The 57,671-nt window shown below is 71.1% G+C and carries 54 protein-coding genes and 1 other RNA gene (2 of these 55 running past the window's edge); 15 read left to right on the top strand and 40 right to left on the bottom strand.

The window, feature by feature from the left end; all coding sequences use genetic code 11:
• The 5 genes from DEJ06_RS04840 to DEJ06_RS04820 all read left to right on the top strand — a co-directional run.
• On the top strand, window positions 1-180 hold the final stretch of the coding sequence (locus tag DEJ06_RS04840) for a LuxR family transcriptional regulator (RefSeq protein ID WP_111038579.1). Its footprint begins 2,520 nt before the window's first position; 180 of the gene's 2,700 nt are visible here — the last part of the coding sequence; the start codon falls outside the window, past its left edge; the stop codon is at window positions 178-180.
• A gap of 395 nt (window positions 181-575) precedes the next feature.
• Window positions 576-2,390 (top strand): glutamine--fructose-6-phosphate transaminase (isomerizing), encoded by a 1,815-nt coding sequence (gene glmS, locus DEJ06_RS04835; RefSeq protein ID WP_111029180.1) that lies wholly within the window; start codon window positions 576-578, stop codon window positions 2,388-2,390.
• 163 nt (window positions 2,391-2,553) lie between these two features.
• Window positions 2,554-3,267: a M50 family metallopeptidase gene (locus DEJ06_RS04830; RefSeq protein WP_181436806.1), complete on the top strand. Its 714-nt coding sequence runs from the start codon at window positions 2,554-2,556 to the stop codon at window positions 3,265-3,267.
• 88 nt (window positions 3,268-3,355) lie between these two features.
• Window positions 3,356-4,747, top strand: a complete 1,392-nt coding sequence (locus DEJ06_RS04825) for an O-acetylhomoserine aminocarboxypropyltransferase/cysteine synthase family protein (protein WP_111038577.1) — start codon at window positions 3,356-3,358, stop codon at window positions 4,745-4,747.
• Window positions 4,748-6,076 (top strand): LLM class flavin-dependent oxidoreductase, encoded by a 1,329-nt coding sequence (locus DEJ06_RS04820; protein WP_111038576.1) that lies wholly within the window; start codon window positions 4,748-4,750, stop codon window positions 6,074-6,076.
• A gap of 16 nt (window positions 6,077-6,092) precedes the next feature.
• On the opposite strand, the gene DEJ06_RS17995 is transcribed toward DEJ06_RS04820, so the two are convergent.
• The 7 genes from DEJ06_RS17995 to DEJ06_RS04785 all read right to left on the bottom strand — a co-directional run bounded on the left by DEJ06_RS17995 (window position 6,093) and on the right by DEJ06_RS04785 (window position 11,686).
• On the bottom strand, window positions 6,093-6,986 hold the full coding sequence (locus DEJ06_RS17995; RefSeq protein WP_146245788.1) for a hypothetical protein: 894 nt from the start codon (window positions 6,984-6,986) through the stop codon (window positions 6,093-6,095).
• Window positions 6,987-7,148: 162 nt separating this feature from the next.
• Window positions 7,149-7,525: a transfer-messenger RNA gene (gene ssrA, locus DEJ06_RS04810) on the bottom strand.
• A 95-nt stretch (window positions 7,526-7,620) separates the two neighbouring features.
• Entirely contained in the window at window positions 7,621-8,097 is a 477-nt protein-coding gene (gene smpB, locus DEJ06_RS04805; protein ID WP_027465851.1) for an SsrA-binding protein SmpB, read from the bottom strand.
• Between the two features lie 130 nt (window positions 8,098-8,227).
• The gene (gene ftsX, locus DEJ06_RS04800; RefSeq protein ID WP_027465852.1) at window positions 8,228-9,142 is read right to left on the bottom strand and encodes a permease-like cell division protein FtsX; all 915 of its coding nucleotides are present in this window, start codon (window positions 9,140-9,142) and stop codon (window positions 8,228-8,230) included.
• Window positions 9,139-9,894: a cell division ATP-binding protein FtsE gene (ftsE, locus tag DEJ06_RS04795; protein WP_017888215.1), complete on the bottom strand. Its 756-nt coding sequence runs from the start codon at window positions 9,892-9,894 to the stop codon at window positions 9,139-9,141. The genes ftsX and ftsE overlap by 4 nt, the downstream gene beginning before the upstream one ends.
• Window positions 9,895-9,955: 61 nt before the next feature.
• Window positions 9,956-11,065 (bottom strand): peptide chain release factor 2, encoded by a 1,110-nt coding sequence (gene prfB / locus DEJ06_RS04790; RefSeq protein WP_071244840.1) that lies wholly within the window; start codon window positions 11,063-11,065, stop codon window positions 9,956-9,958.
• 114 nt (window positions 11,066-11,179) lie between these two features.
• Entirely contained in the window at window positions 11,180-11,686 is a 507-nt protein-coding gene (locus DEJ06_RS04785; protein WP_111038575.1) for a GNAT family N-acetyltransferase, read from the bottom strand.
• 139 nt (window positions 11,687-11,825) lie between these two features.
• On the opposite strand from DEJ06_RS04785, the gene DEJ06_RS04780 reads away from it, so the two are divergent.
• Window positions 11,826-12,461 (top strand): hypothetical protein, encoded by a 636-nt coding sequence (locus DEJ06_RS04780; protein ID WP_111038574.1) that lies wholly within the window; start codon window positions 11,826-11,828, stop codon window positions 12,459-12,461.
• Here DEJ06_RS04780 and DEJ06_RS04775 read toward each other — a convergent pair.
• The 4 genes from DEJ06_RS04775 to DEJ06_RS04760 all read right to left on the bottom strand — a co-directional run bounded on the left by DEJ06_RS04775 (window position 12,454) and on the right by DEJ06_RS04760 (window position 14,969).
• Window positions 12,454-12,951: a hypothetical protein gene (locus DEJ06_RS04775; RefSeq protein WP_111038573.1), complete on the bottom strand. Its 498-nt coding sequence runs from the start codon at window positions 12,949-12,951 to the stop codon at window positions 12,454-12,456. The genes DEJ06_RS04780 and DEJ06_RS04775 overlap by 8 nt on opposite strands.
• A 57-nt stretch (window positions 12,952-13,008) precedes the next feature.
• The gene (locus tag DEJ06_RS18545; protein ID WP_258372465.1) at window positions 13,009-13,284 is read right to left on the bottom strand and encodes a hypothetical protein; all 276 of its coding nucleotides are present in this window, start codon (window positions 13,282-13,284) and stop codon (window positions 13,009-13,011) included.
• 305 nt (window positions 13,285-13,589) lie between these two features.
• The gene (locus DEJ06_RS04765) at window positions 13,590-13,772 is read right to left on the bottom strand and encodes a hypothetical protein (RefSeq protein WP_111038571.1); all 183 of its coding nucleotides are present in this window, start codon (window positions 13,770-13,772) and stop codon (window positions 13,590-13,592) included.
• A 15-nt stretch (window positions 13,773-13,787) separates the two neighbouring features.
• Window positions 13,788-14,969, bottom strand: coding sequence for a cysteine desulfurase family protein (locus tag DEJ06_RS04760; RefSeq protein ID WP_071406368.1), 1,182 nt, complete (start codon window positions 14,967-14,969; stop codon window positions 13,788-13,790).
• Window positions 14,970-15,028: 59 nt separating this feature from the next.
• On the opposite strand from DEJ06_RS04760, the gene DEJ06_RS04755 reads away from it, so the two are divergent.
• The 3 genes from DEJ06_RS04755 (at window position 15,029) to glgB (ending at window position 21,981) form a co-directional block, all read left to right on the top strand.
• Window positions 15,029-17,128, top strand: a complete 2,100-nt coding sequence (locus tag DEJ06_RS04755) for a glycogen-debranching protein (protein ID WP_111038570.1) — start codon at window positions 15,029-15,031, stop codon at window positions 17,126-17,128.
• A 174-nt stretch (window positions 17,129-17,302) separates the two neighbouring features.
• Complete coding sequence (locus DEJ06_RS04750; protein ID WP_171907870.1) at window positions 17,303-19,303, top strand: alpha-1,4-glucan--maltose-1-phosphate maltosyltransferase; 2,001 nt, start codon at window positions 17,303-17,305, stop codon at window positions 19,301-19,303.
• Window positions 19,300-21,981, top strand: a complete 2,682-nt coding sequence (gene glgB, locus DEJ06_RS04745; RefSeq protein ID WP_258372587.1) for a 1,4-alpha-glucan branching protein GlgB — start codon at window positions 19,300-19,302, stop codon at window positions 21,979-21,981. The genes DEJ06_RS04750 and glgB overlap by 4 nt, the downstream gene beginning before the upstream one ends.
• Here glgB and DEJ06_RS04740 read toward each other — a convergent pair.
• Both DEJ06_RS04740 and DEJ06_RS04735 read right to left on the bottom strand, forming a co-directional pair.
• Window positions 21,978-22,988, bottom strand: coding sequence for a tetratricopeptide repeat protein (locus DEJ06_RS04740; protein WP_111038569.1), 1,011 nt, complete (start codon window positions 22,986-22,988; stop codon window positions 21,978-21,980). The genes glgB and DEJ06_RS04740 overlap by 4 nt on opposite strands.
• Window positions 22,985-24,727 (bottom strand): hypothetical protein, encoded by a 1,743-nt coding sequence (locus DEJ06_RS04735; protein ID WP_111038568.1) that lies wholly within the window; start codon window positions 24,725-24,727, stop codon window positions 22,985-22,987. The genes DEJ06_RS04740 and DEJ06_RS04735 overlap by 4 nt, the downstream gene beginning before the upstream one ends.
• A gap of 184 nt (window positions 24,728-24,911) precedes the next feature.
• Between DEJ06_RS04735 and DEJ06_RS04730 the strand changes: the two genes are divergently transcribed.
• A complete protein-coding gene (locus tag DEJ06_RS04730; protein ID WP_111038567.1) occupies window positions 24,912-26,753 on the top strand; it encodes a hypothetical protein in 1,842 nt (613 codons plus the stop codon).
• An 87-nt stretch (window positions 26,754-26,840) separates the two neighbouring features.
• On the opposite strand, the gene DEJ06_RS04725 is transcribed toward DEJ06_RS04730, so the two are convergent.
• The 10 genes from DEJ06_RS04725 to DEJ06_RS04680 all read right to left on the bottom strand — a co-directional run bounded on the left by DEJ06_RS04725 (window position 26,841) and on the right by DEJ06_RS04680 (window position 35,654).
• A complete protein-coding gene (locus DEJ06_RS04725; RefSeq protein ID WP_111038566.1) occupies window positions 26,841-27,590 on the bottom strand; it encodes an alpha/beta hydrolase in 750 nt (249 codons plus the stop codon).
• Window positions 27,587-27,889, bottom strand: coding sequence for a hypothetical protein (locus DEJ06_RS04720; RefSeq protein WP_110863985.1), 303 nt, complete (start codon window positions 27,887-27,889; stop codon window positions 27,587-27,589). The genes DEJ06_RS04725 and DEJ06_RS04720 overlap by 4 nt, the downstream gene beginning before the upstream one ends.
• A gap of 12 nt (window positions 27,890-27,901) precedes the next feature.
• Window positions 27,902-28,816 (bottom strand): lytic transglycosylase domain-containing protein, encoded by a 915-nt coding sequence (locus tag DEJ06_RS18540; protein ID WP_258372464.1) that lies wholly within the window; start codon window positions 28,814-28,816, stop codon window positions 27,902-27,904.
• A gap of 147 nt (window positions 28,817-28,963) precedes the next feature.
• Window positions 28,964-29,512, bottom strand: coding sequence for a DivIVA domain-containing protein (locus tag DEJ06_RS04710; protein WP_071406375.1), 549 nt, complete (start codon window positions 29,510-29,512; stop codon window positions 28,964-28,966).
• A gap of 84 nt (window positions 29,513-29,596) precedes the next feature.
• Complete coding sequence (locus tag DEJ06_RS04705) at window positions 29,597-30,541, bottom strand: phosphatidate cytidylyltransferase (protein ID WP_111038634.1); 945 nt, start codon at window positions 30,539-30,541, stop codon at window positions 29,597-29,599.
• 65 nt (window positions 30,542-30,606) lie between these two features.
• Window positions 30,607-31,161, bottom strand: coding sequence for a ribosome recycling factor (gene frr / locus DEJ06_RS04700; RefSeq protein ID WP_027465871.1), 555 nt, complete (start codon window positions 31,159-31,161; stop codon window positions 30,607-30,609).
• Between the two features lie 47 nt (window positions 31,162-31,208).
• Window positions 31,209-31,928, bottom strand: coding sequence for a UMP kinase (gene pyrH, locus DEJ06_RS04695; protein WP_071406376.1), 720 nt, complete (start codon window positions 31,926-31,928; stop codon window positions 31,209-31,211).
• Window positions 31,929-32,055: 127 nt separating this feature from the next.
• Complete coding sequence (gene tsf / locus DEJ06_RS04690) at window positions 32,056-32,883, bottom strand: translation elongation factor Ts (protein WP_027465873.1); 828 nt, start codon at window positions 32,881-32,883, stop codon at window positions 32,056-32,058.
• Window positions 32,884-32,971: 88 nt separating this feature from the next.
• Complete coding sequence (gene rpsB, locus DEJ06_RS04685; RefSeq protein ID WP_027465874.1) at window positions 32,972-33,889, bottom strand: 30S ribosomal protein S2; 918 nt, start codon at window positions 33,887-33,889, stop codon at window positions 32,972-32,974.
• Window positions 33,890-34,211: 322 nt separating this feature from the next.
• Window positions 34,212-35,654, bottom strand: coding sequence for a sugar porter family MFS transporter (locus tag DEJ06_RS04680; RefSeq protein ID WP_258367097.1), 1,443 nt, complete (start codon window positions 35,652-35,654; stop codon window positions 34,212-34,214).
• Between the two features lie 319 nt (window positions 35,655-35,973).
• Here DEJ06_RS04680 and DEJ06_RS18195 point away from each other — a divergent pair, with 319 nt between their 5' ends.
• Window positions 35,974-36,549 (top strand): murein hydrolase activator EnvC, encoded by a 576-nt coding sequence (locus DEJ06_RS18195; RefSeq protein ID WP_146247031.1) that lies wholly within the window; start codon window positions 35,974-35,976, stop codon window positions 36,547-36,549.
• Between the two features lie 66 nt (window positions 36,550-36,615).
• Here the strand turns inward: DEJ06_RS18195 and DEJ06_RS04670 are convergent, their stop codons facing one another.
• The 9 genes from DEJ06_RS04670 to rplS form a co-directional block, all read right to left on the bottom strand.
• Window positions 36,616-37,548, bottom strand: a complete 933-nt coding sequence (locus DEJ06_RS04670; protein WP_111038564.1) for a tyrosine recombinase XerC — start codon at window positions 37,546-37,548, stop codon at window positions 36,616-36,618.
• Window positions 37,549-37,573: 25 nt separating this feature from the next.
• Window positions 37,574-38,809, bottom strand: a complete 1,236-nt coding sequence (dprA, locus tag DEJ06_RS04665) for a DNA-processing protein DprA (protein ID WP_111038563.1) — start codon at window positions 38,807-38,809, stop codon at window positions 37,574-37,576.
• Window positions 38,809-40,332, bottom strand: coding sequence for a YifB family Mg chelatase-like AAA ATPase (locus tag DEJ06_RS04660; RefSeq protein WP_111038562.1), 1,524 nt, complete (start codon window positions 40,330-40,332; stop codon window positions 38,809-38,811). Before DEJ06_RS04660 ends, dprA begins: the two co-directional genes overlap by 1 nt.
• Window positions 40,329-40,706 carry a YraN family protein gene (locus DEJ06_RS04655; RefSeq protein WP_244993148.1) on the bottom strand — a complete coding sequence of 126 codons (378 nt, stop codon included), beginning with the start codon at window positions 40,704-40,706 and terminating at the stop codon, window positions 40,329-40,331. The genes DEJ06_RS04660 and DEJ06_RS04655 overlap by 4 nt, the downstream gene beginning before the upstream one ends.
• A gap of 163 nt (window positions 40,707-40,869) precedes the next feature.
• Complete coding sequence (locus DEJ06_RS04650; RefSeq protein ID WP_017888250.1) at window positions 40,870-41,220, bottom strand: Lsr2 family protein; 351 nt, start codon at window positions 41,218-41,220, stop codon at window positions 40,870-40,872.
• 117 nt (window positions 41,221-41,337) lie between these two features.
• Window positions 41,338-41,661, bottom strand: coding sequence for a DUF2469 family protein (locus tag DEJ06_RS04645; RefSeq protein WP_017888251.1), 324 nt, complete (start codon window positions 41,659-41,661; stop codon window positions 41,338-41,340).
• 45 nt (window positions 41,662-41,706) lie between these two features.
• Window positions 41,707-42,414, bottom strand: a complete 708-nt coding sequence (locus DEJ06_RS04640; protein ID WP_111038561.1) for a ribonuclease HII — start codon at window positions 42,412-42,414, stop codon at window positions 41,707-41,709.
• On the bottom strand, window positions 42,411-43,154 hold the full coding sequence (gene lepB, locus DEJ06_RS04635; protein WP_027465880.1) for a signal peptidase I: 744 nt from the start codon (window positions 43,152-43,154) through the stop codon (window positions 42,411-42,413). The genes DEJ06_RS04640 and lepB overlap by 4 nt, the downstream gene beginning before the upstream one ends.
• A gap of 123 nt (window positions 43,155-43,277) precedes the next feature.
• On the bottom strand, window positions 43,278-43,634 hold the full coding sequence (rplS, locus tag DEJ06_RS04630) for a 50S ribosomal protein L19 (protein WP_017888254.1): 357 nt from the start codon (window positions 43,632-43,634) through the stop codon (window positions 43,278-43,280).
• 168 nt (window positions 43,635-43,802) lie between these two features.
• Here rplS and map point away from each other — a divergent pair, with 168 nt between their 5' ends.
• Window positions 43,803-44,585: a type I methionyl aminopeptidase gene (gene map / locus DEJ06_RS04625; protein ID WP_111038560.1), complete on the top strand. Its 783-nt coding sequence runs from the start codon at window positions 43,803-43,805 to the stop codon at window positions 44,583-44,585.
• 170 nt (window positions 44,586-44,755) lie between these two features.
• Here the strand turns inward: map and trmD are convergent, their stop codons facing one another.
• The 8 genes from trmD to aroA form a co-directional block, all read right to left on the bottom strand.
• The gene (trmD, locus tag DEJ06_RS04620; RefSeq protein ID WP_110863975.1) at window positions 44,756-45,448 is read right to left on the bottom strand and encodes a tRNA (guanosine(37)-N1)-methyltransferase TrmD; all 693 of its coding nucleotides are present in this window, start codon (window positions 45,446-45,448) and stop codon (window positions 44,756-44,758) included.
• 5 nt (window positions 45,449-45,453) lie between these two features.
• Window positions 45,454-45,999, bottom strand: a complete 546-nt coding sequence (gene rimM, locus DEJ06_RS04615; protein ID WP_181436867.1) for a ribosome maturation factor RimM — start codon at window positions 45,997-45,999, stop codon at window positions 45,454-45,456.
• Between the two features lie 19 nt (window positions 46,000-46,018).
• Window positions 46,019-46,255: an RNA-binding protein gene (locus tag DEJ06_RS04610; protein ID WP_017888258.1), complete on the bottom strand. Its 237-nt coding sequence runs from the start codon at window positions 46,253-46,255 to the stop codon at window positions 46,019-46,021.
• Window positions 46,256-46,258: 3 nt separating this feature from the next.
• Window positions 46,259-46,672: a 30S ribosomal protein S16 gene (gene rpsP, locus DEJ06_RS04605; protein WP_027465884.1), complete on the bottom strand. Its 414-nt coding sequence runs from the start codon at window positions 46,670-46,672 to the stop codon at window positions 46,259-46,261.
• A 164-nt stretch (window positions 46,673-46,836) separates the two neighbouring features.
• The gene (locus DEJ06_RS04600; protein WP_111038558.1) at window positions 46,837-48,972 is read right to left on the bottom strand and encodes an FAD-dependent oxidoreductase; all 2,136 of its coding nucleotides are present in this window, start codon (window positions 48,970-48,972) and stop codon (window positions 46,837-46,839) included.
• Window positions 48,973-48,976: 4 nt separating this feature from the next.
• Window positions 48,977-49,840 carry an SDR family oxidoreductase gene (locus DEJ06_RS04595; RefSeq protein WP_111038557.1) on the bottom strand — a complete coding sequence of 288 codons (864 nt, stop codon included), beginning with the start codon at window positions 49,838-49,840 and terminating at the stop codon, window positions 48,977-48,979.
• Window positions 49,841-49,924: 84 nt separating this feature from the next.
• A complete protein-coding gene (locus DEJ06_RS04590; RefSeq protein WP_111038556.1) occupies window positions 49,925-51,103 on the bottom strand; it encodes an acyl-CoA dehydrogenase family protein in 1,179 nt (392 codons plus the stop codon).
• On the bottom strand, window positions 51,100-54,378 hold the full coding sequence (aroA, locus tag DEJ06_RS04585) for a 3-phosphoshikimate 1-carboxyvinyltransferase (RefSeq protein ID WP_111038555.1): 3,279 nt from the start codon (window positions 54,376-54,378) through the stop codon (window positions 51,100-51,102). The genes DEJ06_RS04590 and aroA overlap by 4 nt, the downstream gene beginning before the upstream one ends.
• A gap of 119 nt (window positions 54,379-54,497) precedes the next feature.
• Between aroA and DEJ06_RS04580 the strand changes: the two genes are divergently transcribed.
• The 3 genes from DEJ06_RS04580 to DEJ06_RS04570 all read left to right on the top strand — a co-directional run.
• Window positions 54,498-55,637 carry a glutamate--cysteine ligase gene (locus DEJ06_RS04580; protein WP_181436868.1) on the top strand — a complete coding sequence of 380 codons (1,140 nt, stop codon included), beginning with the start codon at window positions 54,498-54,500 and terminating at the stop codon, window positions 55,635-55,637.
• A 214-nt stretch (window positions 55,638-55,851) separates the two neighbouring features.
• Entirely contained in the window at window positions 55,852-56,955 is a 1,104-nt protein-coding gene (locus DEJ06_RS04575; protein ID WP_146245787.1) for a tetratricopeptide repeat protein, read from the top strand.
• Between the two features lie 86 nt (window positions 56,956-57,041).
• A protein-coding gene (locus DEJ06_RS04570; RefSeq protein WP_111038553.1) for a 26S protease regulatory subunit crosses the window boundary here: on the top strand, window positions 57,042-57,671 show its 5' portion. The gene runs 618 nt beyond the window's last position; the window shows 630 of its 1,248 coding nt (coding positions 1-630); its start codon is at window positions 57,042-57,044; the stop codon falls past the right edge of the window.

Raw genomic sequence — 57,671 nt, 5'->3', positions numbered from 1 at the left:
CTCACGTCACTGACCGCCGAGGAGCGTGCGGTGGTGCAGAAGGTCACCGAGGGCTACCGCAACCGCGAGATCGCCTCGTCGCTGTTCATGTCGCAGCGCACGGTGGAGCTGCGGCTCACGCAGATCTACCGCAAGGTCGGCGCGCGGTCGCGATCGCACCTGGTCGCGCTCCTCACGTAGGAGACGCACCACAGGGGAGGCCCGGTACCAGCTGGTACCGGGCCTCCTGTCTGCGCGCGGTTGCGGGAGTCCGCACGCGACCGCAGCGCGGTGTGCCCCCGCACGCGGGGAACCGCAAGAGCGTCCGACGGGTGTTGCCGTGTGGTCGGCGGCGGGTGAGGCTTCTCCTGCACCGACCGCCGTGCCCCTCCCCCGGGGGCCAGCCCGCGGTACCCCGTCCGGTACCCGAACCCCTCGGCCCAACGACACCGACGTCCGTCCTCGCCTGATCCGAGGACGGGCGTCGGTTCCCGGGCCGGGAGGCCCCGGACGCGCGGCAGACCCGACGGCGGTCGGTGCCGCACCAGTCCCACCTCCCCGTTCCACCCACCCTCGTTCCCCCGAAGGGACAGCCGATGTGCGGCATCATCGCGGCCCGCGTGTCTGACGACGCGACCCCCTACCTGCTCGACGGACTCGAACGACTCGAGTACCGCGGGTACGACTCCGCCGGCATCGCCGTCCGGACGGCCGTCGGCCGCACCGAGACGATCCGCTCGGTCTCCCGCGTCGGCGACCTGCGCACGCTCGTCGCGGCACGCTCCGGTGACGCGCTCACCGGCGTCGGCATCGGTCACACCCGCTGGGCCACGCACGGTGCCGTGCGCGAGGCGAACGCGCACCCGCACGCCGACTGCACCGGCCGGATCTCGATCGTGCACAACGGCATCGTCGAGAACGCGGACCGGCTGCGCCAGACGCTCGAGGCGCAGGGCCACCGCTTCCGGTCCGACGTCGACTCCGAGGTCATCACGCACCTGGTCGAGCGGGCGCTGGCGGTCGACCCGGACCTGATGCTCGCGGTGCAGATCGCGACGGCGCAGCTCGAGGGCTCGTGGGCGATCGTGGTCCTGGACGCCCGGGACGGCCGCATGGTCGTGGCGGCGGACCGTTCGCCGCTCGTCGTCGCACGCTCCGGCCGCGGCGACTTCGTGGCGAGCGACATCGGCGCGATCGCCGAGTGGTGCGAGACGTTCGTGGCGCTGCGCGACGGCGACGTCGTCGAGCTCGGTGAGGCCTGGACCTGGTCGTCCGACGGCATCACGGTACCCGTGCCGTTCCCCACGCCGTCCCCGTTCGCCGCCGCAGCGCTCGACCTCGGCGACCACACCGACCACATGGCGAAGGAGATCGACGAGCAGGCCGACGTCGTCGCGACGATCCTGGACCGGGTGACCCGCCGCACCGCCGACGGCAGCATGTGGGTGGGCCTCGGCCTGGCCGGCTTCCACCGGCTGGCGATCGTCGCCTGCGGCACGTCGCTGAACGCGGGCCAGGTGATCGCGACCGCACTGCGCGGGATCGGTGGGGTGCCGACCGACATCGTCGTCGCGAGCGAGGCCGACCAGGCCGTGCTCGGTCCGGGCACCCTGGTCGTCGCGATCAGCCAGTCCGGTGAGACCGCGGACGTGCTCCGCGCCCTGGACCGGTTCGAGGACCGCCACCCGGTGCTCGCGCTGACGAACAACATGCACTCCTCGCTCGCCCGACGAGCGGACGCCGTGCTGGACTGCCACGCCGGCCCGGAGATCGGGGTCGCGGCCACGAAGACGTTCACGGCGCAGGTCGTCGTCGGCGTCGCGGCGATGATCTCCGCGATGGTCGCCTCCGGTCGCATCGAACCGTCCCGCGCGCAGGTGCTCGTCGACGAGCTGCTCGACCTGCCGGCCCGGATCGAGCACGCCGCGCGGGTGTCCGCCGAGCGGATGCCGCTGCTGGTGTCGAGCGTCAAGGAGGCGACCGGGTTCCTGTTCCTCGGCCGCGGTGCCGGACTGCCGTACGCCGCCGAGGGCGCCCTGAAGCTCAAGGAGCTCAGCTACCGCTGGGCCGAGGCCTACCCCGCCGGCGAACTCAAGCACGGGCCGCTCGCACTGGTGGACGACGGCACCCCGGTGGTCGTCATCGACCACGGTGAGCCGAAGATCCAGTCGGCGATCGCCGAGGTCCGGGCACGCGGTGGCTTCGTCATCACGATCGGCGGCGAGTCGGCGGACATCCCCGCGCTCGGCCGCCGTGGCACCGGCGACCTGGCCTGGGGTGCGATGACCGCGCCGTGGGGTCCGCTCGAGGCCGTCGTGCCGCTGCAGATGCTCGCGCGGGAACTGGCCCTGCAGCTCGGGTGCGACGTCGACAAACCCCGGAACCTCGCGAAGTCGGTGACGGTCGAATAGCCGGGCGCCGACGCGTGAACCGCCTGACGGTCTTCCTCGCCGTCCTCACCGCCCTGGCGATCGCCGGCACCGTGGTTCTGGTCACGGTGGTGCTGACGACGCCCGGGCTCTCCTGACGCCGATCCCGCAGGGTCTTCCTGGGCGGGGCTGCGATGCTGGTCACTTGACCACCGCAGCCCCGCCCCTCGTCTTCGTCGCGCTCCTCGTCGGCGCCGTCCTGCCGTTCGTGCCGTTCGTCGGCCGCGTGGCCCGCATCGCCGCGACCATCGCGCACGAGGTCGGGCACGCGATCGTCGTCGTGCCGTTCGGCGGGCGGATCCAGCGGATCGAGCTGCACCCGGACGGGTCCGGCGAGGCCTGGGTCCAGCTCGGTCGGGTGCCCGGCGGCATCCGGTGGCTCGTCCGGATCCTGAACCTGTACGCCGGGTACAGCGCACCGCTGTGGGCGGGGGTGCTCCTGGTGACCGGGGTGCTGCACGGCTCCCGCTGGCTGCCCGTGGTGGTGCTCGCGGTCATCGGGGTCGTGGCGCTGGCGTTCGTCCGGAACTGGTTCGGCCTGCTCGTCGTGCTCGGCTTCGACGCGCTCGCCCTGTGGGTGGCTGTCCGCCCGTCCGAGGCCACCGTCCTGGTGGTCGCCGCCGTCGGGGCGTTCTTCGTCGTCGACGGCGTCCGCTCGGTGGTGCAGGTCGGTCGCTGGCTGGTCACCGCCGCCCGGGTGCAGACCGACTTCCACATCGCCGCGGCCGAGATGCGGGTGCCGGCGTCCCTGTGGTTCGTGCTGTTCGTCGCCGTGAACGCCGTCGCGGTGTGGCTGGCGCGCGAACCGCTGCTCCAGGTCTGGGACACCGTCGTCGCCGGGGTCCGCGCGCTCGTCTGAGGCTGTGCGCGCGTAACCGGGGGCCGCAATCGCCTGTCCGCGCCGAGCGGCTGCGAGGCTACCGCCAGACGACCCCCGGAGGTGTCCCATGGCGACCGACGACCACGGCTTCGCGACCGAGCAGGTACACGGCGGCTTCGTGCCCGACGCCGGGCACGGCGCCCGGGTCCCCGCGATCCACATGTCCTCCGGGTTCCTGTTCGACGACTTCGACCAGGCCCGCGACCGCTTCGCCGACACCGACACCGACGACGGCTACACCTACACGCGCCTCGGCAACCCCACGAACGCCGACGTCGAGCGTCGCGTGGCGCTGCTCGAACGCGGTGTCCAGGCGATCCTGGTCGGGAGCGGTCAGGCTGCGGCGACCGTGGCGTTCCTCGGTCTGCTGCAGGCCGGCGACCACGTCGTCAGCGCCCGGAGCATCTACGAGGGCACGCGCGGGCTGCTGCTGCAGAACCTCGGCCGGCTCGGCATCGAGGTCGACTTCGTCACCGATGCCCGCGACCTCGACGCCTGGGCCGCCGCGGTCCGACCGAACACGAAGGCGTTCTTCGCCGAGACGATCCCGAACCCGAAGAACGACGTCCTCGACATCACCGGCGTCGCCGAGACCGCACACCGCGCCGGCGTCCCGCTGATCGTCGACAACACCCTCGCCACGCCGTACCTGGTGCGCCCGGTCGAGCACGGTGCGGACATCGTCGTGCACTCGGCGTCGAAGTTCCTCTCCGGGCACGGCGCCGGACTCGGCGGCGTGGTCGTCGACGGCGGCCGGTTCGACTGGTCCGCGGCCCCCGAGCGCTGGACCCACCTGACCAGCCCCGAACGGTCCCTCGGCGGCGAGAGCTACGTCGACCGGTACGGCAACCGGGCCTTCGCCGTGTTCGCCCGCGACGTCGTCGCCGCACGCATCGGCCCGGCGCCGTCGCCGTTCAACGCGTTCCTGCTCCGCCAGGGCATCGAGACGCTGTCACTGCGGGTGGAACGCCACTGCGCGAACGCGCTGGCCGTCGCGTCCTGGCTGGACCAGCAGCCGGAGGTGACGAGCGTCGACCACGCGGGCCTGGCCTCCAGTCCGTTCCACGACCTCGCCCAGCGCTACCTGCCCCGCGGGGCCGGGTCCGTCTTCGCCTTCACGCTCGCCGGTGGCGAAGCCGCCGCGCGGGCGTTCATCGACGCCGTGCAGCTGTTCAGCCGGATGACCCACCTGGGCGACGTCCGCTCGCTGATCCTGCACCCGGCCACCACCACGCATGCCGGCCGCACGCCGGAAGAGCGAGCCGAGCAGGGCATCGACGACGGCCTGATCCGGCTGTCGGTCGGCATCGAGGACGTCGCGGACCTGCTCCGCGACCTGGAACGCGGGCTCGTCGCGGTGCGGTCCGCAGACGCCGCCGGCGGCCTGGAGGCGCGTGGAGCGTCCGACGCGCACCGCGCGGCGGTCGGTGGGCCGGCCCTCGACCGGCAGGGGCGCTGAATGGCCGAGCTGCAGCACTTCGGGTACTTCTTCTCGCGCGGCTTCGGCCCGCAGGCCTGGGGCCGTTCCGACTGGGACTGGGGCCACGACTGGACGAAGCCGGACCTGTACCAGCAGTCCGTCCGGACGCTCGAGCAGGCCGGCATGGACCTGGTGATCGCCGAGGACGCCGTCTCGCTCGGCTCCCCCGCGACCCTCGACCTGCGCATCCGGCAGGCGTACGGCGGCCCGAAGCACGACCCGCTGCTGCTCGCCCCGTACCTGTTCGCCGCCACCTCGCACATCGGCATCGCGCCGACCGTCAACGCGGGGATCACCCCGCCGTACCTGGCGGCACGGCAGTTCGCGACCCTGGCGCACCTGTCCTCGGACCGTCTGGGCATCAACGTCGTCACCGACGTCGGCAGTGCACGCCACGCCGGCCTGCCGCCGCTGCCGCACGACCAGGCGTACGACCGCGCCGAGGAGTGGATCACGCTGCTCCGCCGGCTCTGGCACTCGTGGGGCGACGCGTACGTCGGCGCACCGGACTCGTGGCACTTCGCGGACGGCGACGCGCTCGACGCGTTCCACCACGAGGGCGCCCACTTCACCGCCGACGGTCCGCTCAACGCGCTGCCGCTGGCGTCGGACCCCGTGGTCGTCTCCCCCGGTGGCTCGGGCCGAGGGCTCGCGTTCGCCGGGACCCACTCGGACGTGCAGCTCGCACTCGCGCCGCTGTCCGCCGCCGCGGTGACGGACTACCGCGCCCGGGTGATCGCGGCAGCCGAGGCCGCGGGGCGGTCCACCGCGGACCTGCGGATCCTGTTCGTGCTCAAGCCCGTGATCGTGTCCTCACCGGAGGAGGCCGACCGCATCGTCGCGGCGTCCGAGCACCCCACCGACGACGCGCTGCGTGCGGCGGCGATCGCGTGGTCGAGCGACTCCGAGACCGACCTGCTCGCGCTCGACCTGGACGCCCCGGTGCCCGACGGGACCTTCGGGGAGCACGTCTCGGCCGGCACGATCCGCGGGCTGCTCGGGGACACCCCGGACGCACCGCTGCGGGAGCTGCTCACCCGCAAGGCGCGGCAGGGGCGGATCGCGCCGGGGTCCGGATCGCGGTCCGGATCGCGGTCCGGGTTCGTCGGGACGGCGGACGAGTTCGCGGACTTCATCGAGGAGCTCGGCAGCGACGCCGACAACGACGGGATCATCTTCTCGGGCGACCTGCACCCCGCGCAGATCCACCGGATGTTCGGCGACCTGGTGCCGGTGCTCCGGCGCCGAGGGCTCCTGCGACGGGAGTACGGCGCCGGAGGGATCCGGGCGAACCTGTTCGACTTCTAGCGGGGGCGGCTGCGAGCTACTTCTTCTTCTTGGACTTCTTCTTCGCGTCGTCGTCGTCCTTCTTCGACTTCTTCTTCCCGTCGTCCTTCTTGGACTTCTTCTTGCCGTCGTCGTCCTTCTTCGACTTCTTCTTCCCGTCGTCCTTCTTGGACTTCTTCTTGTCGTCGTCCTTCTTCGACTTGGCCTTGCTCGCACCCGTCGGCAGCGGCAGGACGGTCGACACCGCCTCCGGACCCGCCTGCGAGACGTTGGCGTCGGCGTCGTCGGACGCGGCCTCGGTCTCCGTCTCCGTCTCCGTCTCCGGCGACTCCACCCCGTCGATCGGCTCGACGACCACGGCCGACCCGGTGTCCAGCTCGACGTCGACCGCGTGCTCCTCGAGCACCGGTGCCAGGGCGTCGGCGACCCGCTCGACCGTCAGCACCGCGTCCGCCTCGGCGAGCCGGAGCAGGGCCTGCGCGGTCCGGACCCGGGTGGTCGTCTTGCGCTCGAGGACGTCGGACCGTGCCCCCTCGAGGAACGTGCGCAGGGCGCGTTCCACGGCGGAGCGTCCGCGCGGGGCAGCGCGGTCGAGCCGATCGAGTTCCCCGGCGACCCCGGAGACGTCGTCGGCGACGTGCTCGTGGCGGAACGACTCGATGAGCGCGGCGATGGCTGCGGCGGCACGTTCGACCCCGGCGGAGCGCTGGTCGAGCACGACGAGCATCTCGACCACCGAGCCGTAGGTGACGGTCTCGAGGCGAACCGGCTCCGCGCCGCGGCCGCGAACGACCAGGCGGGTGTCGGGGTTCGGCAGCCATGCGGCGAGGGCGGCGACCGTGGCGACGGAGCCCACGATCCGCTCGTACTCGCTGAGCACCACTCGTTCCTGCTCCCGCAGACGGACACGGATCGCGATCTCCTGCACCACGTGCTGACCTCTCGTTCGGGTTCGACGCGAGCGTGTTCTGCGCGCCTGCTCCGGAGCGTAGTCCTCGGACGTGGCGGAACAGCGAACGCCCCGGCACTGTCCAGGGGACGGTGCCGGGGCGTTCAGGTGGCGCAGCGTGACAGCGGTTCGTCGTTCGGCGAATGGTGGAGATGGGGGGAATCGAACCCCCGTCCATCGCTGCAATTCGACGTCTTCTACGGGCGTATCCGGATAGTTCGTTCTGCTCGGCCCCGTCCTTTGCTACCGGCTTCTAGGACGACGGGCCCAGTCTCAGTGCAAGTCCCGCACGGCCCTGAGGCGCAACCGTGCAGCAAGTCCTCTGGATGACGTCGGGATCAGGTTAGAAGACGGTCACCTGGCCGACGGACTTCATGTGCTGGGCTGCTTACGCAGCGAGAGCGAAGTCAGTGCGCTTGGAATTGGCACTTGTTGTTTTCCACGGATCGTTTACGAGATAACCGTGGGTCCTCGGCCCGCTTCCCGTCGGCACACAGGCAATGTCGAAACCGATCATCCCCATGCGGGCCGGACGTGCGAGCCGCTGTCACGCTGTTGAGTTGCCAATGCCCCTGTCGGAGCAGTCCCTCAGTCTAGCCGAGGAGGTGCGTCGGCGCTACTCTCCGACGCGGTTCCGGGTGCGCATGGCCCGCTCGGCCTCACGCTTGTCGGTCTTCTCGCGCAGGGCCTGGCGCTTGTCGAACTCGCGCTTGCCCTTCGCCACGGCGATCTCGATCTTGGCCCGACCGTCGTGGAAGTAGATCTGCAGCGGCACGAGGGTGTAGCCGCCCTGCGCCGTCTTGTGCGAGATCTTCACGATCTGCTGCTTGTGCAGGAGCAGCTTGCGCTTCCGCCGCGGCGAGTGGTTGTTCCACGTGCCCTCGGTGTACTCCGGGATGTGCACGGCGTCGATCCACGCTTCGCCACCGTCGATGTAGGCGTACCCGTCGACCAGGGACGCGCGCCCCATCCGCAGGGACTTCACCTCGGTGCCGGACAGGACCATGCCCGCTTCGTACGTGTCCTCGATGAGGTAGTCGTGCCGTGCGCGACGGTTCGTCGCGACGATCTTCTCCCCGCGTTCCTTCGCCATGACGACTCCTCTCGATGGTGACCGGTGCAGTGCGCTGCTCGGGTGGTTCCGCGCAGCCCTACAGACTAGTCAACACGAAGCGGGCGGCGCACCTTCCCGGCGCGCCGCCCGCTCGCGGATGCTGTGTACGTCAGACCTTCAGGTACCGGCGGATGGCGATCGACGCCGACGCCGCGGCGAGGAGCACCCCGATCACGATCACCGCGGGGACCACGATGGCCGCGTCCCCCATGCCGATGAACGCCGTGCCGGTGAAGCGCTCCGCCAGGAAGTTCCGGACGAAGAACCAGACCACGGCGGTGATGGCGCCACCGGCGAGGACGGCTCCGATGGCGGCGGCGATCACCCCCTCGAGCACGAACGGTGTCTGGATGAACCGGTTCGACGCACCGACGAGCCGCATGATGCCGAGCTCTCGCCGTCGACTGAACGCCGACAGGCGGATCGTCGTCGCGATGAGCAGCACCGCGGCCACGAGCATGAGCGCCGCGATGCCGATCGCCGTGTACGACGAGGCGTTGAGCAGGTTGAAGATCGGCTGCAGGTACCCGCGTTGGTCGACGACGCTCTGCACGCCGGCGACCTTCGACAGGCTCTCGACCAGGACGTCTGCCTGCGACGGGTTCTTCAGGTTCACCCAGAAGGTCTCGTTCAGGTACTCCGGCTTGACGAACTCCGTCGCGGCCGAGTCCTTGAACTGCTCCTTGAACCGGGTGAAGGCCTGGTCTTGGTTCTCGTAGTAGGTCTTCTCGATGTACGGCTTGAGCGTCGATGAGTCGAGCTGCGCCTGGACCTGCTCGCGCTGGTCTGCGGTGGCCTTCGCGCCGGTGCAGTTGCCTGTGGTGTCGGTGTCGGTGCACAGGTAGACGGCGACCTGCGCCCGGTCGTACCAGTACCCCTTCATCTGGTTGATCTGCATCTGGAGCAGGATCGCTGTGCCGACGAAGGTCAGGGAGATGAAGGTCACGAGGACGACGGAGACGACCATCGACGCATTGCGCCGCAGGCCCGAGCCGACCTCGGACATGACGAGCCCGAGCCTCATCGGATGAGCCCCGGGATCGTCTGGATGCCGGTGGTGTTGGACACGGTGCCTCGCTGGATCGGGACGGCCTGGGTCTGGTAGCCGCCGGACTGTTCGTCGCGCAGGACGGTGCCGTTCGAGAGCTCGATGACCCGCCGCTGCATCTGGTTCACGATGCTGGCGTCGTGCGTCGCCATCAGCACGGTGGTGCCTCCCTGGTTGATGCGTTCGAGGAGCGCCATGATGCCGGCGGACGTGGTGGGGTCCAGGTTTCCGGTGGGCTCGTCGGCCAGCAGGATCGCCGGCTTGTTCACGACGGCGCGGGCGATGGCCACACGCTGCTGCTCACCACCGGAGAGTTCGTGCGGCATGCGAGTGGCCTTGCCGGCGAGCCCGACGAGCTTCAGCACGTCGGTCACGGCCTCGCTGATGAAGCCCTTGCTCTTGCCGATGACCTGCAGCGAGAACGCCACGTTGTCGAACACGTTCTTGTTCGGCAGCAGACGGAAGTCCTGGAAGACCACCCCGAGGTTGCGGCGGAAGTACGGGACCTTCCGCGATGCCAGGGACCCGAGGCGCTGCCCGAGCACGTGGATCTGCCCGCTCGTGGGCTTCTCCTCCTTGAGCACGAGGCGCAGGAAGCTGGACTTGCCGGAACCGGACGCGCCCACGAGGAACACGAACTCACCCTTGAGGATCTCGAGGGTGAGGTTGTCGAGCGCCGGACTCGGGTTGCCCGAGTAGACCTTGGTGACCTGGTCGAATTTGATCATGACCGGATCAGGGTAGGTCGCCCCGCTTGGAAAGCAAGCGAGGCGCGCGGCTCAGGAACCCCTACTCGGCAGCGGATTGCTTGCGCCAGCGGATGCCCGCGTTGATGAAGCCGTCCAGATCGCCGTCGAACACGGCTGAGGGGTTGTTCACCTCGTGCTCCGTCCGGAGGTCCTTGACCATCTGGTACGGCGCCAGGACGTAGGAGCGGATCTGGTCGCCCCAGCTCGCCGTGATGTTGCCGGCGAGTTCCTTCTTCTTCGCGTTCTCCTCTTCCTTCTTCAGGAGGAGCAGGCGCGACTGCAGCACGCGCATGGCGGCCGCACGGTTCTGGATCTGCGACTTCTCGTTCTGCATCGAGACGACGGTGCCGGTCGGGATGTGCGTCAGGCGCACCGCGGAGTCGGTCGTGTTGACGGACTGCCCGCCGGGGCCCGACGAGCGGAACACGTCGACGCGGATGTCGTTCTCGGGGATGTCGATGACGGCGGTCTCCGGCATGAGCGGGATGACCTCGACCGCGGCGAAGGAGGTCTGGCGCTTGCCGGCGGCACCGAACGGCGACATCCGCACCAGGCGGTGGGTGCCGGCCTCGACCGAGAGCGTGCCGAACGCGTGCGGGGCGTCGATCTCGAACGTCGCGGACTTGATGCCCGCTTCTTCGGCGTACGAGGTGTCCATCACCGTGGTCTTGAAGTTGTGCTGCTCGGCGTACCGGAGGTACATGCGGAGGAGCATCTCGGCGAAGTCCGCCGCGTCGACGCCACCCGCACCGGCGCGGATCGTGATGACCGCGGGACGGTCGTCGTACTCGCCGTCGAGGAGCGTCTGCACCTCGAAGTCGCCGATCATCTTCTGGATCGCCTTGAGCTCGGCGAGCGCTTCGTCGGCGGACTCCTGGTCGTCGCCCTCGTTCGCCATCTCGACCAGCACCTCGAGGTCGTCGATGCGCTGCTCGGTGTCGGTGATCTTCTTCAGCTCCGACTGGCGGTGCGAGAGCGCGCTCGTCACCTGCTGCGCGTGGTCGACGTCGTCCCAGAGGTCCTGGGCCCCGGCCTGCTCGCTGAGGTCGGCGATCTCACGCTGCAGGCGGTCGACGTCGACCACCGAGCGGATGTTGCCGAAGGTCTCGCGAAGGGCGGAGAGCTGCTCGGTGAAGTCCAGTTCGACCATGGTCATCGATCCTACCGGCGCGAGTCCGACTCGGCCGACCGGGAGGCCCGGCGCAGGTCCGTCCCGCTTGTCGCGGGCTTCCTCCGCACGCCTCGCACACCCGCCCCGGCCCCGTCATCCGGGCCTCCGGTGCGACCTGGCGATCGCGTACCGTCGCAGCCGCACGCCCCCGCGGCGCTCGGTCGACAGCAGGACGGCGTCGTAGTGCTCCAGCACCCCGATGGAGCCGTCGTTGTCATCGCGGCAGACGGCGATCACCGGGTCGATCCCGACGCGCGATGCGTGCGCGAGCACCTGGCCCAGCGCCCAGGTCGCCACGCCTCGGCCCCTCGCCGAGGGGCGGATCCCGTACCCGACGTGGCCGAACCGCTGCACGCCGGCCGCGTCTCCCGGCGCCCGGAGTGCGATCCCGCCCAGGACGCGGCCGTCCTCGACGATCCACCAGAGGGCCCCGGGTCTGGCGTGCAGTCGGCCGACCCAGGTGCGGAACCCGTCCTCGTCGCCGACGTCGTCCTGGGCGGTGATCCCGAATCCGTCCTCGTGCACACCCGGCCCCCACTCGGCATGCGCTTCGGCCCACGCCTCGTACAACGCCGTCTGCGGCCTCACCAACTCGAGCATGTCCAAGTATCACAACGAAGCGGGTCGGTGGCGATCCCCTCGTGCGGATTCGACCGCAGTCGCTTCCGGGGTCGCACGCGCGACCCGCACCGACCGTGACCCGTAGAGTCGAGAGACTCTCGACGTCAGGACCCGAACGATGACCAGCCCCGCAACCGACCCAGCCGGAGCCGAGCGGTGGGCAGCCGCCGCCCGGCTCGCCGACGGCCAGAGTGACGACGGGCTCCGCCGCCGCCGGACCCGCGTGTTCGTGTGGGCGGGGGCACTCGTCCTGGTGTCGTGGGTGGTCGGGGTGGTCCTGGCACTGGTGCTGGTGCCGGCCACCGGGAGCAGCCACGCGAGTGGCGGCGATGGCGTGCAGCTGCTCGTCCAGCTCCTGCTGTTGCTGCTCGGGCTGGTCGTCGGCATCGTCGGTTTCGTGTGGGCCTTCCGCTCCGGTCACTACGTCACTCGCTGGCGATCGGTGAGCAGCCCGCTCTCCCGCGCGGAGCAGCGATCGGTGCGGCGTCAGATCGCCGGCAAGGAGCCGATCGACGACGAGCACGCGGACATCGTCGCCGCGGTGGCCGCGCAGAACCGTCGAGCCACGCTCGGGACCCTGCCGATCTTCGGCGCCGTGATGCTGTTCGCCGCCTCGACGGCCGTGAGCACGGACAGTCTGCCCATCAAGCTGATCGAGCTCGTCGCGTCGTTCGCGGTGGTGCTCGGGCTCGTGCAACTGGCCGTGCAGTACCGACGAGCCGGGCGGTTCCTCTCGGAGCGCCCCGTCAGCTGACGTCGTCCGGCTGGCCGCCCGCACCGCTCGACCGTCGGCGGCGTCGGCTCCTCAGGACCAGCAGGAGACCGACCAAGGACGCGGCGCTCCCGAGGAACACCCCCGCCCCGACCCACGTCGTGACGGACGTGCCGTGCCCGAAGAGCGCGTTGATGAGCATGCCGAGTCCGACAGCCACGCCGGTGAGCAACACCGCGCAGGTCGGTTCGAGCCACGGAGGCGACAGGAGCGACCGTCGGTCGACCGGGAGGCCGCGGTCCAGTCGAGCACGCGCAGCTCGCTCGCGGTCCTGGATCGTGATCCCGATCATCGGCCCCCAGAACGCCACCGTGGCCTGGCTGCCGCCGGGATCGACCAGGACCAGGATCGCCATCGTCGCAACCGCACCGCTGAGGTACCACCAGGGGAAGACCCGACGGATCGGGACGGCCCAGCGGCTGTCCCGCCGGGTGCCGTTCCGCGGACGGTGCTCAGCGCCACTCGTGACCACGGTCAGCGCTCCCAGCGCAGGTCGGCACTGCCCTCTGGTTTCGGAGTGGTCACGGGCTCAGGCTACCGGCGGACGTGCGTCCACCTCGTCGCTCCCGGTGAGCACTTCCGCAGTGCCGTCACCTACCCGAGACCGCGCGACCGCCAGTGCCTGCTCAGCCGACGCGAGGAGCACCGGATCACTGGCCTGTCTGAGCGCGACGGCGAATGTGAAGTCCTCGACGGCACGGTCGACGCTCCCGGCTGCGAGCAGCGCCTTGCCTCGGTGTTGCCGCATCACGGCCTCGCGAGTCGTGCCGATGCACTCGGCGACGAGGAGGTCGTACTCGCGCACAGCGGTGCGGGTGTCACCGAGGTCACGGTGGCAGTCGGCCCGCAATGCTCGGACACGCTGCGTCGAGGCGACCCGTTCGAGGCGACGAAGCGCATCACCAGCCTTGCCGGTCCACAGCAGCTCGATCTCCTCACGGAGTGGGTCGTCGGCCGATCCCGCGCGGAACGCAGCGAGGTCGGTGATGACCGGACGGAGATCGGCGGACCGGATTCGCCATCCGGGGCCGCCCTCGACGTCGTGCGTGGCGCCCGTCCCCCGAGTGTGCGGCGTTCGAGGTTCCGGGATGCTGGCTGTCATGGGCGGCGTCAGCGTCGCAGCCGAGATCGCCGGTGTCCCACCTGGGCACTGACCAGGACGACGACCGCGCAGACGAGGGTGACGAACCCGAAGGGCCGCGATCCCGGGTGGGTGAACAGCGCGACCGAGACCCCGAAGAACACGATGCCGAGCAGGGCGAAGACGACCCACACGGCGGATGATCGGAGCATGCCCGGAGTCAACCACTACCGCCCGAGCAGCGGCTCCCGCGACGCCATCCCAGCGGCACCGGCCCGCGCGACCGCATCGGGCAGCGCCGTCAGGAACGCGTCGACGTCGGCATCGGTGGTCGTGTGGCCGAGCGTGATCCGGAGCGCACCACGGGCGTCCTGCTCCGACAGCCCCATCGCGAGCAGCACGTGCGACGCCTCGGGCACGCCGGCCTGGCACGCCGACCCGGTCGACACCGCGACCCCGGCGGCGTCGAGCAGGAACAGGAGCGAATCGCCCTCGCAGCCGGGGAACGTGAAGTGCGCGTTGCCCGGCAGCCGGTCGACCGGGTCCCCCATCAGCACCGCCGACGGCACGGCCGCGCGCACCCCGGCGACCAGGCGGTCCCGCAGGGCGACGAGCGACGGGTGCGGCATCGGCTCGGCGACGACCGCGCTGGCCGCGACACCGAAGGCCGCAGCCGCCGGGGCGTCCTGCGTGCCGCTCCGCACCTGCCGCTGCTGCCCCCCACCGTGGATGAGGGGTTCGACGGTGGCCTTCCGTCCGAGCACGAGTGCACCGATGCCAACGGGCCCGCCGACCTTGTGCGCGGAGACGCTGAGCGCGTCGAGGCCGGACCCGGCGAACGACACCGGCACCTGCCCGTAGGCGGCGACCGCGTCGCTGTGCACGGGCACGCCGGCGGCGTGCGCGAGCTCGACGATCCGTGACACGGGCTGGATGGTGCCCACCTCGTTGTTCGCCCACAGGAACGTGACCAGGGCGACGTCCGAGGCGTCGGCGAGCCGCGCCTCCAGTCCGGCGAGGTCGACGCGACCCTGCGCGTCCAACGGGACCACGTCGATGACGGCGCCCTCGTGCGTCTCCAGCCAGGTCAGGGTGTCGACGGTGGCGTGGTGCTCGCCGCCCGGGACGACGATGCGGGGCCGCTGGCGGTCGCGCTGGCGAGCCCAGAACAGGCCCTTCACGGCGAGGTTGATGCTCTCGGTGCCGCCGGAGGTGAACACGACCTCCACCGGGTCGGCGTCGAGCGAGCGGGCGACGGCGGCGCGGCCGTCCTCGAGCAGCATCTTGGCGCGCTGACCGGCGCTGTGGATGGACGACGGGTTGCCGACGGTGCCGAGGGCATCGGTGAAGGCGGCGAGCGCCTCCGGCAGGATCGGCGTCGTCGCGGCGTGGTCGAGGTAGACCGACAAATGCACCCCCTGGATCGAGCAGTGTCCAGGATACGCGCCGGTCCTCGTACCCTTGTCGCGTGCACGAGACAGCGATCGACCTGACGCCGGGGTTCTCCCTGGGCGGGACCGTCCCCCGGTTCACCCTGCGGTCCGCGACGGCGACGGACGTCGTCCTGGTCGTGGCGAGCGCGGGGAGCGCCGACGGAGCCGACCCCTCCGACGTGCGGCCGACACGGCACGCGCTCGAGCGGGTGCCGGACACCGACGTGTGGACCGGCGAGGTCCCCGGGGTCGTGCCCGGCGACCGCTACCACCTGCTCGTGGACGGGCCGGTGGGGCCGCGGCACGAGTTCGACCCGACGCGTCCGTTGCTCGACCCGTACGGGCGGGGCATCCTGCCGACCGGCGACGACGAGGCGTCCGGCCCCCGCTGGACCAGCGTGGTCGTCGACGACGCGTTCGACTGGGGCGGCGTCGTGAAGCCGCAGGTCCCGCTCGACCGTGCCGTCGTCTACGAGGCGAACGTCCGCACCCTGACGGCCGCGAACCCGCACCTGCCGGAGCACCTGCGCGGCACGTACGCCGGGGTCGCCCACGAGAGCACGATCGCGCACCTGCACCGCATCGGCGTCACGACGCTCGAGTTGCTGCCCGTGCAGGCGTTCGACACCGAGCGGTGGCTCCGCGACGCCGGCCGGCAGAACGCCTGGGGCTACAACACGCTGGGGTTCTTCGCCCCGCACGCCGCGCACGCCTCGGCACCGGCGCAGCAGGAGGGCGCCGACGCCGTCCTGCGCGAGTTCAAGGGCATGGTCCGGCTGCTGCACGAGGCCGGCATCCAGGTCGTCCTCGACGTCGTCTACAACCACACCGCGGAAGAGGGCCTGGGTGGTCCGACGACGAGCCTTCGCGGCATCGACGGTGCGAACCGCTACCGCTGGGCGCGGACCGACCCGCCCCGCCGGGACACCTACTACGACACCACCGGGTGCGGGAACACGCTCGACACCTCGGTCGAGGCGACGGCGGACCTCATCCTCGACAGCCTGGTGTACTGGGCGCGCGAGGTGCAGGTCGACGGGTTCCGCTTCGACCTGATGGCCGCCCTGGCCCGCGACGGCGAGCACCGGTTCGACCCGTCGCACCCGCTGCTCGAGCGCATCCGGAACCACCCGGACCTGCAGGACACCCTGGTGATCGCCGAGCCGTGGGACGTCGGCCCGGACGGCTGGAAGACCGGGGAGTTCGGTGCGGCCGGGCACCGCACGAGCGAGTGGAACGACGGGTTCCGCAACACGGTCCGCCAGTTCTGGCTCACCGACATCGCCGAGGAGCGCCGCACCGGCCTGCCGCAGACCGGGATCGGTGCGCTCGCCGGAGCCCTGACCGGGTCGCGTCACGTCTTCGGCGCCGACCGCGGCCCGCTGGCGAGCGTCAACTTCGTCACCGCGCACGACGGCTTCACCCTGCTCGACCTGGTGTCGTACGACGGCAAGCACAACGAGGCCAACGGCGAGGACAACCGCGACGGCTCGAACGACAACCGCTCGTTCAACCACGGCATCGAGGGTGACACCGCCGACCGAGGGGTCCGCGCCGCGCGCGGCCGGTCGATGCGCAACCTGGTGGCGACCCTGATGCTCTCCGCCGGGGTGCCGATGCTCACCGCCGGCGACGAGCGGAGCCGCACGCAGCACGGCAACAACAACGCCTACGTGGTGTCCGACGACCTGACCCCGGTGGACTGGTCCGACGACGAGGACGCCGAGACGATGACCGAGGCCGTCGCCGCGCTGGCCCGGTTCCGGCAGGCGCACCCGTCGCTCCGCCCCACACGCTTCGGCGTCGAGGGGCAGGAGACCCCCGGGGCCTCGCGGATGTCCTGGTACGGGCCGGACGGGCACCCGATGACGATCGAGGGCTGGGACCAGCCGGTGCATCGCGCCCTGCAGTACTTCGTCGAGTCGACGCCGGAGCACGAGCCCTTCGACCGCGTCCTGGTGGTCGTGCACGGCAGCGGCCGCACCCGCGACCTGACCCTGCCGGTGCGCGAGGACGTCCTCGGGTACCGCCTGGCCTGGTCGAGCGAGAAGCACCGCGACCACGAGCGCCTGCGTCCCGCCGGGCAGGTCTTCACCGCCTACGGCCCCGGCATCCACCTGTTCGAGGTGGCGTAGCGCCGAGCAGGCGGGTGCGGCCCGGCGTCGCGACCGGGTGGCGGACGGGAGGCCCGTGGCGGCCCCGGCACGGGCCTCCCGTCCGGTCCTCAACAGGCTCCACGGCGCGCCCGGCCCTCCACAGCGGGCCGATTCCGGGGAACGCGGAGCCGCTCGCCGGGTAGCGTCGCTTCCGTGGCCACCGCAGACCGACCCCGCCGCCCGAAGATCGGGCGCATCCCGATCACCGAGCTCGCCCCGAGGACGCCGAACGGCTTCCCCGGCAAGGCATTCGACGGCGAGGTGATCACGTTCGGTGCAACCGTCTTCCGAGAAGGACACGGCATCATCGGCGCCGACCTCGTCCTCGAACGCCCAGACGGTGGAACCCGCACCGTCCCCATGACCCTCGGTGCCCCCGGCACCGACCGCTACGAAGCCACGGTGCAGGTCGACCACGTCGGCGTCTGGACGTGGCACGTCGAGTCGTACTCCGACGACTGGGCGAGCTGGCTGCACGGCGCACGCCTGAAGATCGCGGCCGGCGTCGACACCGAGGCGACCCTGCTCGACGGTGCCGTGCTGCTCGACCGGCTGGCCGAGGAGACCGACTCCCCCGCCGCCACCCGTGCCGCCGCACGCGTCCGCGACACCGACCTCGACCCGGCCGAACGCCTGGCCGCCGTCGACGACCCGCGGATCGTCGCCGAGGTCGAGGAAGCCCCGCTCACCTCGCTCCGGACCCACTCCGCCACCCAGCTGCTCGACGTCGAACGCACCCGCGCCGGCGTCGGCGCCTGGTACGAGTTCTTCCCCCGCTCCGAAGGCGCGAAGAAGAACCCCGACGGCTCCTGGAAGAGCGGCGACTTCCGCACCGCTGCCCGCCGTCTGCCCGCCGTCGCCCGGATGGGCTTCGACGTCATCTACCTGCCGCCGATCCACCCCATCGGCACCACCGCCCGCAAGGGGCCGAACAACACGCTCACGCCCGGGCCGAACGACCCCGGCAGCCCCTGGGCGATCGGCTCCCCCGAGGGCGGGCACGACGCGATCCACCCCGACCTCGGCACCGAGGACGACTTCCGCGACTTCGTCGAGACGGCGAAGAACACCGGCATGGAGGTCGCGCTCGACTTCGCGCTGCAGTGCTCCCCCGACCACCCCTGGGTCACGCAGCACCCGGAGTGGTTCACGCAGCGCGCCGACGGGTCCATCGCGACCGCCGAGAACCCGCCGAAGCGCTACCAGGACATCTACCCGATCCAGTTCGACACCGACCCCGAGGGCCTGGTCACCGAGGTCGAGCGCGTCCTGCGCCACTGGATCGCCTTCGGCATCCGCATCTTCCGCGTCGACAACCCGCACACCAAGCCGCTCTGGTTCTGGGAACGGGTCATCCGTGAGATCCGCGACGAGCACCCCGACACCGTGTTCCTCGCCGAGGCGTTCACCCGCCCGGCGATGATGCGCGCGCTCGCCGAGGCCGGGTTCCAGCAGTCGTACTCGTACTTCACCTGGCGCAACACGAAGGACGAGATCGAGGACTACTTCACGGAGCTCTCGCACGAGACGAGCGACTACCTGCGCCCGAACCTCTTCGTGAACACGCCCGACATCCTCACCGAGTACCTGCAGTTCGGCGGCCGTGCCGGCTACAAGGTGCGCGCGGCACTCGCCGCCACCGGTGCGCCGACGTGGGGCATGTACGCCGGGTACGAGCTGTTCGAGGACGTCGCCCGTCCGGGCTCGGAAGAGAACATCGACAACGAGAAGTACGAGTACAAGCCGCGCGACTTCGCCCTGGCCGAGGCCGAGGGTGCGTCGCTCGCGCCGTACGTGACGATGCTCAACCGCCTCCGGGCGGCGCACCCCGCGCTGCGACAGCTGCGGAACCTGCACGTGCACGCCGCCGACGACCCGGCGATCGTCGTCTACTCGAAGCACCTGTCGGGCGAGTACATCCGGTCAGGGCGCCCCGACACCGTGATCGTGGTCGCCAACGTCGACCCGCACTCCGCCCGTGAGACCACCGTGCACCTGGACCTCGCCGCACTCGGTCTGCCGACCGAGGGCCTGTTCGACGTCCGTGACGTCGTGACAGGTCAGCGCTGGACCTGGGGCGCGTCGAACTACGTCCGCCTGGACGCGTTCCAGGAGCCCGTGCACCTGCTCGTCGTGGAAGGACCCCACCGATGACCCCCGAACCGACCGACCCCACGAAGCGCGGACCGGCCGTCCCGCCGGTGCCGCCTCCGCCGCCGGCCGTGCCGCGGTACGAGCCGAAGGTGTCCGCGCCCGACGAGGACCTGCCCGGCGCTCCGCCGGCGCAGCGCGAGGCGCCCGACCGCGGCGTGGCGGAGTCCGCCACGCTCGCCGGGCACCCCGCCGACCCGACGCACCCGCGGCAGCCGTCCGTGGCAGCCGCGGCATCGTCGGACGCCCTGACCGCCCCGACCGGCGGCGCTGCACCCGTGGTCCGTCCGGCCTCCGTCGACGCGCCGGTCGCCCCCAGCGCCGCTGCTCCGGCGTCGGCTGCTGCCTCGGCTCCGGCCGCCGCTGCCGCCACCGGTACGGCCACCGATCCGCGTCCGGCTCCGATCGAGGACTGGCTGCGTCTGCAGGTGGCCGAGGGCCGCTGGTCCCAGCCGCACGACGTGCTCGGCCCGCACCCGGTCGACGGTGGCACCAGCGTCCGCGTCGTCCGGCACCTGGCCCGCGCGGTGCGCCTCGTGCGCCCCGACGGCGACGACATCGAACTCACGCACGAGGGCGACGGGCTCTGGGCCGGCGCCACTGCCGAGACCCTCGGTCGCTACCGCGTCGAGTCGGAGTACGACTACGACGAGTCCACGGACGAAGACGACGCCACCTGGACCACCGACGACGCGTACCGGTTCGCCCCGACGCTCGGCGAGCTCGACCTGCACCTGTTCGGCGAGGGCCGTGACGAGCAGCTCTGGCACCACCTCGGCGCACACGCCCGCACGGTCGACGGTGTCGACGGTGTCGCGTTCGCCGTCTGGGCGCCCCGGGCCACCGCCGTCCGCGTGATCGGCGACTTCGAGGGCTGGGAAGGCCGCACCACCGCGATGCGCCGTCTGAGCGACCTCGGCGTCTGGGAGCTGTTCTGGCCCGGTGCCGTCGTCGGACAGCGGTACAAGTTCCAGATCCTCACCGACTCCGGCTGGGTGGAGCGGGCCGACCCCTTCGCCCGCGAGGCCGAGATCGCGCCCGCCACGGCCTCCGTCGTCACCGAGTCCACGTACACGTGGTCCGAGGGCGACGCCGCGTGGATGGAGCGCCGCGCCCAGACCACCACGCACGACGCCCCGATGAGCGTCTACGAGGTGCACCTCGGCTCGTGGCGCCCCGGCCTGTCGTACCGCGAGGTCGCCGACCAGCTCATCGGCCACATGGAGTACACCGGCTTCACCCACGTGGAGTTCCTGCCGCTCGCCGAGCACCCGTTCGGCGGGTCGTGGGGCTACCAGGTCACCGGGTACTACGCGCCGACCGCGCGCTTCGGTTCGCCGGACGACCTGCGCTACCTGATCGACCGCCTGCACTCCGCCGGCATCGGCGTGATCATGGACTGGGTCCCCGGGCACTTCCCGAAGGACGAATGGGCCCTCGGGCGCTTCGACGGCTACGCGCTGTTCGAGCACCCGGACCCCCGCCGCGGCGAGCAGCTCGACTGGGGCACCTACGTGTTCGACTTCGGACAGCCGCAGGTGCGCAACTTCCTGGTCGCGAACGCGCTGTACTGGTTCGAGGAGTTCCACATCGACGGCCTGCGGGTCGACGCGGTGGCCTCGATGCTGTACCTCGACTACTCCCGAACCGACTGGCTGCCGAACATCCACGGCGGCCGCGAGAACCTCGACGCGATCTCGTTCCTGCAGGAGACGAACGCGACGGCGTACAAGCGCTACCCCGGCATCGTGATGATCGCCGAGGAGAGCACCTCGTGGCCGGGCGTGACCCAGCCGACGAGCGCCGGCGGACTCGGCTTCGGGCAGAAGTGGAACATGGGGTGGATGCACGACTCGCTCGAGTACGTGCAGCGCGACCCCGCGTACCGCAGCTACCACCACGACGAGATCACCTTCTCGTTCGTCTACGCGTTCAGCGAGCAGTTCACCCTGCCGATCAGCCACGACGAGGTCGTGCACGGCAAGGGCTCCCTGTACGGCAAGATGCCCGGCGACGAGTGGCAGAAGCTCGCCAACGTGCGTGCGTACCTGGCGTTCATGTGGGCGCACCCCGGCAAGCAGCTGCTCTTCATGGGCCAGGAATTCGCGCAGCCCGCCGAGTGGTCCGAGGCGAAGGGCCTCGACTGGTCACTCCTCGACCAGCCCGGTCACCGCGGTGTGCAGGACCTCGTCGCGGAGCTCAACCGCGTGTACAAGGACTCCCCTGCGCTCTGGACGCACGACTCGACGGCCGACGGCTTCGAGTGGCTCGAGGGCGGCGACGCACCGCACTCGACCCTCGGGTTCCTGCGGAAGGACGGCGACGACCGGGTCGCGGTGTTCGTGAACTTCTCCGGCGTGCCGGTGGAGCGTCGCTTCGGGTTGCCGACCGCCGGCGAGTGGCACGAGGTGCTCAACACCGATGCTGCCGAGTACGGCGGCTCCGGAGTCGGCAACCTCGGCGTCGTCACCGCAGAGGACACCCCGTGGGCGGGCCGCCCCGCCTCGGCGCACCTCGTGGTCCCGCCGCTCGGTGCCGTCTGTCTCGTCCCGGGCGAGCGCGATGCGCGAGACGCCGTCGTGTCCTCGAGACGCCCCCGAGACGCCGAGACGCCGCCGGATTCGGCGGCGTCTCGGTGTGACGACGGCGTCTTCTTCGCCGTACGGACCCCGCAGGTCTAGTACAGGGCGTTCGCCAGGCGGCGACGCGCCGCGACGACGCGCGGGTCCTCGCTGCCGATGAGCTCGAAGTACTCGACGAGCCGGACGCGCAGGGCCTCACGGTCGTCGCCGAACACCGTCGGCACCAGGTCCAGGAGACGTCCGAAAGCGTCGTCGACGTGCCCGCCGGAGATGTCGAGGTCGGCGACCGCGAGCTGTGCCTGGACGTCCTGCGGGCCGGCGGCAGCGGCCGCACGGATCTCGTCGGCCGTCCGGCCGTTCAGCCGGTCGAGCAGCGACACCTGTGCGAGTCCCGCGACGGCCATCTGGTCGTGCGGGTCCTGCAGGATGGCGGTCTTGTACTCCTCGATCGCGGTGGCGTAGTCGCCCTGCTCGATCGCGTCGTACGCGGCCTGGTGGTGCGGCGGGAGTGGCTCCGGCTCGGGCTCGCCCTGCTCAGGGGCGACCTCGGTCGCAGCGCCGTCGACGGTTACGCGACCGGCCACGCCGTTCTGCTCGGCGGCCTGGAGCACCTGCTCGTAGACGTCGCGGACCTGCGCCTCGGGCAGTGCCCCGACGAAGAGCCCGAGCGGGCGTCCACCGATGACGGCTGCGACGGTCGGGATCGACTGCGCCTGGAACGCCTGCACGAGCTGGGGGTTCGTGTCGGCGTCCACCTTGGCGAGCACCACGCGGCCGTCGTACTCCGCGGTGAGCTGCTCGAGGATCGGCGAGAGCTGCTTGCACGGCCCGCACCACTCGGCCCAGATGTCCACGATGACCGGGACGACGTTCGACAGCTCCAGGACGTCCTGGAAGGTCGCGTCGGTGACGTCGATCACGAGCGACGGGACGGTCAGGTCGGCACCGTTCGCGGTGCCAGCCTCGGTGCCGGGAACGGCTCCGCCGGCGGAACCCGCCGCTGCCGGAGCACCGGACGGCTGGGGCGGCCGCTGTGCACGGTCGACGAGGGACGACAGGTCCACGGCTCCGCGGAGCCCGGACGGGGTCGGGGGGATGTTGCTCATTGCACCTCACTCGCTGCGGTCAGGCCCTGTGTGAACCCGAGCAGGACCACTTTGCCATCCGAGGCGACCGGCGGCACGTAGAAGAGCAGCTGGACGCTGTAGGTCGCGCTGATGCCCTTCTTGCTCGTGTCCACGCCGGACAGTGCCTTGACGGCACCCTCGGTGTTCACCTCGGCGCCCGACGCGGTCGGGGTCACCTTCTCGATCTCGTCCAGGTCCGCGGAGACCAGGGCGCCAGCGTCGTCGGTCGCGATCGCGACGGCGGAGTCGGCGGGCACCTCGGACGAGTACTCGATCTTCGCCGTGTCCGGCAGGGCCTTGGCCTTCTTGTCCTTGTACGCCTTGCCGATGGTGGTGCGGAGCGCATCGCCCTCGGTCGCGAACAGGTCGGCGTACTCGCTGGCGGTGTCCTTCGACAGGATGTCGCCGTAGGCGGTCGCGACCTGGTCGGGCTGGATCGTCAGGAGCTTCGACTCCGGCGCGAGCAGTGCGGCACCGATCGTCGTCGGGGCGAGGCTCGGGATCTTCGCGTCGGCCTCGAGCGAGACGTCGTACGCCACCTTGTAGGGATCGCGGGCGGTGTCCTGCACCAGGGTCAGGGCCTGCGGCGCGGACTTGGCGTCACAGTCCTCGGCGACGATCGTGAAGACCGTTCGGGGCCAGGTGTCGGTCTGCTGCGGCAGCGCGACGCACACCTGCGCGGCCGAGATCGCCGGCGGTGCCTTGACGTCCGAGTCCTTGCCGCGGATCGAGTAGTTCGCCAGACGGAGGTCGAGCGCCGCGCCGGAGAACCGGGTCCGGACCAGGTCACGGTCGCGCGCCCCGTCGGCCTGCTCGGCGACGGCGGCGGTCCGCTGCACGATGCGGGTGATCTGCTGCTTGGTCGCAGCCGTCGGCTCGGTGGTCTCAGCAGCCCCCGTGGCGGTGGCCGTCGGGGTCGGTGTGGCGAGCGACGGGTCGCCGCCCTGCGGCCAGTAGTCCGAGGAACAACCGGCCAGGGTCAGGGCGCCGACGAGCAGCACCGGGACGCCGATGAGCGCGCGCGTGCCGCGACGACCGCGACGCGGCACCTGGGCTCCGGCGGCGGCGGCTCGACGGGACGCACGCACCCGCGGCGGGCGGCTGCCACCACTGCGACGGCGGGGACCGCGGCCACGGCGCTGGTGCAGGAAGGCGAGGACGAGCAACACGAGGCCTCCGAGGACGAACACGCCGCCGGCCACGAGCAGCGGACCGACCGCCGGCGTCGCGGTGTCCTGCGGCCAGGTGACGGACACGTCGCTCGGTGCTGCGGCCTTGCCGTCGCTCACGACGAGGACCGAGACGTCCTGCGGCAGGCGGACGGTGAACTGCCCGGCACCGTCGTACTCCTGGTACCAGAGGTCGCTGCCCTTCGGCGACGGGACGCTGGTCTCGCTGCCCGAGGTCGACCCGACCAGCGAGCCCTTCTCGGCGTCGAAACGGAGCGTGGTGTGCTCGGCGTCACCGATCCAGGCGTCGACGTCGGCGGTCTTGCCGTAGGCCGCGAAGACCTTGCCGGAGCCGGACACGTTGATGCGCTGGTAGCCGGGATTGGCGTTGAGCGTCGTCCCCGGGATCACGGTCACCGGGGCGGAACTGGTCGTCGAGCTCTCGGCCACGAGCGAGGACGGCGGCGCGAACACGGTCCGCTGTCCCACCGCCAGCGCCACGAGCAGCAGACCGATGACGAAACTGACGATCGCCAGGACGAATCGCACGAACTCTCTCCCTACCGCGCCGGGGGGGGGATGTCGGCGCGCGAATCAGCGACTCAGGATAGCGAGCAACGCTGGACAGCGCATCAATCCGCGCTGTCGCCGGACTCAGACGACCCGCTCCGGCCGCCACTACAATCGACCGCGGGCCGATCCGGGCCCTCCGCCGAGCACCCAGGAGCGACACGTGGCGAACGACGAGGCCGAGTTCGGGACCGAGCTGCGGGGGTACCGCCGCGACGAGGTGGAGCGTTCGCTGAACGACCTGCGCCGCGAGCTCATCAAGTCGAACAACGACCGCGCCGACGCCGCGAAGGAGATCCGTCTCCTGCAGGCCCGGGTCTCCGAACTGCAGGGCGAGCTCGACGAAGCCGGCACCCCCACGTACAGCGGACTGGGCACCCGCCTCGAGTCCACCCTGCGTGTGGCCGAGGAGCAGTCGACCCGCCTCATCAGCCAGGCGGACATCGACGCCCAGCGCCTCCGTGCCTCGAGCCGTTCCGAAGCCGAGCGCACCGTCCGCGAGGCCCAGGAGGAAGCGCGCGACACCCTCGAGGACGCCCGCACCCGCGCCACCAACGAACTGACCCGCGCCCGCGCCGAGGCAGCCGACACCGTCGAACGTGCCCGCGCCGAGGCCGGTCTGCTCACGCAGGACGCCCGCAACGAAGCCGCCGCGATCCGCGGGGCCGCCGTGACCGAGGCCGCCGAGGTCCGTTCCGTCGCCATCCGCGAGACGAACGCGCTGCGCGCCCAGGTCGAGCACGAGGTCGCCGAGCTGCGCGAGATCGCCCAGCGCGAGTCCGCCGACGCCCGCACCGCCGCCGCCGAGCTCGACCGCGAGACCGAGCACCGCCGTTCGGTCTTCGAGGCCGACCACGCCCGCCGCACCGAGGACCTCGACCGCGAGGAGACGACCCGACGCGAGGCCCTCGAGCGCGAGGTCACCGAGGGTCGTGCCGCCTGGCACCGCGAGCGTGACGAGGAGCAGCAGGCACACGCGCTGGCACTCGAGACCGGTCGCGCCGAACTCGAGTCCGAGGTCACGCGCCGACGCGCCGAGCTCGACACCGAGGTCGCCGACCGCCGCCGCGAGCTCGACGAGGAACTCGCCGCCGCTCGCGCCCAGTGGGACCGCGAACTGGCAGCAGCCCGCACCGCTTTGGAGCAGGAGATCGAGGCGGCCCAGGCGCAGCTCCGCGTCGACGAGGAGCAGACCCGCGTCGAGAACGCGCGCCTGGTGCAGGAGACCGCCGACCGGATCGCCCGTGAACTCGAGGAGCACGACGCCCGGATCGCGCAGGAGCGCGCCGAGGCCGATGCGTCAGCCGAGCGCGCCGTCCGGGAGCACGAGAACGCCATCGCCGCCCGACGCGAGCGCGAGCACGCCGAGGTCGACACCGAGATCGCCGACCGCCGCACCGCCGAGCTCGGGGTGCTCGAGGCCGAGCGCACCGCCCTGCGGCAGGAGATCGACACCGCACGCGCCGCCCTGGTCAAGGAGCGCGACGAGGTCCGTGCCGAGATCGCCCGGGAGCGCGACGAGGCCCGCACGACGCTCGAGTCGGAACTCGCGTCCCGCCGCGACGACGCCGAGCAGGACTACCTGCGGAAGCACCACGAGACGGTGACCGAGACGCAGAAGTACCTGGACGAGGCCAACCTGCAGCTCGCCGAGGCCACGCGCCGCGCGACCGAGGCCCGCGAACGCGCCGAACGCCTGCAGCAGGAGGCCGACGACCTCGAGCGCACCAGCACGGCCGAGGCCCAGGAGCACGCCCGCACCATCGTCGCCGACGCGCAGGACCGGGTGCACCGGATGGTCGCCGACGCAGAGGAGCGCACCGCCGGCGTCATCGCCGAGGCCGAGGACCGCCTGGCGGCGATCCGCACCGAACGCGAAGCCGTCGCGGGCTACCTCGAGAACCTCCGCGGCGTCCTCACGAACGCCACGGGCCTGCTCGGCACGGCACCCGCCGCGGCGTCCGCTGCGGACGCTGACGACGACGTGGACGCGACCGACCGCTGACGGTCCACGGCCTGGAGGCGCGACCCGCGCCTCCAGGCCGTCCCACCTGGTGCAGGTGGCAGGCCGCAGGGCGTCGTGCGGACGCGCTCAGACGGGCCAGTGGGTCGGCAGCGGGGCGCTGCCCGGCACGACGAGGTCGGCGATCGCGTCGAGGACGATCCGCACGTACCGCTCCCCCACCCACAGGTGCTTCGCACCGTCGACGGGCACGACCCGGACGTTCGGGGCGAGCGCGAACCGTGCCGCCGCGGCCTCGGGCTGCAGGAAGTCGTCGTGCTCGGGGACGAGCGCCACGACCGGGACCCCGACGGCAGCCCAGCGGGCGAGCTCCTCGTCCGAGGTGCGGTGCAGCGGCGGCGACAGCAGGACGACACCGGCGACCGTGCCGGCCTCGACGTGCTCGAGCGCGTGCTTGAGGATCACCTCGGTGCCGAAGGACCACCCCACCAGCCACGGGGTCGGCAGGCCGCGGTCGACGACCTCGGCGACGGCGGCACGCAGGTCGAAGCCCTCGGACACACCATCGCCGAAGACACCCTCGGACGTGCCGCGCGGAGACGTGACGGACCGGAAGTTGAACCGCAGCACCGCGATGTCGGCGAGGGCGGGCAACCGTGCCGCGGCCTTCTTGAGGACGTGCGAGTCCATGAACCCGTGCGCGGTCGGCAGGGGGTGGAGCGTGACGATGGTCCCGCGGGCCGGGCTGTCGGCCGGCTCGGCGAGTTCACCGACGAGCGTCAGGTGGTCATCCGTGACGAGCTCGACATCGGTGCGACGGGCCGGCAGCACGGTGGCGGACCGGATCTCGGTGTCGTGCGGCACGTCGTGCTCGGTCATGCGATGCTCCAGCAGTGGTTGTGCCAGTGCCGGCGCGACGCCAGGTCGGCAGCATCGCCGAGCACGCCGTCCGCACGCCAGACCACCACGTGGGCGGTGCCGGGCAGGACGCTTCCGCCGCACCCGGGGCAGATGTACTCCTTCTGCGCCGACGCGGCCGAGATCGGCTGCACCTGGTACTCGCGACCGTGGCGGACCTCGGTGCGCTTCCACGAACTCATCAGCCGGTCGAGGGTGGTCTCCTCGTCAGGCTCGACGTCGCGACCACGGGGACGCCGCGGTCGGTTGCTGCGCGGCACCCGAGCAGCCGATCAGTACCAGTTGTTGGCCTGGCTGTGTCCCCAGGCACCGCAGGGGGTGCCGTAGACGCCGGCGATGTAGTTGAGACCCCAGGTGATCTGCGTCGCCGGGTTGGTCTGCCAGTCGGCGCCGGCCGTGGCCATCTTGCTGCCGGGGAGGGCCTGCGGGATGCCGTACGCACCGCTGGGGTTGTAGGCGTTCACCCGCCAGCCGGACTCCTTGTTCCACAGCGAGACCAGGCAGTTGTACTGGTCGGTGCCCCAGCCGCGAGCTGTGACCTGCTGCAGGGCGATCGCCTGTGCACTGCCCGGGTCGGGCGTCGCAGCGGTCGCGGCGAGCGTGTTGGCGGCCGAGACCGGCTGGTTCTCGGTGGCCGCGGCGTCCGCGCTGTCGTCGGTGGTCTCGGCGTCGGCGTCGGCTTCGTCCTCTTCGACGACGGGCTTGACGACCTTCGGGGCCGGGACGGTGACGTCGTAGCCGTCACGGTCGGCGGCGGCCACGGCGTAGGTGCCGTGCGCGGTGTACTGCTGCGGCGCCGGCGGCGTCTTCACGAGCACCGGGGTGTCGACGGCGGCCTGTGCCACGTCGGCCTGCAGCGGGTTGAACAGCGAGCCGCCGACGAACAGGAACACGCCGACGAAGGACATCATCGGGGCGATCGCGCGCTTGCGGGCGACGGCGTTCACCGACGACGCGGTGGGCTTCACGAGCTTCGGCGTCGCACGGCGCTGCACCGTCGCGGTGCGCTGCTTCGCGGGACGCTGGTCGGCGTCGACCAGAGCATCGTGGGCGAAGGACGCCACACGCTCGTCGGAGACGCGGGTCGCCGCCACCGACTTCGGCGTGGCGACCGGATCCGTCGTCGCGGGCGCTGCCTGCGGGGTCACCCCGAACGCCGACGTCTCCGTCGTGCGGGTTCGCTGCATTGCCGCGCGGCGCTCACCGGAAGCCTGGAGGCTGAGGTGCTCGCGGGTATCGCGGTCGGAGCTTGAGTCTGCCGTGTGCCTGCCCATGAGTAGGACCAGGGTAACGGAACGATCACGGAAAGCGAAGCACCTGGGGACAGCGCGTCGTCACCGGACAGCGAGCATCACTTCGACGACGGCGTCGAGCAGCGCGTCGACCTGCGCCTCGCGGTACCCGCCGTGCTTCGGGCGGAAGACGATCGAGCGGACCTCGGTGAGGCTGAGCGGCTTGCCCTCGCGGAAGTACCCGGCGAGCCGGGCGGCGAACGCGTCGACGTCCTTCGGGTGGTAGCCGGTGCCGAGCACGCTGACCCGGCTGAACCGCTGCCCGTCGGGCCGCTCGAGCCGCGCCACGACGTCGGAGGCCTTCGTCCGTGCCTCGGCGTACCAGGCCTTCTTGCCGACCTCGCTCATCTCCCGCTCACGCTCGCGTGCCGCGAAGGCGTCCTCGAGTCGCTCGAGTGCGGCGTCGACGTGCGACGTGGAGTAGCCGCCCTTGCGCATCGAGAACGCCGTGGCGCGGATCTTCGCGGCCTCGATGCCGGGGGCGCTGTCGTCGGCGGAATACGCGCGCCGGGCGTCCTCGAGGAAACGCTCGACTTCGTCGACGTCGTAACCGAGGGCGGAACGGGCTGCGGTCGGGAAGGTGGTGGCCACGGCGTCATTCTGCCAGTCCCCGACCGTGGCACAACCTGGACGCGCTGAGTGCGGCGTTCAGCCCGGCCCGACAGCGGTCAGTGGTCAGTGGTTGACGACGAGGTACAGCACGTAGGCGACGGCGGCGGACGGCAGGATGCTGTCGATGCGGTCGAGCAGGCCGCCGTGTCCGGGCAGGAACGACGAGATGTCCTTGATGCCGAGGTCGCGCTTGATCATCGACTCGGTCAGGTCGCCGAGCGTGGCCGAACCGGAGATGAGCACACCGAGCAGGACACCGGTCCACCAGGGCAGCCCGAGCATGAACACGGCCACCAGGATGCCGACGACGATGCTCGCCGCCACGGACCCGGCGAAGCCCTCCCACGTCTTCTTGGGGCTGATGCGGGGAGCCATCGGGTGCTTGCCGAGGTTCAGCCCGGTGGCGTACGCGCCGGTGTCGACCGCGACGACGACGAGGATGAACCCGATCACCCAGAGGTTGCCGTCCGGCTGGGCGGAGAGCAGCACCACGCAGGCGCCGAGCAGGGAGATGTAGGCCTGCACGAACAGCCCGTTCGTGAGGTCTCGGGCGACGTTGCCAGCCGGGGGCTTCTGCCGCGCGACGGCGACCTCGACGAGTCGCCAGACGCTGATCAGGACGATGCCGCCGAGCAGGGTGAACAGCGCCGCGACCTGGCCGAGCAGGAACGCCGCCGGCACGATCGCGATCGCGACGGCGACGCTCGGGATCCGCGGGACGTCGCGGCCGGCGAACCGCATCGCGCTCGTGAGTTCGTAGACGCCGACGCCCAGCAGGAACGCCGCGACGACCATGAAGGACGGCGGCCAGAGGAGCAGCGTGCCGAGCATCACGACCGCGAACGCGAGCGCGATGCCGATCGCCGCCGGCAGGTTGCGCCCGGTCCGCGCGGTCAGCGCTTCGTTGCGCGCGCCGAAGTCGGCCTTGCGCTGGCGGAGCTGCGCCTCGAAGTCGGTGCGCGCCGCTCGTGCGCGCGCATCGAAGTCCTGACGGAGCCCCTTCTTCACGGGCCCGCTCGACGCGGGCCCGTGCTCTGCTGTGGGGCGGTCATCGCCCTGGTCGGAGCGACGCATCAGACCTCGAGGAGTTCGGCTTCCTTCTTCTTCAGCGACTCGTCGATCTGGTCGACGTGCTTCTTCGTCAGGGCCTCGAGGTCCTTGTCGCCGCGCGAGATCTCGTCGTCGGAGATCTCACCCTTGAGTGCGTCGAGGTCGTCCTTGGCCTTGCGGCGGATGTTCCGGACGACGACCTTGTGGTCTTCGCCCTTCGTCCGCACGAGCTTGACGAACTCCTTGCGGCGGTCCTTGGTGAGCTCCGGGATCGTCACGCGCACGATGTCGCCGTCGTTCGTCGGGCTGGCGCCGAGGTTCGGGAACGTCGCGATCGCGCGCTCGATCTCCTTGAGCGCCGTCTTGTCGTACGGCGTCACGATGAGCGTGCGGGCCTCGGGCGTCTGCAGCGACGCGAGCTGCGCGAGCGGCGTCGGCGTGCCGTAGTACTCGACCGGGATCTTCTGGAAGAGCGCCGCGTTGATGCGGCCGGTGCGGACGGTCGAGAAGTCGTCCTTGGCGACCTCGACAGCCTTCGCCATCTTCTCGGTGGCTTCGGTCAGGACATCACTGATCACGGTGTTACTCCTTCGGTACTGGCGTCGAGTCTAGTCAGCGCCGGGGGTCAGTTGCTGACGACGGTGCCGATGCGCTCGCCACGGATCGCGGCCTGGACGTTGCCGTCGCCCTCCATGCCGAAGACGTGCATCGGCATGCCGTTGTCCATGCAGAGCGAGAACGCGGTGGCGTCGACGACCTTGAGGCCCTTGAGCAGCGCGTCCTGGTAGGTCACGTGGTGCAGCTTCTCGGCGGTGGCGTCCTTCTTCGGGTCGGCGGTGTACACGCCGTCGACGCCGTTCTTGGCGACGAGGACCTCGTCCGCCTTGATCTCGAGCGCACGCTGCGCCGCCACCGTGTCCGTGGAGAAGTACGGCAGTCCGGCACCGGCGCCGAAGATGACGACCCGGCCCTTCTCGAGGTGCCGCTCGGCGCGCCGCGGGATGTACGGCTCGGCGACCTGGGTCATCGCGATGGCGGACTGCACGCGGGTCGCAGCGCCCGCCTGCTCGAGGAAGTCCTGCAGCGCGAGTGCGTTCATCACCGTGCCGAGCATGCCCATGTAGTCGGCGCGCCCGCGGTCCATGCCGCGCTGCGAGAGCTCGGCTCCGCGGAAGAAGTTGCCCCCGCCGACGACGATCGCGATCTCGACCTCACGCGCGGCGACGGCGATCTCCTTGGCGATGGTGCCGATCACGTCGGGGTTCACCCCGAGGGAGCCGGCGCCGAACGCCTCTCCCGACAGCTTCAGCAGAACGCGGCGTCGTCCGGTCTTCTCGTCGGTCATCTGGTCCGCACCCTTCGTCGTGGTCTCGTGGAAATGTACTCGCGGATGTGTCGCGCGCGTGTCGTGCCGGCGCGCGCGAAAAACGGGGCCAGGAACCTGGTTGGTTCCTGACCCCGTCACGGGTTCGTTACGCGCCGACCTTGACGCGGGCGAAGCCCTGGATCGTGATGCCGGCGTTCTCGGCGGCCTTCGCGACGGAGATCTTGTTGTCCTTCGCGTAGTCCTGGTCGAGGAGCGACACCTGCTTGATGTAGGCGTTCACCCGGCCCTCGACGATCTTCGGGAGCGCAGCCTCGGGCTTGCCCTCTTCGCGCGTGATCGCCTCGACGGTCGCACGCTCCTTCTCGATGGCCTCGGCCGGGACCTCGTCGCGGGTCAGGTACGTCGGGTTCGCGAACGCGACGTGCTGGGCGATCGAACGTGCCTCGGCGGCGTTGTCACCCTCGTACGCGATGACGACGGCGATCTGCGGCGGCAGGTCCTGGCTGGTCTTGTGCAGGTAGATCTCGAAGGCCGAGCCCTCGACACGGCGGACCGTGCGGACCTCGAGCTTCTCGCCCAGCGCGGCAGCCGACTCGTTGACGACCTCGAGGACGGTCTTGCCGTCCAGCGGTGCGGCGTTGGCGGCAGCGACGTCGGCGGCACCGGCAGCGGCGACCGCGCCCAGCACCTTGTCGGCGAGGGTCGTGAACTTCTCGTTCTTCGCGACGAAGTCGGTCTCGCTCGCGAGCTCGACGACCGTGGCGGCGCCGTTCTCGGAGGTCGCGACGACGACACCCTCGGAGGTGGCACGGTCGTCGCGCTTGGCGACGGCCTTGGCACCCTTGATGCGGAGCAGCTCGACGGCCTTGTCGTAGTCGCCGTCGGCCTCGACGAGCGCGTTCTTCGCGTCCATCATGCCGGCGCCGAGGTCCTCGCGGAGCTTCTTCACGTCAGCAGCGGTGAAGTTTGCCATTGACTGGAGTCCTTTCTGGACTGTACGTGTGTGGAGAGTGGAGTGCAGTCGGGGCGCCGGACCCGGTGGGGTCCGGCGCCCCGGCGACTCACTCGGCGGGGGTGGTCTCCGCGGCTGCCTCGGCCTCGGCCGTCGGCTCCGCGTTCTTCGCCTCGTCGGCGATCGGCTCGCCGATCTCCTTCGCGGCGACCTGCGCGTCAGCGTCGTTCTCCTCGACGGGGGCGGCGGGCGCCTCGGTCGTGGCGGCGGTCTCGCCACCGAGGAGCTCCTGCTCCCACTCGGCGAGGGGCTCGCTGGCCTCGTCCTCGTCGCCACCGTTGTGGCGGGTCTTCAGGCCCTCGGCCGCGGCGTCGGCGACGATGCGGGTCAGGAGGCCGACGGAGCGGATCGCGTCGTCGTTGCCCGGGATCGGGTACGTGATCTCGTCGGGGTCGCAGTTGGTGTCGAGGATGCCGATGATCGGGATACCGAGCTTCTGCGCCTCGTCGACGGCGAGGTGCTCCTTCTTGGTGTCGACGATCCAGAGCGCGCTCGGGGTCCGCGTGAGGTTGCGGATACCACCGAGGGTCTTGTGGAGCTTGTCCAGCTCGCGCTTCTTGATGAGGAGCTCCTTCTTGGTGAAGCCCTTCGTCGTGTCGTCGAAGTCGATCTCCTCGAGCTCCTTCATGCGCGCGAGGCGCTTGGAGACCGTCTGGAAGTTCGTGAGCAGACCGCCGAGCCAACGCTGGTTGACGTACGGCTGGCCGACGCGGGTCGCCTGCTCGGCGATGGAGCCCTGGGCCTGCTTCTTGGTGCCCACGAAGAGGATCGTGCCACCGTGCGCGACCGTCTCCTTGACGAAGTCGTACGCGCGGTCGATGAAGGCCAGCGACTGCTGCAGGTCGATGATGTGGATGCCCGAGCGCTCGGCGAGGATGAAGCGCTTCACCTTCGGGTTCCACCGACGGGTCTGGTGTCCGAAGTGGACGCCGCTGTCGAGCAGCTGGCGGATGGTGACGACGGCCATGTGCCGTCCTCCTTCTGTGTTCTCGGCGCGCAGCCGTGCTCTCGCACGTCGCTGCGGACCTGTTGCGGTTGTGTCGATCACGACCGTCGGTCGTGGTCCCTGGTGTCCTGGCACGCGACCGCCCGCTCGTGAGAGCGGGACCGTTGGTCGGGTACCGAGCCCGTGAGGGCTTGGTGGACACGCGAAGTCAGCGCGCATCAGCACGCTGCTGGATAGATGCTAACAGAAGGGAGGCCCGGATCACGCGCGCCTCGCGGCTGACGTGATCCGGGCCTCCTGTCCGGCGATCCGTGCGGAACGGACGCGGTGCGCGACCGGCCGATCAGGCCTTGGCGTCCACCGTGTCGCCGTCGGCGGAGATGCCCATCTCCTCGAGCGAGCGGCCCTTGGTCTCCGGGATCTTGGCGATGACGAAGAACAGCGACAGCAGCGCGAACAGCGCGTAGATGCCGTAGGTGACCGTCAGGTTGAAGCCCGAGAGCACGGGGAACGAGATCGTCACGATGAAGTTCGCGATCCAGTTGGCGGCCGAGCCGATGCCCAGCGCCGTGGCGCGGATGCGGTTCGGGAACATCTCGCCGAGCAGGACCCACATGAGCGGACCCCACGTGGCGCCGAAGGACACCACGAAGAGGTTCGCGAAGATCAGCGCGATGACGCCCCACGAGCCGGGGAGGCTCGGGCTGCCGTCGACGATCGTCGCCTGCGAGAACGCGATGGCGACCATGGTGAGCGAGACGAACATGCCCGCGGAACCGGCGACGAGCAGCGGCTTGCGGCCGACCTTGTCGACCAGGAAGATCGCCACGAAGGTGACGGCGACGTTGACCACCGAGGTGATCGTGGAGATGAGGAACGAGTCCTCCTCCTTGAAGCCGACCGCCTGCCAGAGCGTCGTCGAGTAGTAGAAGATCACGTTGATGCCGACGAACTGCTGCAGCACGGCCAGGATGATGCCCACCCAGACGATCGGCTGGAGCCCGAAGCGGTTGCCCCGGATGGAGCCCTTCTTCTCGTTGGCTTCCTTCTTGATGCCGTCCTGGATCTCCTCCAGGCTCGTGTTCACGGTGTCGCGCGGGACGATCTTGCCCATCACCACGCGCGCATCATCCGCACGGCCCTTGGTGAGCAGGTAGCGCGGGGACTCCGGCAGCGTGATCGCCAGGACGCCGTAGACGACCGAGGGGATCACCCCGACCAGGAACATCCAGCGCCAGGCGGCCAGGCCCCAGACCTCGGCCGAGGCGCTGCCCGCGGTGACGGCGAAGAGCTGGTCGGACAGGAGCGCGGCGAAGATACCGAGCGTGATCGCCAGCTGCTGGAACGAGGCCAGCCGCCCGCGGATCGCCTTCGGGGAGACCTCGGAGATGTACGCCGGCGCGATGACCGAAGCGGTACCGATGCCGAGACCGCCGACGAGACGCCAGATCACGAGGTCCCACGTCGCGAACGCGAACGCCGAACCGATCGACGAGACGAAGAACAGCACCGCGGCCCAGAACATGATCCGGGTGCGGCCGTAGCGGTCGGCGAGGCGGCCGGCGAAGTAGGCGCCGAACGCGCAGCCGATCAGGGCCGATGCGACCGCGAAGCCGCTGGCCGCGTCGGAGAGGTTGAACTCACCCTTGATCGCGTCGACGGCGCCGTTGATGACGGACGAGTCGAAGCCGAACAGGAAGCCACCGACCGCCGCCGCGATGGCGAACAGGGTGACCTTCCCCTTGAACGCACGGTCTTCGCCGTGCCCGGTGGTCGTGGTGGACACGATGCTCCTGGGTTCTGCCGCCGTGCCGGTGTGCAGCACGGTGCCCCGGCGGTCGGCTGGTTCGCCGTCCGAGCGGCGTTGCGTGTTCCGGAGCGGCCCCGACTGTACTCCTCGCTCGGGATCTGGTCATAACCGGGGCGTGATCGGGACGGCGCGGGGCTTGCGCGCCGACGCGGAACGACACTGTCGCCGTCGTACGACGTCGGTTCTGTCGTTTCCGTCCTCGGCACGTTCCTCCCCAAGCCTGGAGGCGCGACTCCCCCTCCACGGATCGCCCCCGCCCGCCCCGGGGCCGGGTTCCACCGCCCAGGCTGGGGACATGCGATCGAACGCACGTCCCGTCCTGCTGTCCGTGGTGTGCGCGGCGGTGCTGGGCGGGACCGCGGTGTTCGGAGCCGCGCCGTCGACGGGCGCCGGGGCGTCGGTGGGCGCCGGGGCGTCGGTGGGCACTGCGACCGATTCGGGCCGGGTCGAGGCTCGCTGGATCTGGCCCACCGGGTCGCGGGTGGTCGAGCGCGCCTGGGAAGGACCGTCCTCGGACTACACCGCCGGCCACCGGGGCCTCGACGTCCCGGCAGCCCTCGGCAGCACTGCCTCGGCGGTGGACGACGGCACGGTGGGGTTCGCCGGCGCGGTCGGCGGCCGCACCGTCGTGACGATCGACCACGGCGACGGACTGGTCAGCACGCTCGACTCGGTGACGCCCCTGGTCGCCGCCGGGGACGAGGTCGTGCAGGGCGCGCCGGTCGGGCGCGTCTCGGTCGGGCACTGTCCGGCGTCGGCACCGTGCCTGCACCTCGGTGCTCGCGTCGACGGTCGCTACGTCGACCCGATGGCGTACCTGCCACCAGCCGAGTGGCCGGTGCTCCTGCCCGAGTCGGCCTGGCCCGGGTGAGTCGAGCCGACCGGAAGCCGATCGGAAGCTGACCTGCAACCGACCGGGACGCACGTCGGCCCACCGTCAGGCGCGCGGGTGCGCCGTTCGGTAGACCTCACGCAGCCGCGCCGACGACACGTGCGTGTAGATCTGCGTCGTGCCGAGGCTGGCGTGACCGAGGAGTTCCTGCACCGCGCGCAGGTCCGCTCCCCCGTCGAGCAGGTGCGTCGCCGCGGTGTGCCGGAACGTGTGCGGCCCGCTCGGCCCCTCGCCCGGCAGGTCACCGAGCAAGCGCGCCACCACGCGGTAGGCACTGCGGACGCCGAGTCGGGCGCCACGGTCGCCGAGGAACAGCGCCGTGCCTGCCGGTCCCTCCGCCCGTACGGCGAGGGCGGGCCGTCCGCGCTCGAGCCACGCCTCGAGTGCGTCCCGTGCCGGCACCCCGAACGGCACCACGCGTTCCTTCCCGCCCTTGCCGAGCACCCGCACGGTCAGGCGTCCGCGATCGACGTCGGTCACGTCGATCCCGACGAGTTCGCTGACCCGGATGGCCGCCGCGTACAGGAGCTCGACGAGGGCCAGGTCCCGCAGCGCCGTCGGGTCGTCCGTCGCCGCCCGGGCACCGAGCCCGTCGAGCAGGACGCGCACCTGGTCGGCCGACACGACGCGGGGAAGGTGCGCCCCGCCCTTCGGTGCACGGAGCCGGACCCCCGCGTCGGTCGTCGTCACCCCGGTCTCGCTCGCCCACCGCGTGAACGCCCGCACGGACGAAGACCGCCGAGCGATCGTCGACCGGGCGAGCCCCCGGTGGTCGGCGTCCCACAGCCAGTCACGCAGGAGCTCGAGCTCGACGTCGGCGACGCGGTCGACCCCTCGGGTGTCCGCGAACGCCACGAGCTGCTCGAGGTCGTTGGCGTACGCGCGCAGGGTCTGCTCGCTGAGGCCCCGCGCGTGCCGGGCGTGCCCGAGGAAGGCGTCCACCGCCACCACCAGTCGACCGTCCGTCCGCGCAACCACGACGTCAGCGTACGGCTGTCGACCGTCATGCCCGGCCCCACCCGCCGCCGCTCGCGACGACGAGTCCCTGCAGCTGCGCCAGGGCGAGCGCGTCGGCGACGTCGGCCGTCGACATGCCCGCCCGACGGGCGATCTCGGCCTCGGGCAGCGCGCGACGGCCGAGCGCGTCGAGCACCCGGAGCACCTCGGGGTCCTGCCGACCGGACAGGAGCGGTTCGTCCGGCACCGCTCCCCCGCTCGTCCCGGTCGCCGGTCTCGCCGCCGCGACCGGATCGCCGGGGTGCACGACGATCTGCGCCCGTCCCTGTGCGATGAGCCGGTGGCACCCGACCGATGCCGAGGACGCGAACGCTCCCGGGACCGCGAACACCGGCCGGCCGAGCTGCGCTGCGTGGTGGGCGGTGTTGAGCGCCCCGGACCGGGCGCCCGCTTCGACCACGACCGTGACGTCGGCCAGCGCGGCGATCAGCCGGTTCCGGGCGAGGAAACGCCACCGCGTCGGTCGCGTCCCCGGTGCCGACTCAGCGAGCAGCGCCCCCTGCCGCGCCACGTTGTGGAGCAGCTGCGCATTCCCCACCGGGTAGAGCTGGTCGATGCCACCGGCCAGGACGGCGACCGTGGGCGTCCCGGCGGCGACGGCGACACGGTGCGCCACCGCGTCGATCCCGTAGGCGCCCCCGCTCACGATGAGGAATCCCGCGTCCGCCGCGGTCGAGGTGATCTCCGCCGCGGCCTCGGCACCGGCCACCGTGTTCGCCCGGGACCCCACGACCCCCAACGCCGGCATCCCCTCGCCGAGGCGTGCACCCGTGCTGCGCGTCCAGAGGACCACCGGGGCGTGCGGCCCGAGGTCATCCATCGCGGGCGGCCACCCGTCGCTCTCGGGGACCAGCAGTCCGGCTCCGACCGCACCGGCCGCCGCGAGCACGTCGCCCACCTCGACGGCGGCCAATCGGGGCCGCCAGCGTTCCACCGCGGTCTGCAGCACGCCGAGCAGCACCGCTGGGTCCTCCGCACCCGGCACCTCGGCGTCGACGCAGCATCCCAGCAGTGAATCGAAGTCTCCGTCCGCGGCGAGCAGCACCGCACCGAGCGCACGCTCGGGTCCGAGGCCGGTGAGGAGCTCTCCGGCGACGGAGTCCCCCGGTTCGACGATGGCCGACCAGGCGACCCGTGCCGCGGCCTGCACCGGATCCACCGCGGCACCGCTCCGTCCCAGCAGGCGCGCCACGGTGTCGAGGAGCTCCGTGCCCGCCGGCATCACAGCGCGCTCCGCAGGGCCAGGGCGCCGCGGACGTGCGCACCCGTGGGCCGCTCCACCGCGTCGAGGTCGGCGAGCGTCCACGCCAGGCGCATCACACGGTCCCACCCGCGCATCGTCAGGGTCCCGAGGTCGAGTGCGCGGTCGAGGTCCGCCGTCGACCAGGGTTCGATGCGTCCCTCGGCTCGGAGCCACGTCCCGGTGACCTCGGCATTGCGCGTCCATCCTGTGCCGTGCAGTCGCTCCGCCATGCGGGCTCGTGCTGCCGCGACCGCCGCACGCGCGACCGCCGTCGTCGGGGTGCTGCCGTCCGCGTCCCGCATCCGACCCGTCGTCACCCGGGGCACCAGCACCCGGATGTCCATCCGGTCGAGCAGCGGCCCGGACATGCGGCCGAGGTACCGGCGGACGGTGCTCGGCGAGCACTCGCACGGCTGCCCGTGCGCACCACCGGCGTTGCCGCACGGACAGGGGTTCGCCGCCAGGACGACCTGGCAGCGTGCGGGGAACTCGGCCGCTCCCGCCGCACGGTGGATCGTGATCCGCCCGGACTCGAGCGGTTGCCGGAGCGCGTCGAGCACGGCCCGCGGGAACTCCGGTGCCTCGTCGAGGAACAGGATGCCCCCGGTGGCGCGCGACACGGCTCCGGGGCGCAGGACCCCGGATCCGCCGCCGATGAGCGAGACCGCCGACGCGGAGTGGTGCGGGGCTTCCCACGGTGGCTTCGTGCTCCACGACGCGGGGCCCAGCCCGGCGACGGACCGGACGGCGGCGACCTCGAGCGCGGTCTCGTCGTCGAGGTCGGGCAGCAACCCGGGCAGCCGTTCGGCGAGCATGGTCTTGCCCGCGCCCGGTGGCCCGAGCAGCAGTGCGTGGTGTCCCCCGGCCGCCGCGGCAATGAGTGCTCGGACGCCGACCGGGTTCCCCACGACGTCCGACAGCTCGGCTACGGGACGCGGCACGGCCGTGACCGGGACCGGCAGCACCGGGTCGACCTCGACCGTCGGCAGGAGCGCCCCGGCGTCGATCGCCGCCGCCCGCAACGAGTCCACGCCCCGGATCCGGACCCCGCCGACCACACGGGCCTCGGTCAGGTTGCCGACGGGCAGCACGACGCGGTCCACACCGGCGTCGCGCGCGGCGAGCAGCATCGGGATCACGCCGGGGACCGGACGCACCCTGCCGTCGAGGCCGAGTTCGCCGATGTAGACGATGCGCTCCGAGACGTCCGGCGCGAGACCGGCACCGGCGAGCACGGCCATCGCGATGGCGAGGTCGAACCCCGAACCGCGTTTCGGGATCGCCGCCGGGGTCAGGTTCACGGTGATCCGGCGGGCGGGCAGCGGGCACCCCGCGTTCGCCGCCGCGGATCGCACACGTTCCCGTGCCTCACCCAGCGAGGTGTCAGGCAGACCGATGATGCTGAACGCCGGCAGCTGACTGGTCAGGTGCGCTTCGACCTCGATCCGCCGACCGGTGACCCCGAGCAGCGCGACCGCTGCAGCGCGCCCGATGCCGGTCATAGCACACCCGCCAGGTGCTCGACGACGGTGCGGGGACCGTCGACGTGGACCGCGACGACGTCCACCCGGACCGCGCGCGCCGAGACCTCGGGATGCGCGTCGAACCACTCGGGCACGAGTCGCCGCATCCGGGTGAGCTTCGCCGCCGTGATCGCCTCGAACGGGTGGCCGGTGGCGGCTCCGGAACGGGTCTTCACCTCGATGAAGGCGAGCGTGCAGGAATCCCACGCGACGATGTCGATCTCACCGCGCGCACATCGCCAGTTCCGCTCGAGCACGCGGAATCCCCGGGCTTCGAGCCAGGCCACCGCTCGTTCTTCACCGAATCGTCCGAGTCGGCCGTTCCGGAGCGACCGCCCCGGTGCTCGTTGCACGTCTTGTTCCATGTCGTTGCCTCCACGACAACGATCTCCGGAACGCACACACCGAACGGCGGACTCGGAGAGTCTGTGGAATCAGTGCGGACGAATTGCCCCTGTGGAGGAAAGAAGAAGGACCCGGGCGATCGAGATCACCCGGGTCCTGCTGCGACGAGCGTCAGTGCGCTGCTGCGTAGGCTTCCTGCACCTGCGTCGAGATGCGCCCGCGGGAGGAGACTTCGTACCCGTTCTCCTTGGCCCACTCGCGGATCTTGCCGAGTTCTTCGGAGTTGCCGCGCTTCGGGGCGGACTTCGGCGCGGAACCGCCGCCGGTGCGACGACCGGAGACCTTGCGCGCTGCGGCGATGTAGTCGGAGATCGCCTCGCGGAACTTGTCGACGTTGTCGTTCGACAGGTCGATCTCGTACGACGAGCCGTCGAACGCGAATTCGACCGTCCGGCCTTCACCGGTGGTGATGGGGGAATCGTCGAGGTCGTCGACGAGCTGGACGGTGACCTTCTGTGCCATGGGGTGCTCCTGTTCGTGGGGCGGTTATTTCCCCATCAGAATAGCGCGCACAATTCCCCGGCGGTCCGGATCAGCGGCGATTCACCGAGAAAGAAGCAGGAGAAAGGAAATTGACGATCACTCGTCGAGTGCGAGTTCCTTCGGCAGTTCGAGTTCGCGCGTCGTGAGTTCCTCGACATTCACGTCCTTGAACGTGAGTACCCGGACACCCTTGACGAACCGGTCGGAACGGTAGACGTCCCAGACCCAGACGTCGTTCATCGTCAGTTCGAAGTAGAAGTCGTGCTCCGTGTCACGGCGCACGAGTTCGACCTCGTTCGCCAGGTAGAAACGGCGCTCCGTCTCGACCACGTAACGGAACTGCGACACCACGTCGCGGTACTCGCGGTACAGGGCCAGCTCGACCTCGCGGTCGTAGTCGTCGAATTCGTCCTCATCCATTGCGCCCACAGTCTACGGCGACGGAGGCCCGTGCGGACGACGGGCTCAACCGGCGAGGGCGTCGAGTTCGTCGAACCCGTCCAGCGCGACGCTCGAGGCCTGGTGCAACCACGACTTCCGGTGCAGCGCGTGCGCCCCGATCGCCCGGATCGCGTCGTAGTGCGCCGTCGACCCGTAGCCCTTGTTCGACACCCACCCGTAGTGCGGAGCCTCGTCGTGCGCGGAGATCATGAGCGCGTCACGAGCGACCTTGGCCACCACGGACGCCGCGGCCACCGAGGCGCAGTCGCGGTCGGCCTTGACCCGGACGACGACCTCGAGCGGATCGGCGGCCGGACGGAGCGACGCGGGCAGGGCACGGCTCAACCAGTCGAACGAGCCGTCGAGCACCACCACCGCGCCGTCGAGCGACACCCCGTCGGCGACCAGGGAGCCGAGCGCCTGCGCACCGGCTGCACCGAGAGCGGGCACGATGCCCTGCTGGTCGACGAAGTCAGCCGAGGCCATGCCGACCGACGTGCGCGCCCAGCGCTGCACGACGGGCACGAGGTCGGTGCGGCGCGCTTCGGACAACAGCTTCGAGTCCGCGAGCCCCTGGGGCACACGACCGATGTCGAGCGTCACAGCAGCCACACCGACGCCGACCGGACCGGCGATGGCGCCACGGCCGACCTCGTCCATGCCGATGACCGTCACGCGGCCCTCGGCGAGCAGACGTTTCTCGAGCCGGAGCGACGGACGGACGGCGGTCACTCGTCGCGCTCCTCCACGCCGGCGAACACCTCGGGGTGGTCGTCGAGCCACGTCCAGCGGCTCGCCGGCCACGAGATGACGAACGCGCGACCCGTGACGTCGGACATCGGGACGAAGCCCTTCGACGGGGTGTCGCCGTTGTACCGGGAGTCCTTCGAGTCGTTCCGGTTGTCGCCCATCACCCAGATGGTGCCCTTCGGCACGGTGACCGAGAAGTCGGTCGCCGAGGCCGGGGCGCCGGCGGGGAGCTTCAGGTACGGCTCCTTGATCGGCACACCGTTCACCGACATCTGCCCGAGGTCGTTGCAGCAGGACACCTTGTCACCGGGCAGACCGATGACGCGCTTGATCAGGTGGTCGTCGCTGTCACCGGTGCCGAGACCGACCTGGGTCAGCGCCCAGTCGATGGCCTTCGCGGGCTGGGTGTCCGGCGTGACGCTCGGCACCTCGGACCCGGTGAGCCAACCGCCCGGGTCCTTGAAGACGACGACGTCTCCCCGCTTCAGTGCCACGGCGCCGGGGACGAGCTCGTTCACGATGACGCGGTCGTTGATCTGGAGCGTGTTCTCCATCGACGCCGACGGGATGTAGAACGACCGGATCAGGAACGTCTTCACCAGGAACGACACGAGCAGTGCCGCGATGAAGATGATGACGAGGTCGCGGAGGAATGTGAGGACACCGTTCCGTTGCTTCTCGGCACGTGGCCTGCGCCCGGAATCCTCTGTCGTGTCCGTCATTTCCGCTCTCGTTCGAACCACTGACTCCCCGCAAATGGGAAGAGCCCCCCGTCGATGCACAACCGTACATGGACGAGGGGCTCGCAGCGGCGTCCGGCTCGCGGACGTTCACTGTGAAGGCGATCAGGCGTCGCGCTTCTCCTTGATCTTGCGGCGGGCCGCCTTGCCGCGGAGCTCGCGCAGGTAGTAGAGCTTCGCACGACGGACGTCACCCTTGGTGACGATCTCGATGTGGTCGATGATCGGCGAGTGCACCGGGAACCAGCGCTCGACGCCGACCTGGAAGCTCACCTTGCGGACCTTGAAGGTCTCGCCGATGCCGTGGCCCTGACGGCCGATGACGACTCCCTGGAAGACCTGGATACGCGAGCGCGTGCCTTCGATGATGTTGACGTGCACCTTGATGGTGTCGCCGGGACGGAAGTCCGGGACGTCGGTACGCAGCGATGCTGCGTCGACGTTGTCGAGGAGCTGGCTCATGGTGGGTTTCACTCTCTGCGGACGCGCACGGGTCGCCGCGGATCGAAGGTTCGGAAAGTGGTGGTGCGTGCCCGGTGTCGGCGACTCCCCCGTGGCAGAGTCCAGCCAGGGCACAGCGTTCAATACTGCCACAGAGAGCGCGGGAGACAAAACGACGAGGATGGACCCATGATCGAACTCCGCACCCCCGCCGAGCTGGACGGACTGCGCGTCGCCGGTCGGTTCGTGGCCGACGTCCTCGACGAGCTGCTCGAGACCGTCGACGTCGGCGTCAACCTGCTCGACCTCGACCGCGTCGCGGCCCGGATGATCGCCGAACGCGGCGCGGAGAGCTGCTACGTCGACTACCACCCGTCGTTCGGCATGTCGCCGTTCGGCAAGAACCTCTGCACCTCGGTGAATGACGCCGCCCTGCACGGCCTGCCGCACGACCACACCCTGCAGGACGGCGACCTGGTGAGCCTGGACTTCGCCGCGAGCATGGACGGCTGGGTCGCGGACTCCGCCGTCAGCGTCCAGGTCGGCACACCGCGCGACGAGGACCAGGCACTGATCGCCACGGTCGAACGGGCACTGGCCGCCGGCATCGCCCTGGCGGCTCCCGGCAACAAACTCGGCGACGTCTCGCACGCCATCGGTCACGTGGCGCACCAGGCCGGTCACGACGTGAACCTGCAGTTCGGCGGGCACGGCGTCGGTCGCACGATGCACGGGGACCCGCACGTGCCGAACGACGGCCGCCCGGGTCGCGGCCTGAAGCTCCGGCCGGGTCTGGTCGTCGCGATCGAGCCGTGGCTCATGCAGACGACCGACGAGCTCTACCAGGACGACGACGGCTGGACGCTGCGCAGCGTCGACGGCTCGCGTGCCGCGCACGTCGAGCACACGGTCGCGGTCACCGAGGCCGGCCCCGAGGTCCTGACCCTGCGTCGCGCCCAGCGCGACCAGTAGCGAGCCTGGAGGCGCGGCACCAGCTGGCACCGCGCCTCCAGTCCGTCACGCGTCGTCCCCACCCCACGGAAGCGACAGATCTCGCGGCCCGCGGACCGTCACAACAGCGAAAGCGACAGATCTCCGCGGATGTTCCGCGGAGATCTGTCGCTTTCGCGAGACGGGTGACGCTACGCGTCGGGCAGCAGGTCCGGACGGACGCGCCGCGTCCGCTCCAGCTGCTGCTCGTGCCGCCAGGCACCGACGCGGGCGTGGTGCCCGCTGAGCAGGACGTCGGGGACGTCGAGGCCGCGCCACGACGCGGGCTTGGTGTACGAGGGGTACTCGAGCAGGCCGTCCTCGTGGGACTCCTCGACCAGCGACTCGGGGTTGCCGACGACACCGGGGACGAGTCGTCCGACGGCCTCGATCATCGCCATCGCAGCGACCTCGCCGCCGTTCAGCACGTAGTCGCCGAGCGAGAGCTCGACGACGGTGGCGCGCGACGACGCCCACTCGAAGACGCGGGCGTCGATGCCCTCGTACCGCCCGCAGGCGAACACGAGGTGCTCCGACGTCGACGCGAGCGACCGCGCGATCGACTGCGTGAAGGGCGTGCCGGCCGGCGTCGGGACCACCAGGGTCGACGAGCCGTCGGGGCGGAAGAGCGCCTCGAGCGCCTGCGCCCACGGCTCCGGCTTCATCACCATGCCGGCGCCACCGCCGTACGGGGTGTCGTCGACGGTGCGGTGTCGGTCGGTGGTCCACGACCGCAGGTCGTGCACGTGCAGGTCGAGCAGACCGCCGGAGCGGGCCTTGCCCAGCAGGGACACGTCGAGCACGGAGAAGAACTCCGGGAAGATCGTGACGATGTCGATCCGCACGGGGACTAGTCCGTGACCGTCTCGGGGCGCGAGGTGTCCTCGGGGTCCTCGAACAGGCCCTGCGGGGGCGTGACCGTGACGGTGCCGGCCGCGATGTCGACCGCGGGCACGATGGCCGAGACGAACGGCACGAGGACCTCGCCGCGGGACGGCGTGTCGATCGCGAGCAGGTCCTGTGCGGGCATGTGGTCCACGCGGGCGACGGTGCCGACCTCGACGCCGTCACGCAGGACCTTGAGCCCGACGAGCTGGTGGTCGTACCAGGCGTCGTCCTCACCGGTCTCGGCGTCGGCGTCCTGCTCGACCCAGAGGATGATGCGCGCCAGGGACTCGGCCGCGGTGCGGTCGTCGATCCCGGCGAAGAACGCGACGGGGTGACCGTTGTACCAGCGGAGTTCGTCCAGCTCGAGGGTCTTGCCCGACCACGGTGAGTCGTCGGGGACCTGGAGCGTGAAGGTGGCGCCCAGGGTGAACCGACGATCCGGGTCGTCGGTGTAGAGCTCGAGCTTGATGCCGCCCTTGAGCCCGTGCGCCTTCGTGATTCGACCCACCCGGAGCTGGGTCGTCTCCCTAGGAATCGGTGTCCACCACGTCGACCCGCACGCGCTTGCCGTCGGCCAGGGCCGTGACGAGCGTGCGGAGCGCCTTGGCGGTGCGCCCGGCGCGACCGATCACGCGGCCGAGGTCCTCGGGGTGCACGCGCACCTCGAGGACCTCGCCGCGTGGGGAGGTGGAGCTGGCGACGCGCACGTCGTCAGGGTGATCGACGATCCCCTTGACGAGGTGCGTCAGCGCGGATTCGAGCAAGGACTACGCCTCGGTCGTCTCGTCGGCGGTCTCGGCGTCGTCGGCCTTGGCGGCGGGAGCCGTCTTCTCCGACTTCGGCTTGAGCACGGCCTTCTTCGAGGAGTCGACCTGGAAGGCCGGCTTCGGCTCGGCGACCTTGACCTTGGACTCCGTGTCCTTCTCGCCCTTGAACTTGGCCCAGTCGCCGGTCAGCTTGAGGAGGGCCGCGACCTGCTCGGTCGGCTGCGCGCCGACGCCGAGCCAGTAGAGCGCACGCTCGGACTCGATCTTGATGACCGAGGGCTCCTCGGTCGGGTGGTACTGACCGATCTCCTCGAGGACACGACCATCGCGCTTGGTGCGCGAGTCGGCGACGACGATGCGGTAGTAGGGCGCACGGATCTTACCGAGACGCTTCAGACGGATCTTGACAGCCACAATTGCTCCTGTTTGCTTTCGTTGTGGTTGAACTGGAACCGCGGGCGTGGGGGCACACACGGCGAAAGCTCGAGAGAGATCGCTCACAGCTGGATAGAGGGTCGAGCTGCGGCGATTCGACCGTTCATTCTTGCAGATTCCCGGCCGTGATGCGAGCCGACTCGCTACGGCGCGAGGCGCCGCACTGCTTCGAGGGCCTCGGACGTCGCCCGGACCGCGTCCACGCTCCGTGCGTCACGCGCGCCGCCGACGACGGCGTACGGCACGCCGGCGGCCTGGAGGCCCGTCACGAGTCCGTCAGGCGCGTCGCCCTCGGCGTCGGTCGCGCGCTCCTGCCCGGCGCAGACCACGACGGTGTCCGCCGGGACGCCGACCTCGTCCCCGTGCTCGTCGCGGATCCAGAGCACCCCGGGTTCGATGCGCAGGTACTCCTGCACGCCGCCGACCATCCGCACCCCGGCGTCCCGCAGCCGACCGATCGCGACCCAGCGCGAGGTGATGCCGATTCCCTGGCCGAACTTGCCCGAACGCCGGAGCACCGTCACCTGCGACCCCGGTCGGGTGGTGCGCCGTGCCGCGGGGAGGCGCTGCGGCACGTCGCCGACGAGCTCCTCGGACACGTCGAGGTCCCACCGGGCCGCGAACTCGGCGGCCCGGACGACCTCGTCGGGCGACTCGGTCAGGAACGCCGCGGTGTCCACGCCGATGCCGCCGCCGCCGATGATCGCGACGGTGCCCTCGGGTACGCCGTTCCGCAGGGCCTGCTCGTAGGACAGCACGTGCGGCAGGTCGCTGCCGGGGACGTCGATGCTCCGCGGGACGACCCCGGCCGCGAGCACGACGGCGTCGCTGTCGACGAGGTCCCGAGCCGTCGCCGGGCGTCCGAGGTGGATCGTGGCGCCCCGCTCCGCGAGTTCGGCACGTGCGGACCGCACCGTGGCGGCGTAGTCCTCCTTGCCCGGGACGAGTGCGGCGAGGCCGAACTGGCCGCCGAGGCGGTCGGACGCCTCCCAGACGGTGACGTCGTGGCCCCGTCGGGCGGCGTCCACCGCGGCGGCGAGCCCGGCCGGTCCGCCACCGACGACGTCGACGCGCTTCGGGTCGGTGGTCGGGCGGGCGGGGAAGGCCACCTCGCGGGCGGCACGGGGGTTCACGAGGCAGGACACCGGTGCGCCGATGATCGAGCGGTCGAGGCACGCCTGGTTGCAGCCGATGCAGGTGTTCACCAGGGCGAACCCGCCCGCGAGCGAGCGCGACACGATGGCGGGGTCGGCGAGGAACGGCCGGGCGAGGGCAACGGCGTCGATCAGGCCGTCGCTGAGCACGGCCTCGCCGTCGCGCAGGTCCGTCATCCGGTTCGAGGCGATCACGCGGACGTCCGGGTACGCGGACGCGCGCACCACCGCGGCGATCCGTGTCGCGTACGCCAGCCAGGCCCCGTGCGGCACCGAGGCCTGCACGGTCGGGGTGCGGGACTCGTGCCAGCCGATGCCGACCGAGATGCCGTCGAGTCCGAGCGGCAGCAGGTCGTGCACGAGCGCGTCGACCTCGTCCTCGGTCGACGAGCCGGGCATCAGGTCGGCGCCGGACAGCCGGATGGTCACGGCGAGCTCGGGCACCGCGGCGCGCACGGCCCGGACGACCTCGATCGCGAAGCGCCGACGCCGTTCCGCGTCACCGCCCCACTCGTCGTCGCGCAGGTTCGTCAGCGGTGACTGGAACTGGTTGATCAGGTACCCCTCGGACGCCATGATCTCGACACCGTCGAACCCGATCGCGCGCGCGGTGCGGGCCGCGGCGGCGAAGTCCTCGATGGTCCGCACGACCTCGGCCGACGTCAGCTCGGTCGGCACCACCCCGCGGGCGGCCGCCCACGGCAGGGCCGAGGGCGCCACGACGCGCTGCGGGTCGCCGTGCCGGTCGACCATGCCCGACGCGAGCGCGTACCGCCCGGCGTGGAACAGCTGCGCGAGGATCGTCCCGCCCTCGTCGTGCACGGCGTCGACCGCCACCCGGAACCGCTCGTCGGCTCCCCCGACGCCGAACACCGCGAAGTCCGGACCGCCACGGGCCTCGTCGTTCACCGCGATGCCGCCGGTGATGATGCACGCCGCTCCGCCGGCCGCCCGTTCGCGGTAGAAGGCGGCCATGCCGGCTCCGCCGTCGTCGTGCACCTCGAGCCCGGTGTGCATCGACCCCATCACCACCCGGTTCGCCAGGTGCAGGGGGCCGAGGGTCCAGGGTGACGCGACGGTCCGGAGGGACTCCGGCACGACGGGGGCGGAAGCGACGCTGCTCATGCGCCTATTCTGCGGTGTCCGCGGCCGGAGCGTCGGTCGGCAGCACCGCGTCGCGGAGGGGCGACATCGTGTCCGACCAGTACGGCGGGGCGATGACCGTCAGACCGCCGTCCACCGAGAGCACCTGCCCGGTGATGTACCCGGCCTTGTCCGACAGCAGGAAGTCGACGGCGTCGGCCATGTCGTCGGCCGTCCCGGGGCGCTGCAGCGGGAGCTTCTCGAGGACGGTGTCCATCGGCGCCTGCCCGGGGACCTTCGTGTAGAAGTACTCGAGCGAGTCGGTGTCGATGAGGCCGCCGTTCACCGCGTTGACGGTGATCTGGCGCGGACCGAACTCCACCGCCATGTACTTCATGTACGCCTCGCTCATGGCCTTGGCGGCACCGAGTGCGGCGTAGGTCGGGAATGCCCGGAGTGATCCGTACGAGGTCACGACGACGATGCGGCCACCCCGGTCCATGAGTTCCGCGGCGCGCTGGGCGCCGAGCACGAACGAGCGGGCGTTCGTGGCGTAGCTGCGGTCGAGGTGGTGCAGCTTGAGGTCGGCGACGGGCTTGAACGCGCTGGCGGCGGCGTTCGCCACGAACATGTCGAGGCGTCCGTAGGTGTCGCGCACCAGGTCGAACAGGGCGTCGATCGACTCCGGCTGCTCGATGTCGACCTGCGCCGTGATGCCGTCGCCGCCGGCCGCCCTGACGTCGGCGAGGGACTCCTCGGCCAGGTCGGCGTTGCCCTTGTACGTCACCACGACGGTGACGCCGCGCTGGCCGAGCTTCTGCGCGAGCAGGCGGCCGATGCCGCGCGAAGCGCCGGTGATCAGTGCGATGGGCGAGCTGAGTGCGATGGGTGCGTTGGTGCTGTCGGTCACTGCGGTCCTTCAGGTGAGTGGGAGACGGACGGGAGGCACGGGGCGGGCCCGCCACGGGCCTCCTGTCCGGTGGTTGGTTGCGGTCTAGAACCCGGCCTTGCCGGTCACGACGGCGCGGCCGACGACCAGCTTCTGGATCTCGTTGGTGCCCTCTTCGAAGCGCTGCGCGCGTGCGTCGCGGTAGACGCGCTCGATGGCGTTGCGCTTCCAGTAGCCCTGCCCGCCGTGCACCTGCAGGGCCTTGTCGGTGACGCGCGCGAGCATGTCGACGGCGACCATCTTCGAGGCACTGGACAGGGTGCCGGCGTCGGGACGGTCTTCCTCGTAGGCGCGAGCGGCCTCGAGCACCAGGGCGCGTGCTGCGGCGATGTCGGCGTAGTTCTCGGCCAGGTAGAACTGGATCGCCTGGCGGCTGGAGAGCTGCTTGCCGAACGTCTCACGCTTGTTCGCGTACTCGACGGCGAGCTCGTTCGCCCGCTCCGCGAGCCCGACGGCGCTCATCGCGACGGACACCCGGCTCGGCAGCAGGAAGCCGCCGAGCGCGACCTCGAGACCCTGGCCCTCGGCGCCGAGCAGTGCACTCGCCGGGACGGGCACGTCGGTGAAGCGCAGGATCGCGTGGTCGGTGCCGCGGATGCCCATGGTGTCGGAGTCGTCGATCACCTCGGCACCCGGCAGCCCGTTGTTCGGCATGAGGAACGCGACCGTGCCGTCCTGGCCGCTCGTCCCCTCGAGGCGGGCGGCGATGAGCCAGTAGTCGGCCTTGACGCCGAAGGTGATGAGGTGCTTCTCGCCGTTCATCACGTAGGTGTCGCCCTCGCGCCGGACCGTCGTCCGGATGTCCGCTCCGGTGCCCGCGGTGGCCTCGGTCAGGGTGAACGCGACGAGCGTGTCACCGGCGACGGACGGCTTGACGACCTGCTCGATCTGCTCCGGCGTCGCGTAGGGGGCCATCGCGCGCCAGGTGCCGTTGATGACGTGCACGAGCATGCGGATGGAGGCGTGCGAGCGGGAGACGACCTCCATGATCTCGAGGTAGCGCGAGAACGGGATCGCCCGTCCGCCGAGCTCCGTCGGGGCGGCGAGGCTGAGCCACCCGTTCTCCTTGAGCTCCTGGAACAGCTCGGGGGCGACCCGGCCGGTGCGCTCGATCTCGTCCGCCCACTCCTCGCCGGGGCCGCGCACCCACTCGGTGACCTCGGCCTTGAGCTGCTGGAAGGCGGCTTCGTCGAAGCCCGTGCTCGTCTGCTCGACGATCGTCATCGTGTCTCGTTCTCCTTCGTCGCGACGAGCGCGGCCGCCTGCTCGCGCAGGATGTTCTTCTGGACCTTGCCGACCGCGTTGCGCGGCAGCTCGGTGGTGTACTCGAGTCGCTCCGGCCAGTAGTACTTGCTCACGCCGGCCGTGTCGAGGTACTGCTGCATCCCGGCGAAGTCGAGCGGCTCGTCCGCGCGGGCGTTCACCACCCAGGCGCAGGCACGCTCACCGAGTCGCTCGTCCGGCATCGCCACGATCGCGACGTCCGTGACCAGCGGGTGCTGGTACAGCAGGTTCTCGATCTCGACGACGGGGATCTTCTCGCCGCCGCGGTTGATGACGTCCTTCACGCGCCCGGTGATCGACAGGAAGCCCTTCTCGTCGACCTTCGCCAGGTCGCCGGTCCGGTACCAGCCGTCCGCGGTGAACACGTCGTCGGTCAGGTCCGGACGGTCGAGGTAGCCCGCGAACATCGTCGGCGAGTGCAGCTCGAAGTTGCCCTCGGTCCCGGCGGGCAGCTCGATCCCCGCGTCGTCGACGATGCGGATCGCGATGCCCGGCAGCGCCCGGCCGTCGTGGCCGTAGGCGTCGGCGGGGTCGTCGCTCGGGCTGGACAGGGCCCCGAGACACGTCTCGCTCGTCCCGAAGGCGCCGAGGATGGCGCTGCCGAGCACCGTGCTCGCTCGCTGGGCCAGTGCGCGGGGCACCGCGGCGCCCGTCGGCACGAAGATCCGGAGCGACTCGGGCTGCGGAGCACCGGCCTCGACCAGGTCGACGAGGTCGGTCAGGAACGGCGTCGCGCACTGCACGAAGGACGCCCGTGCGACGCCGAACGCCTGCTCGAGTGCGACGCGGCCGTCCCACACCGGCTGGATGACCTGCGGGGCACCGAGCCGGAACGCCAGCAGCATGCCGTACAGGAACCCGGTCTGGTGCGCGAGCGGCGACGGGATGTAGATGCGGTCGGCGCTGGTCAGCCCGGACTGCGCCACGTGCATGGCGGTCGCGAGCCCGAGCGTGCGGTGCGGGTGCTGCACGCCCTTCGGCTCCCCCGTGGTGCCGGAGGTGAAGAGCAGCTGGCAGACGTCGTCCGGCCCGGGAGCGTGCGACGCGATCTCGTCGACGTCGACGTGCACGGCGGCGAGGGCGTTCTCGAAGTAGCGCCAGTGCCAGTCGCTCGCCACGACCCGTTCCAGGGCGTCGGCGGGCAGCGGCGGCTGGTTCGTCGGGGTGTCCCCCTGCCCGCGGGCCTCGGCTCGGAGCACGATGACGTGCTCGAGCGACAGGCGGCGGTCCTGCGCGGCGGCCTCGTCGATGACGTCGAGGAGTTCGAGCGCGGGACGGCGCTTCCGGAACACGTTCGGCAGGAAGACCACGCGGGCCTTCGAACGCGCCAGCGTCATCGTGGTCTCGCGGGGGCCGAACACCGGCATGATCGGGGTCGCGACGGCGCCGATCTGGATCGCACCGAGGGTGATCGACACGAACTCGCGCCAGTTCGGCAGCTGCATCGCGACGGATTCACCCGTGCGCACGCCGAGTTCGAGCAGCAGGGCAGAGACCCGGTCGGCCTCGTCCTGCAGCTCCTTCCACGTGGTGTTCACGGGCGTCGCACCGCCGACCTCGATCACTGCGAGGCCGTCGGGGTCGGTCTGGGCCAGGGCCCGGACCCGCTCGCTCAGGACGAGGGGGTCGGCGTCGACGCCGGCGAGCTCGGGCACGGCGACGGCGGGCTGCGGGGCGGTGGCCTGCGGAGCGGTGGGCTGCGCGGCGGGCTGTGCGGCGGGCTGCGCGACCGGCTGGTCGGCGGGCTCGGGTGCCGCCGACGTCTCGAGGTCCTCGGCTGCCGCGCTGACCGGGGGCGCGCCCAGGTGCGTGCGGACCCCGTCGGCCTCGGCGGCGTCGATCCGGTCGTCCCGCGCCACCTGGGCTGCGAGCCGGTCACCGACGGACATGTCGAGCCCGACGGAGTTCATCGCCTCGAGGAACGTCGGGTAGGAGATCCGGTAGGCACGCGGGTAGGTCAGGCCGGACACCCCGTCGGCACTCGACGCCGCGACCGCGAGGGACATCAGCACGCGGTGGTCGTTGAACGAGGACATCGGCGCTCCGTGCAACCCGGCCGCACCGACACCGGTGACCCGCAGCTCGTCCGCACCCTGCTCGGCACGGCCGCCCATCCGGTTCAGCTGGAGCATCGCCGCGACCCGGTCGGACTCCTTCAGCCGGATGTGCGCCACGTTCCACAGTCGGCTCGTGCCCTCGGCGAAGGTCGCCATCGTCGACAGCACCGGCAGCAGGTCCGGGATCGGACGGCAGTCGACGTCGAGCGGCCGGAGCGGCGACCCGTCGTGCTCGATCCGGACGAAGCCGGTCTCCTCGTCGATCCGCATCGGGACACCCATCGCGGTCGCGAGGTCCAGGAACTCGCTCTCCGGGTGGTCGGTCTCGGCCGTCGTCGTGGCCGTCATGCCCCGCAGCATCACGTTCGACTCGCGGGTGCCGGCCGCCGCGATGCCGAACGCTGCGGAGCCGATGTCGGGCGGGATGACGTAGTCGTGCGGGGTGGCCTGCTGGCCCGCCGGGATCCGGTACTCGAGCCAGTCGTCGGAGACCTCGACCGTCAGGCCGAACTGCCGCATCATCCGCACGGTGAGCTCGACGTAGGGCTGCTCGTTGAGCCGCCCGCCGGTGATGTGGATCCGCGTCTCGTGCTCGGCGAACGGTGCCACCAGCAGCAGCCCGGACACCCACTGCGACAGGGTGCCGGCGATCGTCATGTCACCGCCGCGCGGACGCTTCGGCTGCACGGTGACGGGCGGGCAGTCGTTCGTCGCCTCGAGCTCCACCCCCATCTGCGTCAGCGAGGTGAGGAGCGCCTTGATCGGGCGGCGCTGGAAGTACTTCATGCCCGACAGGGTCATCGGGCGGTCGGCCAGCGAGGCGAGCCCGGTCATGAAGTAGAGCGTGGTGCCCGAGGACCCCATGTTGAGCAGTCCATCGGCACCGCGCGAGCCGTGGTCCACGACATCGGTGGCCTGGTACCGGCCGCCCAGTCCGGTCACGTGGTACGCGTTCCCACGACGCTTGACGTCGACGCCGAGCGCCCGGAGCGTGCCCACGGTCCACTCCACCTGTCGCGTCGCGCTCACCCCGGAGACGACACTCGTCCCCTTCGCGAGCGACGCGAGCACCAGCGCGCGGTGCGCGTGGTACTTCGAGACCGGGATGTCGAGTTCTCCGACGAGCGGGGCGTTCGTCCCGCGCACCACCAACTGCATGCGTACCTCTTCCCTGTAGGAACATTTCAACGGTACGCCCACAGTGGAACTAGTTGCAGGACGATCCGCACGATCGGGACAACGCTTCGTTGTGCGTGTCCGACAAGGACCCGGGCAGGATGGACGGCATGGACATCCGCTTCACCGAGTCCCGCCCGTCAACCATCGGCGTCGAGTGGGAACTCCCCCTGGTCGACCGGGCGACCGGCGACCTCGCTCCCCGCGCCCCCGCCGTCATCGCCGCCGTGCACGAGCGGCTCGGTGACCACGACCGCGTCACCGAGGAGCTGCTGACCAACACGGTCGAGGTCGTCTCGAGCGTCCACGACCGCGTGGGTGCTGCGACGAGCGAGCTGTCCGGCATCATCGGCGAGGTCATCGACGCCGCCGAGCCGCTCGACGCCCAGGTGATGTGCTCGGGCACGCACCCGTTCGCGGTGTGGGACCAGCAGGAGATCACCCCGGACAGCGAGCACTACACGACCCTCATCGACCGCACTCGCTGGTGGGGACGCCAGATGCTCATCTGGGGCGTGCACGTGCACGTCGGCATCGACGACCGCGACAAGGCCGTCCCGATCATGAACGCGATGCTCGCCTACGTCCCGCACCTGCAGGCGTTCACCGCCTCGAGCCCGTTCTGGGGCGGCACCGACACCGGGTACGCCTCGAACCGCGCCCTCATGTTCCAGCAGCTCCCGACCGGCGGGCTCCCGCCGCAGCTCGGCGCCTGGGCGAACTTCGAAGAGGTCGTCGGCGACCTCACACACACCGGCGTCATCGACGGCGTGAAGGACCTGCGCTGGGACATCCGTCCGTCGCCGGGCTGGGGCACCCTCGAGAACCGGGTGTCCGACGGCATCTCGACCCTGCACGAGGTCGGCGCCGTCACCGCGCTCGTCCAGTGCCTGGTCACCGCCTGCTCGGACCGGCTCGACGCCGGTGAGACCCTGCCCACCATGCAGCCGTGGTTCATCCGCGAGAACAAGTGGCGTGCCGCCCGCTACGGCATGGAGGCCGAGATCATCACGAACGTCGCCGGCGACGAGCGGCTCGTGACCGACGAGGTGCACGACCTGGTGCAGCGGCTCGACCCGATCGCCGAGCGGCTCGGCTGCCAGGACGAACTGCACCACCTCGACACGATGATCGAGCGCGGCGCCTCGTACCAGCGGCAGCTGCAGGTCGCGCAGGAGAACGGCGGCGACCTGCGCGAGGTCGTCCGCCACCTGGTGACGGAGTTCCGCGAAGCGCTCTAGCCGCGACCGGCCCGGATCGGGCGTACCTGGTCGAATCGGGCGTACCTGGTCATTCCTTTCGACCAGGGACGCCCGATTCCACTTTCCATCGCGCGTGCGATGGGAAGGAACGTCGCGGCGCGACCACGAACGGACGGGAGGCCCGGTGCCAGCTGGCACCGGGCCTCCCGTCCTGGGGGCATCGGCAGTCCACGGCGAACGCTACAGTTCCCCTGTGGCGGGGGAGGCAGCACAGCGCGGACCGGCGACGGTGATCCGTGCCGGCGCGCTCGTCGACGCCGGTCGACCGGAACAGGCACTCGCCGAGGTCAGGGCGGCCGAGCACGACGAAGGCGAATCGATCGCCGGACAGCGCGTACGCGCCCTGGCGCTGCTCGCGCTCGACCAGCCGGACGCGGCGTGCGAAGCTGCTCGACGAGCGGTCGCTCTCGCGCCGGGTGACAGTACCTCCCTCCGCGTGCTGTCGACCGCCCTGCTCCGCTCTGGGGACCGGATCGGAGCCGTCGAGGCCGCCCGTCGTTCGGTCGCCGCGGACCCGGGATCGTGGCAGGCGCACGCTGCGCGAGTCGATGCCCTCTGGCTCGGCGAGCAGAACCGCTTGGAGGCGATGCGGGCGAGCTTCGAAGCCGTGCGCCTGGCTCCCACCGAACCGTTCGTGCACCGCCAGCACGGCGACCTCCTGCTCGCCGTCGGACGGCAACGGGAAGCGCAGGACGCGTACCGCCGGGGGCTCGCGCTCGCTCCGGAGGACCGAGGGGCACGGCACAACCTGGCGGTGGCACGGCTGCGGCACGGCCACGAGAGCGAGTCCGCGCTGGCCTTCGCGGGCATCCTGTCGACGAACCCGACGGACGCCACAGCACTGCGGAACCTCATGATCGGCGTCGTCAACCCACTCGCCCGCATCAGGGTGGCCCTCGGCGGCGCGGCAGTGATCACCGCCCTCGGCTTCCTGGCGACGATCGACAGCGGGGATCCGGGGATGGAGCGCTGGGCGACCACCTTCCCGCCGGTGACCGCCCTCGCCGTGATCGCCTTCATCGCCCTCCGGTTCACCTCCGAGGCACGGCCTCGCCTCGCCTTCCTCGTCTCGGTCGCTCGACGAGCGGTACCGGGTTGGGGACTCGTGACGCTGGTCCTCGGTGGAGCAACCGCGATCTCGGCGACCGGGCTGTTCCTCCCACCGGTCGCCGCGCTCGTCGCGCAGGGTCTCGTGTTCGTCGGGGTCGTCATCGCGTCCGTCCTGACGAAGCGCATCCTGCGCGCCTTCCCGAGGACCCGCCCAGCGGTGCACGAGGACGACGATGACGACGGGTGACGAGCTCGCCCTCGCGACCGAACTGCGCCTGGCCTGACGCCGCGTCGCGCGACACCACCGAACCGACCGCTCCGAGAGGACTCCCGATGAACGACGACCCGGTCCACGACGACCCGGTGATCGGCGCGCTCCGACGCGCGGTCGACAGCGCACCCCACGACGTCGCACTGCGTGTCCACCTCGGTCGTCTGCTCCTCGAAGCCGGACGTCCGGCTGAGGCGACCGCCGAAGCGGCAGCCGCACTCGCCATCGCGCCGACCGACGCCGCGGCGGGCGCGCTCATGCTGGCGGTGCTGCGCCCGGGTGCCGCCACGGCACTCCCCGCGGACGCGCCGACCGACGCTCCCGCCGCTGGTGCGCCGTCCGACTTCGACTGGCACGCCGCGGAACAGCAGGTCGAGCACATCGTCGAACCGTCCTTCGTCGAGGACTCGGCTCCCGACCCGGACCTGCCGTCGGCGTTCTCGGTCGAGCCGTCGGAGGTCCGGTTTGCGGACGTGGGCGGGATGGAGGCCGTCAAGCAGCGGCTCACCGTCGCGTTCCTCGCCCCGCTCGCGAACCCCGAGCTCCGGGCGTTGTACGGCAAGAGCCTCCGCGGCGGTCTGCTGCTGTACGGCCCTCCGGGGTGCGGGAAGACGTTCATCGCCCGGGCTGTCGCCGGCGAGCTCGGCGCACGCTTCATGAGCGTCTCCATCACCGACGTCCTCGACCCCTAC

This window comes from Curtobacterium sp. MCLR17_051 (genome assembly GCF_003234395.1).
GTDB lineage: Bacteria > Actinomycetota > Actinomycetes > Actinomycetales > Microbacteriaceae > Curtobacterium > Curtobacterium flaccumfaciens.
The sequence above is the reverse complement of the archived record's forward strand: the minus strand, read 5'-3'. Positions and strand labels throughout refer to the sequence as shown.

Coding starts and splice junctions, on each gene's coding strand:
- glmS (WP_111029180.1), top strand. CDS start 576: ATGTGCGGCATCATCGCGGCCCGCGTGTCTGACGACGCGACCCCCTAC.
- DEJ06_RS04825 (WP_111038577.1), top strand. CDS start 3,356: ATGGCGACCGACGACCACGGCTTCGCGACCGAGCAGGTACACGGCGGC.
- DEJ06_RS04820 (WP_111038576.1), top strand. CDS start 4,748: ATGGCCGAGCTGCAGCACTTCGGGTACTTCTTCTCGCGCGGCTTCGGC.
- smpB (WP_027465851.1), bottom strand. CDS start 8,097: ATGGCGAAGGAACGCGGGGAGAAGATCGTCGCGACGAACCGTCGCGCA.
- ftsX (WP_027465852.1), bottom strand. CDS start 9,142: ATGAGGCTCGGGCTCGTCATGTCCGAGGTCGGCTCGGGCCTGCGGCGC.
- ftsE (WP_017888215.1), bottom strand. CDS start 9,894: ATGATCAAATTCGACCAGGTCACCAAGGTCTACTCGGGCAACCCGAGT.
- prfB (WP_071244840.1), bottom strand. CDS start 11,065: ATGGTCGAACTGGACTTCACCGAGCAGCTCTCCGCCCTTCGCGAGACC.
- DEJ06_RS04785 (WP_111038575.1), bottom strand. CDS start 11,686: ATGCTCGAGTTGGTGAGGCCGCAGACGGCGTTGTACGAGGCGTGGGCC.
- DEJ06_RS04780 (WP_111038574.1), top strand. CDS start 11,826: ATGACCAGCCCCGCAACCGACCCAGCCGGAGCCGAGCGGTGGGCAGCC.
- DEJ06_RS04765 (WP_111038571.1), bottom strand. CDS start 13,772: ATGCTCCGATCATCCGCCGTGTGGGTCGTCTTCGCCCTGCTCGGCATC.
- glgB (WP_258372587.1), top strand. CDS start 19,300: ATGACCCCCGAACCGACCGACCCCACGAAGCGCGGACCGGCCGTCCCG.
- DEJ06_RS04740 (WP_111038569.1), bottom strand. CDS start 22,988: ATGAGCAACATCCCCCCGACCCCGTCCGGGCTCCGCGGAGCCGTGGAC.
- DEJ06_RS04725 (WP_111038566.1), bottom strand. CDS start 27,590: ATGACCGAGCACGACGTGCCGCACGACACCGAGATCCGGTCCGCCACC.
- DEJ06_RS18540 (WP_258372464.1), bottom strand. CDS start 28,816: ATGCAGCGAACCCGCACGACGGAGACGTCGGCGTTCGGGGTGACCCCG.
- pyrH (WP_071406376.1), bottom strand. CDS start 31,928: ATGACCGACGAGAAGACCGGACGACGCCGCGTTCTGCTGAAGCTGTCG.
- tsf (WP_027465873.1), bottom strand. CDS start 32,883: ATGGCAAACTTCACCGCTGCTGACGTGAAGAAGCTCCGCGAGGACCTC.
- rpsB (WP_027465874.1), bottom strand. CDS start 33,889: ATGGCCGTCGTCACCATCCGCCAGCTGCTCGACAGCGGCGTCCACTTC.
- DEJ06_RS18195 (WP_146247031.1), top strand. CDS start 35,974: ATGCGATCGAACGCACGTCCCGTCCTGCTGTCCGTGGTGTGCGCGGCG.
- dprA (WP_111038563.1), bottom strand. CDS start 38,809: ATGCCGGCGGGCACGGAGCTCCTCGACACCGTGGCGCGCCTGCTGGGA.
- DEJ06_RS04660 (WP_111038562.1), bottom strand. CDS start 40,332: ATGACCGGCATCGGGCGCGCTGCAGCGGTCGCGCTGCTCGGGGTCACC.
- DEJ06_RS04650 (WP_017888250.1), bottom strand. CDS start 41,220: ATGGCACAGAAGGTCACCGTCCAGCTCGTCGACGACCTCGACGATTCC.
- DEJ06_RS04645 (WP_017888251.1), bottom strand. CDS start 41,661: ATGGATGAGGACGAATTCGACGACTACGACCGCGAGGTCGAGCTGGCC.
- lepB (WP_027465880.1), bottom strand. CDS start 43,154: ATGACGGACACGACAGAGGATTCCGGGCGCAGGCCACGTGCCGAGAAG.
- rplS (WP_017888254.1), bottom strand. CDS start 43,634: ATGAGCCAGCTCCTCGACAACGTCGACGCAGCATCGCTGCGTACCGAC.
- map (WP_111038560.1), top strand. CDS start 43,803: ATGATCGAACTCCGCACCCCCGCCGAGCTGGACGGACTGCGCGTCGCC.
- DEJ06_RS04600 (WP_111038558.1), bottom strand. CDS start 48,972: ATGAGCAGCGTCGCTTCCGCCCCCGTCGTGCCGGAGTCCCTCCGGACC.
- DEJ06_RS04590 (WP_111038556.1), bottom strand. CDS start 51,103: ATGACGATCGTCGAGCAGACGAGCACGGGCTTCGACGAAGCCGCCTTC.
- aroA (WP_111038555.1), bottom strand. CDS start 54,378: ATGCAGTTGGTGGTGCGCGGGACGAACGCCCCGCTCGTCGGAGAACTC.
- DEJ06_RS04580 (WP_181436868.1), top strand. CDS start 54,498: ATGGACGGCATGGACATCCGCTTCACCGAGTCCCGCCCGTCAACCATC.